Source organism: Sphingomonas sp. SKA58 (assembly GCF_000153545.1).
Classification (GTDB): domain Bacteria; phylum Pseudomonadota; class Alphaproteobacteria; order Sphingomonadales; family Sphingomonadaceae; genus Sphingobium; species Sphingobium soli.
In genome coordinates this window covers 298,091-354,513 of the sequence record NZ_CH959307.1, presented here as the reverse complement: position 1 = coordinate 354,513, position 56,423 = coordinate 298,091, and the positions used below count along the sequence as shown (strand labels likewise).

Sequence of the window (56,423 nt, the reverse complement as noted above, 5' to 3'; positions counted from 1 at the left end):
TTCCCACTTGGCTCCTGCACGATGAAGCACAACCCGCGCCTCAATGAAAAGGTCGCGCGGATGCCCGGTTTCGCCGATATCCACCCGCTCCAGCCGCAATCGACCGTTCAGGGCGCGCTTGGCGTCATCAATGAACTCGCTGTCTGGCTCATCAAGCTGACCGGGATGCACGGCGTCGCCATGACGCCCAAGGCGGGCGCGCACGGCGAACTGTGCGGCCTGCTCTGCATCCGCGCGGCGCTCGAAGCGCGCGGCGATGCACGGCAGGTGGTGCTGGTCCCCGAAAGCGCCCATGGCACCAACCCGGCCACCGCCGCCTTCTGCGGCTACAAGGTGGAAGACATTCCCGCGACTCCGGATGGCCGCGTCGACCTTGAGGCACTGAAAGCACGGCTCGGTCCCGACGTCGCGGCGGTGATGATCACCAACCCCAACACCTGCGGCCTGTTCGAGCGCGATATGAAGGTGATTTCCGACGCGGTCCATGCCGCCGGCGCCTTCGTCTATTGCGACGGCGCGAACTTCAACGCCATCGTCGGCCGCGTCCGTCCCGGCGACCTTGGCGTCGACGCCATGCACATCAACCTGCACAAGACATTTTCCACGCCCCATGGCGGTGGCGGGCCCGGCTCGGGTCCGGTGGTCCTGTCCGAAGCGCTCGCGCCCTTCGGCCCGCTCCCTTACACCGCTCGGATGGAGGACGGATCGATCCACCTGATCGAGGAGGAGAATGTCGGCGCGGAAATGCCACAGAGCTTTGGCCGCATGTCCGCCTTCCACGGGCAGATGGGCATGTTCACCCGCGCGCTCGCCTATATCCTGTCCCACGGCGCGGACGGGCTGCGGCAGGTGGCGGAGGATGCCGTGCTCAACGCCAACTATGTGCTTCGCAGCCTCGACGATGTGCTCGACGCGCCTTTCGGGGCAAGCGGGCCGTGCATGCATGAGGCTCTGTTCAGCGACAAGGGATTGGCCGAAGGCTTCACCACGCTCGACATCGCCAAGGGGCTGATCGACGAAGGCTTCCACCCGATGACCATGTATTTCCCGCTGGTTGTTCATGGCGCGATGCTGGTCGAACCGACCGAGACTGAGAGCAAGGCGGCCCTCGACCAGTTCATCCTGGCGCTGCGCAGCCTGGCCGAGCGGGCGAAGGCGGGGGACGAGGCGCTGAAGGGTGCACCCTATCATGCGCCGCGCCGGCGCCTGGACGAGACGCTGGCTGCTCGTAAGCCGGTGTTGAGCTGGATTGATCCGGACCTGGCGGAAGCAGCCGAATGACGAACGCGCCGGAACCGTGGGAACCCGGTTCCGGAGCCCGCGATGCGGATAAGCGTCATGCTCCCGCCACTTTACGCAACCGTGACGCCATCGTGGCGGTACTGCGCGATGCGCTGCCGACCTGCGGGCTCGTGCTGGAAGTGGCGAGCGGCAGCGGCGAGCATGCCGTCCACTTCGCCGGGGCTTTCCCCACTCTTGGCTGGCAACCCAGCGATCCCGATCCAGCCGCGCTCGCCTCGATCGCTGCGTGGCGGGCCGAGGCCGGCCTCCCAAACCTTCGGCCGCCCGTTCGCCTGGATGCCGTCGGCGACTGGCCTGCAATGGAGGCCGCAGCGATCCTGTGCATCAACATGGTGCATATATCGCCATGGGAAGCCACGCTTGGCCTGATGAAAGGGGCAGGGGGCACGCTGTCATCCGGCGGCCTGCTCTATCTTTATGGCCCCTATACAAAGGATGGCGTCGAAACCGCGCCGAGCAACCTTGCCTTTGATGCGTCGCTCAAAGGCCGTGATCCGCGTTGGGGTCTGCGCGCGGTGGATGAAGTGATCGTGGCGGCAAAGGCGCAGGGTCTGGCTTTCGAAAAGCTGATCGAAATGCCGGCCAACAACATATCGCTCTTGTTCCGGCGCGTCTGATTGCCGGCTCTCTCACATCCTACGATCCGCAGGGAGCGGCGGCGCGGCGCGGTGCGCCCGCGGCGCGGGATAAGCAGGAGGCATTCGCCACCTCCTGCCAGACGGCACCCGCGGGTGGCTCGAAGCCACTTTCCATCCCGCCGGATAATCGTCTAGGCCGTGCGCGATGCCCAGCCAACTTCTTTCCCTCGTCACGGCCGAACTCGCCGCCCCGGCTGATCCGCGCGCTGCCGCCATGGCGGGCGCGCTGGCGGCCCGGTATCCCGACACTGCCCGCGCCGTCCTTTTTTACGGTTCCTGCCTGCGGGAGGCCAATCTCGATGGGCTGATGCTCGATTTCTATCTCATCGTGTCCGACTATCGGGCGACCTATGGGAAAAGCTGGCTCGGCCGCGCAAATGCGCTCGTTCCGCCTAACGTCTTTCCATTCGAACATAATGGCCTGATCGCCAAATATGCCGTGCTGTCGGAAGCCGATTTTGACCGTCTGAACAGCCCGGCCGCGGACAATGTATCGGTGTGGGCGCGCTTTGCCCAGCCTGCGCGGCTGCTCTGGACTTCGGACGATCTGGCGCGGCAGCGCGCCATCGCGGCGGTGGCGCAGGCTGCACCGACATTGTTTTCGCTCACCATGCCTATGCTGCCATCAGACACGGATATTGGCGTGCTGGACATTTGGAAGACCGGTTTCACCCTGACTTACAATGCCGAGCTACGCGCTGAGAAAAAGGGTCGGTCGTTGTCGATCGTCGATGTCGATCCCGATCGATATGAACGGTTCGGCCGCGCTGCCCTTACGCAGATTGCCGAGCTGCGCGGGACAGGGAAGGCGGGCGAGGTGCCCAACGCCTTGTCACCGGAGCAGGCCGCCGCGCATTGGCGCATGCTCCGGCGCCGTGGCAAGCGCCTGTCCGTCATCCGGCTTGCCAAGGCGAGCTTCACCTATGCCGGGGGCATCGACTATCTGGCTTGGAAGATCAATCGCCACGCCGGCACGCAGATCATGATCAGGCCCTGGCAGCGGCGCTGGCCGCTGCTGGGCGCGATCACTCTGCTGCCGCGGCTGTTGCGGGGCGGCGCGATCCGTTGAGCGTCGTGCCGACGGCCTGGGCGAGGGCCGCGAGCGTGTAGGGCTTGCGCAGCACGGGATGGCCGCCAAAATCCGCCTGATCATTGCCGTCGCCGGTAAAGCCGGTGACGAACAGAATGGGCAAATGGTGGAAGGCGGCCGGCAGCGCGCGTACCATTTCGGGCCCGGTCATGTCGGGCATCAGAACATCGCTCAGGATCAGACCGACATCGCCGTTGTTGCCGAGCAACCGTGCGGCCTTTCCCGGGTGATCGCACGCGATCGGCAAATGCCCCAATTCGCTAAGCGCCGCCATCGTTTGCCGCAGGACGCGCGGATCATCCTCCACCACCAATATGCGGGTGGGCGGGTGCTCGACCGGTGCGCGGGACAGCGACAGGCTGTCTTCGGCCAGCGGTTCCGCTTCCGTGATGCAGCGCGGCAGATAAAGGGTCACGGTGCTGCCGCCTCCGGGTTCGGACTCGATGCGAATATCGCCTTCGCTCTGGCGGACGAGGCCGAATATCTGGCTGAGGCCTAGGCCCGTGCCCTTGCCCACGGGCTTCGTCGTGAAAAAGGGTTCGAACACGCGCGCCAATATTTCGGGCGTCATGCCGCAGCCATCGTCCGTCACGCTCATGCGGACATAATCGCCCGCTGCGCATTCGGCGACCTCGCCCTGCGCCAGGGTGGCGCGCCCGGTGGCAAGGATCAGCCGCCCGCGCCCCTCCATGGCGTCGCGGGCATTGACGCACAGGTTCAGGATCGCATTTTCCATCTGATGCTGATCGACGAAAATCTGCCAGCCCTGCGCTTCATGCTGAAAGGTGACGGTGATCTGATCGCCGATCGTGCGATCGATGAGATCCGCCATCCCGGCGATCAGGACGTCTGGATCGACGGCGCTGGGCAGCAGTGGCTCTGACCGGGCGAAGGCCAGCAGGCGGCGGGTCAGCGCGGCGGCACGGTTGGCGCCCTCCGTCGCATTGTCGATATGGCGCAGCGCCTCCTCTGGCTTCAGTCGCATCTTGCGCCGCGCCAGTTCCAGACCGCCCACGACGACCGCCAGCATATTGTTGAAATCATGGGCGATGCCGCCTGTCAGCTGACCAATGGCGTCCATCTTCTGCATCTGGCGCAGGCTGTCCTCGGCGGCCGCACGTTCGGTTGCCTCCAGCTTCAATTGGTCATAGGCGGCGGACAGTTCGGCGGTGCGGGCGCGCACGGCCGCATCGAGCGAATCGGCCCGTTCGGATTCCAGTTCGGCCTGACGCCTGGCATTGCGTCGATCCGCAATGGCGACATGAGCGAACCAGGCGGCGAACAACACGCAGACCAACAGAACGAGGCCAAACAGGCGCCAGGTCTTTCCGATCCATTCCGTGCGATCGCCGGCCAGCGACACTGCGAGGCTGCGTTCGCGCAATCGCGCATTTTCCGCAGCGATCACCCGGGCAAGCAGATCGGATATCTGTTGTAAATCCTCGCTCTTGCCAGCCTCATGGAATTTGGCGAGCGCCGTCATCTTCTGGTCATAGGTGGTGCGCAGCCCGATCTCGCTCAGTCGCTTGCCCCGTTCGGCAAAGGCGCGCTGCAACGCCTCGACATTGCCGCGCTGCCAATCCGCGCCGCGCGTGGCGTAGAAGAGCGCGCGGAGCTGGCTATTGGCGCTGCGCCACTGATCCTGAAACAGACGGCCCGTATCAGGCTCAAGGCTGATGACATAACGGGCGAGCGTCACTTCCGCCCGTGCGATCCGTGCTTCGAACCCGCGTGCAAGGGCGATGATTTCGAAGCTGCGTTGCTGTTCCGCCAACGCTTGCGCGTGATCGCGCGATGCTGTTCGGGCAGTGTAGAGCAACGTGCCCAAAGAGCCGACGAGCAGCGCGATAAGCAGCCACGGGACGACGCGACGCAGCGCGGCAAGCCATATCATGCCGCGCTGATCCGATCGCTGGTTCTGAATGTCACCATCCGCCATGGCGGTCGACCTTAGCCCAACAGAGTCGAAGGCGAAATATCCTGCGCTACATCTTCCAACCGTAGCGTTTCGCGCACGGCAAGAACATATGGCGCCGGGGGGAAGGCCTTATCAGCCGATGGCGCCAGTTGCCTTGCCCGCCGCCTCGAACATGGTGATGATCTGTTCGACCTGATCGTCGCTATGGTCCGCGCAGAGTGAACAGCGCAGCAGGAAGGTTCCTGCCGGTGTTGCCGGCGGGCGGGCCATGTTGACGTAGAGGCCCAGTTCCAAAAGCGCCTGCCACATGGCGACGGCCTGGGTCTGATCGGTCAGGATGACCGCGATGATCGCCGACTGCGGCGTCTTCGTGCCCAGCGTGAAGCCAAGATCGGTCAGCCCCTGATGCAGCCGCTTGCTGTTTTTCCACAGATGAGCGCGCTTCTCGCCCGCATGCATCAGCTTGCGGATGCTGGTGGCGGCGGTGGCGACGACGCTGGGGGGCAGCGAGGCGGTGAAGACATAGGGGCGGCACACAAGGCGCAGCACCTCGAACTTGGGATGGTTGGACACGCAGAAGCCCCCGACCGTCCCGACCGACTTGGAAAAGGTGCCGACGACGAAATCGACGTCCTTCTCGACGCCCTGCTCCTCGTACACGCCACGGCCATTTGGGCCGAAAAAGCCCATGCCATGCGCTTCGTCGACCAGGATCATGCAATTGGGATGCTTGCGGATCGCGGCGACCATGTCGGGCAGGGGGGCGATGTCGCCCAGCATCGAATATACGCCTTCCAGCACGACGAGCTTCAGCGCGTCGGCGGGCAGGCGACCCAGGCGCTTGTCCAGATCGTCCACACTGTTGTGGCGGAACCGGACAATGTCCGCGTCACCCAGAAAACAGCCATCATAGATGGACGCGTGGCTGTCGGCATCGAGCACGACATAGTCGCCCTTGCCCGCGAGCGTCGAAATAATGCCGAGATTGGCCTGGTAGCCCGTCGAAAAGACCATGGCGCCGCTGGTGCCGTAGAAATCCTTGAGGGCCTCTTCGACTTCCTTGTGGCCCTGATAGGTGCCGTTGAGCACGCGACTGCCGGTCGTGCCAGCGCCGAAATCGTCCAGCGCCTTCTTGCCCGCTGCCACCACATCGGGATCGAACGTCATGCCCATATAATTATAGGTGCCCAGCAGGATCGTGTCCTTGCCCTTGATGACGGCCTGGGTCGGCGACTTCACTTCGTCCATCACGATCGCGAACGGATCGCGCACGCCTGTCGCCAGCAGCGCCTCGCGCTCGGCGATCAGGGGATCGAATTTTGAAAACAGGTCGCGTGCGGCGAGTGTTTCCACAGGGGTGCGCGCGTCGTTCGCGGTAGCGGCTGCGTCGGTCATGTCAAATCTTCCGTTCGGTTCGAGCAGCATCGAGCAAAGTCGAGATGCGTCGGTCGAGAACTGGTTCGCCGCCCTCTCGACTTCGGTTCTCGACGAGCTCGAACCTACGCTCGAAACGAACGGACTTGCTTTTGTCGTCAGGCGGCCTTGAGTTTCTGCACCGCGTCGACCAGCTGGCCCACGGTTTCGATCTCGGCCTGCATGTTCATGGTGATGATGATGTCGAATTCATCTTCGATCGCCGCGACGAAATCCATAACCGTCAGGCTGTCCCACTCCAGATCGCCGGCAAAGCTGGTGGTCTCGGTCAGCGCGATACCCTTTTTGTTGAAGGGTTCGATCTGCGCGGCGACGCTTTCGAAGATTGCGGTGCGATCCGTCATTATCGTGAAAATCTTTCCGTCAAAACGCGGCTTGTGCCGCCTATGTCCGCCCCTTGGCAAGCGAATAAGGCGTCAATCGGGCAGCATCGCGCCCGAATGTGCAAGCAAAATGCGATCGCTCAGCGGAAATTATCGGCGTAGGCCTGAATTTTCAGCGTCTTGGGCGGGGTGGCAATAAGCGTGTAGGCAATGCCATATTTGTCGGCATAGGCGATCGCGGCATCCTGCGTGGCGAAGGTCAGCTTCACCTGGCTCTGCGTATCGCCTGACCCTGCCCAGCCGGTCAGCGGATCGGGCATCTTGGCCTCTGCCTGCGCGAATTCCAGCACCCATTTATGGGTCAGCGCCTTGCCTGACTGCATGGCGTTTTTCTGGATTTGATAGATGCGCGCGCTCATCGCGTAGAAACTCCGTTCAAGACCTTGCTGCGTTGCACCAGCCGCGCGGTTCAAGTCAAGACTTGGCGCGGGCATCGGCCCTTTTGGTGCGCAAAGTCGCACTGGCGGCGGCCGGATCTTCGGGCCAGGGGTGGCGGGGGTAACGGCCGCGCATCTCTTTGGCCACGTCACGCCAGTTGCCCGCCCAGAAACCGGGAAGGTCGCGGGTCGTCTGTATGGGCCGGCCCGCTGGCGACGTAAGCGAAAGCACGAGCGGAATATGCTGGTTGCCGATCGTGGGATGGGCAGCGAGACCAAAGAGCGCCTGCACCCGCAATTCGACGCGCGGGCCGCCCTCCGCCGCATAGTCGATGGCATGGGACGAGCCGGCGGGGGACCGGAAGTCGGCAGGGGCGAGCCTGTCCAGCTGCTGCTTGCCATCCCAGCCGATCAGCCCTTCCAGCACGCCGGACAATAAAGACCGGTCTATGTCCGACAAGCGGCGCTTGCCCTGGAGGAGTGGCGGCAGCCAGTCATCCAGCGTCACCATCAGCGCCTCGTCCGACAGGGCTTCGATGCCGGCAAAGGCGGCGCGCGTCCGCAACGACATTGCGGCGTCCGACCAAGGGAGCAGCGACAGACCGCCTTGCCTGACGCCATCGCGCAGCGCGCCAGCGACAGCGTCGGGATCGGGCCGATCATCGGACCCGGATGACAGGCGCACTGCGCCCAGACGCCGTTCACGCAGCGCCTCGATACCGCCATTGGCGCTGCGAAAGCGCACGATGCGATGTTCCTGCACGCGATGACCGAACAGGGAGAGAATATCGGCTTCCGCGATCGGCGCGGCCGACAGGATGCGCGCGCCCGCGGCGCTGCCCTGCACTTCGCCCACCGCAAGCCATTCCTCGCGCGCAAGCGGGGAGAGCGGATCGAGCCGAAAGCCGCGTCCGCCCACGCTGACCCAGTCCGCGCCATCGGCGGAGCGGCGTTTCGCCACGCGGTCGGGGAAGGCGAGGGCCAGGCACAGGCCGACCTGATGTTCGGACGCGGCGACTAGGGTGGAGCGCTGACTCTCCGCTGGGCGCGTGCTGGAACCTCCTCCGCCATGGATGGCGGGGACGAGCCTGGCCCAGCGGCGTGCCATGGCGCGGGCGGCATCTGCTCGCTTGCCGCTTTCCCGGCGCCAGCGCTGTCGTCGCAGCGTCAGGTCGGTGTCCTGCCCGCCGATTCCGCGCTCGCCCAGAAGCACGGCCACGTCCGCGGCGATATCGACCAGCCCCATGTCGCCCCCGCGCACGAGCATATGGGCGATCCGCGGCGACAGCGGCAGTTTCGCCAGTGCCTTGCCATGCGCGGCGATGCGGCCATCGTCGTCCAGCGCTTCGAGCGCGATCAGACGCCGGCGGGCTTCGTCAACCGCCGAGGCTGGCGGCGGATCGAGCCATCGCAGGGTCGCTGGATCATTGACACCCCATAGCGCGCAATCGAGCATCAGGCTGGATAGGTCGCTCTCTAATATTTCAGGCGGATCGAACGGCGGCATGCCGGCGGTCGCGGCCGCCTCCCACAAACGATAGGCAACGCCCGGTCGCTGTCGCGCCGCGCGGCCGGCGCGCTGGGTCGCTGAAGCCTGGCTGGCCCTTTCTGTCACAAGGCGCGTCACGCCGGCCGCCCGGTCGTAGCGGGGGCGGCGCGCCAATCCTGAGTCCACGACGATGCGCACCCCGTCGATGGTGAGGCTGGTCTCGGCGATGGACGTCGCCAGGATGACCTTGCGCCGCCCCTCGCGCGACGGGCGGATGGCGGCGCGTTGCGCTGCCGGATCGAGCGAGCCGTGCAGCCTGTGGATCTCTGCCGGCAGGCCCTCAACGCGCTCGGCCGTGCGATCGATTTCCGCCACCCCCGGCAGGAAGGCGAGCAGGTCGCCCTCCGCTTCCTCGGTCAGCGCGCGGCGGATGGCAGCGGCCATGTCGTCCTCGATGCGTTTTTCCGACGCGCGGCCGATATGGCGCAGGTCGAGCGGCTGAATGCGCCCTTCGCTTTCGATCACCGGCGCGTCGCCCAGCAAGGCGGCAAAGCGCGCGCCGTCCAGCGTCGCCGACATCGGCACGATGCGCAGGTCGGGTCGCAGCGCGGCCTGCGCATCCAGCGCTAGCGCAAGCCCAAAATCGCTGTCGAGGCCGCGTTCATGAACCTCGTCGAACAGGACCGCCGATATGCCCGTCAGTTCCGGATCGTCCTGAATGCGGCGGACGAATATCCCCTCGGTCAGCACCAGCAGGCGCGTGCGTGTCGACTGCCGACTGTCCATGCGCGTGGCATAGCCGACCATGCCGCCCGGCTCGTCGCCTATCATTTCGGCGATCCGCTCTGCCGCTGCCCGTGCCGCCAGCCGACGCGGCGACAATAAAAGCACCTGGCCAGTGCACCATGGTTCGGCCAGCAGCGCCGGGGCGACGGCTGTCGTCTTACCGGCGCCAGGGGGCGCCACCAGCACCGCGCTGCTGCTGGCGCGCAGGGTGGTGAGCAGGTCAGGCAGCACGGCGTGGATCGGCAGCATTGTCATTGCGCTCACCCTGTTGCGCCGAAATTGCGCCAGCGCAAGCCACGCAAAAATTCTGGAGGCCAAGGAAAAAGTTGCGCCCGCAATCGTTGCTGCGGCACGCGGTTCTTTCGAACCTGCGGTCGGCCAATATGTGACATTGAACAGGTGGTGGAGACGATGCCCAATTTGACGGGGAATGCGGAGCGCTATCGCACCCTGTTCGAATCGATGGATGAAGGCTTTTGCATCATCGAATTTCTGGACAGTCCACATGGCCCCTTGAGCGATTACATTCATGTCGAGGCCAATGCCGCCTATGAACGGCACGCTGGCATTGCCAACGTCGTAGGTCAGAAAGTCCGCGAGATGGTGCCGGATGAGGCGGATGGCTGGGTCGAGCTGTACGGCGGCGTTCTTCACAGTGGAAATCCGATCCGGTTCCAGCGCGAACTGGTGGCGACCGGCCATCATCTGGAGGTTCATAGTTTCCGGGTTGGCCCCTTCGAGGACCGGCAGGTCGCCGTCCTGTTCAAGGACATAACTGACCGCGTGCAGGCGGAGCGCGCCCAGCGCGAACTTCAGGAGACGCTGGAAGCGCGCATCACCGAAGCATTGGCCGAGCGGGAGGAAGTGGAACTCGCGCTGCGCCAAGCGCAAAAGATGGAGGCTGTGGGTCAGTTGACCGGCGGCCTTGCCCATGATTTCAACAATCTTTTGGCCGGTATTACCGGCGCGTTCGAGATGATCGGTGTGCGTCTGGCGCAGGGGCGCGTGAGCGATGTGGAGAAATATCTGGCCGCAGGCCAGGGCGCGGCCCGCCGCGCCGCCGCACTGACGCATCGGCTGCTCGCCTTTTCACGGCGGCAGACGCTAACGCCCAAGCCGGTCGTCGTGAACCGTATGCTGGGAGATTTGTCCGAACTGGTGCGGCGTACCGTCGGACCGCAAATCAATGTAGAAACCGTCGCCGCAGCCGGCCTGTGGCCGGCGATGGTCGATGTCAACCAACTTGAAAATGCGCTGCTCAATCTGTGCATCAACGCCCGCGACGCGATGCCCGATGGCGGCACGATCACGATCGAAACCGCCAATCGCTGGCTGGACGATCGCACCGCACGGGACCATAATCTGACCGCTGGTCAATATGTGACCATCTGCGTCAGCGATACCGGCACCGGCATCGACAAGGCTATGCTGGACCGGGTGTTCGATCCCTTCTTTACGACAAAGCCGATCGGGCAGGGGACGGGGCTTGGCCTGTCGATGGTCTATGGCTTCGCGCGGCAGAGTAACGGCCATGTCCGTATTTATTCCGAGGTCGGGCAGGGCACGATGGTCTGCATTTACCTGCCGCGCCATCGCGGGGAGGAAGAACAAGATATTATCCTGCCGGGCGATATGCCAGCGACAGTCGATGCCGGCGAAACGGTGCTGATCATTGACGATGAACCGTCTGTGCGGATGCTGGTGAGTGACGCGCTGACGGATCTGGGGTTTCGCTGCCTGGAGGCGGGCGACGGCCCAGCGGGGCTGCGCCTGCTGGAATCGGAGGCGCGGATCGACCTTCTGGTGACGGACGTGGGCCTTCCTGGCGGCCTCAATGGCCGTCAGGTGGCGGAAGCGGCGCGCGGATTGCGGGCGGATTTGCGTATTCTGTTCATCACGGGCTATGCGGAAAATGCCGTGCTCAACCATGGCCATATCGAACCAGGCATGGAAGTGCTGACCAAGCCTTTCGCGGTTGATGACTTGCGTCGGCGCGTCGCGACCCTTTTGCAGTCGCAGTGAGGGCCAGCTTTATCCGAACAAATAAAGGTGGATGGGGTTTTTCGGATCGATCAACATCTTGGCGGTAAGCGCCAGCGACATCAGGATCAGCAGCGGTTTGATGAGCCGCGATCCAAAGCGCATCGCCAGATGCGATCCGATCTGGCCGCCGATAATGCTACCGCAGGCCATGGCCAGGCCCGCAACCCAAATCACATGGCCGCCCGCGAGCATCGTCAGCAGGCCAGCGATATTGCTTGCGAAATTAGCCGCCTTGGTCTGCGCTGTTGCGCGCAGGATCGAAAGCCCGCCCAGCGCCAGGAAGATGGTGGTGTAGAAAGCGCCCGCTCCGGGGCCGAAAAAGCCGTCGTAAAAGCCGACGACGCCGATCAGGCCGGATAGCCCTGCTATGCCGATCCGGGCATGGCGGTCAGCGTCGCCCAGCTTGGGCGAAAAGGTGAAATAGGCCGCCATTGCAATCAGCAGCGCGGGCATGAGGCCGGCGAGGATGGACGGATCGACCCGTTGCAACAACCATGCGCCGGCCACGGACCCGATGAAGGCTGCCATTACCGGCCCCTTATAGGTTTTAAGATCCATATGCCCACGCCGCGCATAGGCGACGCATGCGCCGAACGTGCCAAAGCAGCTTTGCAGCTTGTTCGTCGCCACGGCCTGCACAGGGGGAATGCCGGCCGCCATCAGCGCGGGCAAGGTGATGAGCCCGCCGCCGCCCGCCATGGCGTCGATGCACCCCGCCATCAATGCAGCGGCGACCAGGAAGGCGAGCGTTTCGGGGGAAAGGATCATGGCATGTCCGGTTCAGCGTAACGCCCGTTGGGGTCAAGCATGTCGAAGGGCAAATTCGTGGACGGAAAAGGCCCGCGATGATGGGCAAATCCGCGTGGATGGTTGGGGAGGAGAACGGCGATGCCGTTCCCCTCAATAGGCCCGCGCTATCGCAAATTCGACCGCTTCGGTAAGGGCCGCTTTGGCCCGGCCGGCATCAAACATCCCCAGCGCATCGATCGCCCGCTGGCCATAATGACGCGCGCGCGCCAGCGTATCGGCAATAGCACCGGTCTGGCGTAGCAGGCCGGTGGCGTGGGCCAGGTCCGCATCGCTGACGCGGTGGCCGGCAATCGCCGCCTTCCAGAAAGCGCGGTCCGCCTCGCTTCCCCGCGCATAGGCGAGGATGACAGGCAGCGTCACCTTGCCATCGCGGAAATCGTCGCCCGCATCCTTGCCCATCGTCGCTTCGTCCGATTCATAGTCGATCGCGTCGTCGATCAACTGGAAGGCGATGCCCAGGTTGCGGCCATAGACGTCGAGCGCCTGTTCTTCAGCCTCGCTGCGATCGGCGACGACAGCGGAAATGCGGCAGGCAGCGGCGAACAAGGCAGCGGTCTTCGCGCCGATAATATCGAGATATTGTTCCTCGCTCGTGTCGATCTTGCGCTGGGCGGTCAGCTGGTTGACTTCTCCTTCGGCGATCACGGCTGACGCGCCGGACAGGATCTTGAGCACCTTGAGCGATTCCGCCTCGACCATCAGTTCGAAAGAGCGGGAAAAGAGAAAATCGCCGACCAGGACGCTGGCGCTGTTGCCCCAGATGATGTTGGCGGTCTTGCGGCCACGCCGCATGCCCGATCCATCGACGACATCGTCATGAAGAAGCGTCGCGGTATGGATGAACTCGACAGCCGCGGCCAGCTTGTAGTGGCGCGCGCCTGCATAGCCGACCAAGTCGGCGCAGGCGAGCGTCAGCATCGGCCGCAGCCTCTTGCCGCCGCCAGCGATAAGATGTCCCGCCAGTTCCGGGATCAGCGGGATGCGGGACTGCATCCGATCCAGGATCACGGCATTGACCTGATTCATGCCGTCGGCAACCAGGTTCATGATGGGGTCAAGCGACGGCGCGCTCGAAGCGCGGCCAATAGGATGGACGTTACCGGGTGCAGGTGCTGTCATGACCGCGATCATGTGGCGGTGCAAAAGCGCAAAGGCAAGCGGGAATAGCTTGCACGCCGGCCCGCGAGCAGCAAAAAGCGCCGCGACCAACCCAAGGAGCCGGCCCATGGACGAGACGTTGAAACGCTACCGCGAAAGCATCGACAATATCGACGCGGCGCTGGTGTTCATGCTCGCCGAACGGTTCAAGGTCACGCAGGCGGTCGGCGAATATAAGGCGACCCATGATCTGCCGCCGGCCGATCCGGGCCGAGAAGAGCGACAGATTGCGCGATTGCGGCAATTGGCGGCGGACGCGAAGCTGGACCCCGACTTCACCGAGAAGTTTCTGCGTTTCATCATCGATGAAGTGATCCGCCATCATGAGCGGCTTCGCGAGGCCTGATCAGCCGGCGGGATAATTTTCATGGCCCGCATTGGGCCAGTGAAAACTGGTATAGGTGAGCATCGTCGAGAAGCTTTCCGACCGCACTTGGTGCCACCAGCCGATCGGGATGAAGAGCAGGTCGCCCGGCGTCAGCAGCACCTCATAACGCAGCACGTCGCGCGCTTGCGGAAACCGCTTTAGCTGGGCCTCGTCCGTTACGTCCCGTACGTCGCTGAACACATGCCTGCGATGCGCGAGCCGCCGCGTTTGCGAAGGCGGGATCAGGATCAGCCGCTTGGTGCCGGTGACTTGCGCCAGCAAATTGTTGGTGAGGTCGAAATGCAGCGGGGTGAAGGCGCCCGCGCCGCCGATCCACAACATGCCCTGCGGCTGGCGCAGATAGGGGTCGAGATGGCCGAGATCCTCATCCAGGGGCGCCAGCGCGGGCGCATTGGTGGTGCTGTTCGACGCGGTCAGATAGGCGTCGTTGCCGCCCGCCCGCACTAGATCGATGAAGTGGCGGAAGGTCGCCAGCTTGCGGTGTCGTTCCTTCTTCAGCTCATAGTCGGCAGCACTGGAGCGACCGCCCTGATATTCGATCTGCGCGTCGCCGATCCGGTCGACCAGATAGTCCGGCGTCCAGCGTTCCAGCGCCGGCCAGCCGGTCATCGCTTCCTTGATCAGTACCGGGCGGCCCGGCGCGTAGAAGCTGTGGAGAAATTCCTCACCCGACAGGTTTTCGGCCGTCAGCAGGCCCGATGCATAGGCCGACAGGGCGCGCTGCGCCTCCTGCACGTCGGCCAGCCAGTCGCGCCGGCGCAGCGCCAGCCGATGCTCGTCGGAAGGGGGCGAGGACAGGGGCGCGGGCGCAGCCTGCTTGGCGACGGGCACGGCCGGGCGCGACGCCGGCGCGCGACTGAAGTCGATCTGGCGAAGCGCCATCTGCATCGCCAGGTCGGCGGACTGGGCGGGAAGGGAGGGCGGACGCTTGCTCATGCCGCCGCATAGCGCGCGATCATGACGACGATGTTGCAGGCGATGACGTTTATGTGACGATCAAGCCGGCTCGACCAGTTCGGCAGCGGCGTCGCGACCCTTGGCGCGGCCCTGCGAGCGACCGAGCAGCACGCCGCCCAGCGCCAGGGCGAAGCCGATGAGCTGCACCGGCCCCAGCTGTTCGCCGAACAGCGCCCAGGCCTCGATCGCGGCCAGCGGCGGCACGAGCAGCAACAGCATCGACATGGCCGTCGGCCCCTGATGCCGTACCAGCCAGACCAACAGGCTGAGACCGCCGGCAGACAGGCCCAGCACTGACCAGCCAAGGCCGATCCATAAAATCGGGTCATTGTCCCACCGCCATTCGCCAACGATCAGCGTTGCCGAAACCGCGACGATGGTGCCGCCCAGGTTCTGCGCCGCGCCTGACATCAGGATCGGGTCGCTGGCAATCTGGCCGCGCTGGATGAGCGTGCCTCCCGTCATGGCGATGATGGCGAAGATGCCGGCCAACACCGGGATGACTGGCACTGCGGTAGTGCCGCTGCTTTCGATCGCGGGCATCAGGACGCAAACAACGCCGGTGATCGCGATGAACAGGCCCAGCCAGCTCCGCCCGGGCAGACGATCGCCCAGAAGCGCCACACTAGCCACTGCCACCATCAGCGGCTGCGTCGCGCCCAACAGCGACATGATCCCCGCCGGCATGCCCCGGCTGACTGACCACCAACTGACTGTCAGATAAAGGCCGTGCAGCATGGCACCGGCCGTCAGATGCAATCCCAGCCGACGGCCACGCGGCCAGCTCTGTCCGGCAAAGGCGGCCGCGCCTGTAAGCAAACATGTCGTGGCGCCCAGCCGAATCGCCAGCACCAGCTCAGGCGCGCCATGGGGCACCACCGCCCGCGCCACGATGAAGCCGGTCGACCAGATGAGAACGAATAAAAGCGAAGCGACGAGCCCGATCATCGCTCGCCCTTGGCCCAACTGTCCGATTATGTCGAGGCGCATTGGCCTCGACGCGCGTGTCTAATCCCTTTTGCCGATGTCCGCTGTCAGCGTACCGGCGTCCAGGTCTGCGTCTTGCAGAAAAAGGCGATGCAGCCCTGCACCTTGAGCGTCCCGTCCTTGTTGCGGCTGATCTTGCTGCTGTAGCTCTTGCCGCTTTCCGGATCGTAGATCGTGCCCTTCCAGAGATCGCCCTCGTCCTTGAAGCCCGACAACAGTGCCAGACCCACCAATGGCTTGGACCGCAGCGCCGGATCGGGATTCTTGATGTCGGTCTGCGGACGGCCGGGCGTGGGCTTCACGATTTTTTCGATCCGGCCGCACATATGCTTGCCGCAGGGCGCGATGTTGACGATCGCCTTGCCATCGACGGTGGCCCAGCGGCCCGTTACCGGCTGCGCCGCCTGCGCTGGGAGCGCGGCAAGAGCGCCGAACGCCAGCGCAGCGACAGGGGCAATGGTGCGGATGATGGACATGCGATCCTCTCTTCTTTCCTTTTACGTTAGCGTAAAATAGAGAAGGAAAGCCCTTTGCGCCAGCGCTTTATCCTTGGGAGGGCGATGCCGCGACCGACGCTACGGCAACCGCCCCATGACAAGCGCCTTAGAAAGCCGCGCTGATCGAACAGGCTGCCGGACCCAGGATGACGACGAACAGGGTCGGCAGAATGAAGAGAATCAGCGGAACGGTCATGATGGCCGGCAGGCGCGCGGCCTTTTCTTCTGCCCGCATCATGCGTTCGTGGCGAAATTCGGCGGAGAGGACGCGTAGCGCCGACGCCAGGGGCGTGCCATATTTCTCGGTCTGGATCATGGTCGTGACCACGCCTTTGACCGCATCCAGCTTCACGCGAGAGGCAAGATTTTCGAACGCCATGCGCCGTTCGGTCAGAAAGCTCAGCTCAATTGCAGTCAGGTGAAATTCGTCGCCCAGTTCGGGATAGGCCTTGCCCAGTTCGCGGGCGACACGCGCAAAGGCGGCGTCCACGGTCAAGCCCGCCTCGGCGCAGATGACCAGCAGGTCGAGCGCGTCCGGCAACCCCTTGCGGATCGCAGCCGATCGCTTCTGCACCTTGTTGTCGATGAACAGGTCGGGCGCCTTGTAGGACAGGAGCAGAGCCACCGCGAAGGCGAAGAAGCGCTTCATCGGACCCCATTCAGGCAGGATGCCCACGCCGTAGAGCAGGATCGCGGCCATGCCGCCGATCGCGATCGGCAGGATCATGCGGCCGAAAATGACCGCAACCGCCAGATCCTTCGATCGAATGCCGGCCTGCGCCAGGCGCACCTGCACATCCTTGAGCTGGTCGTCCTGCAGCACCTTGAGGCTGGAGAGGAAGGACCGCATCTGGTCCGTCGTCTGGTTGGACTTGACCAGCTTGGCGCGGCGCTTGGCGGTGGAGGCGGTGATGCCGGCCTTCAGTTGTTCGCGCCGTTCGTTCAGCGCCTTCACGCGCTTGGCCATGGGATCGCGCACCGTCATCACGGCGTAGAGCGCGAACAGGACGGCAAGTGTCGCAAGGCCAGCCAGCAGCGTGCCGAAATCGGTGGCGGTCATGCCGAACAAGGTGCCGGCGGGGGTAGGGGCTTCCATATCCTAATGCCTCGCCATCAAATTTCGAAATTGATCATCTGGGCCATGATGAATGCGCCAATGCCCATCCAGCACATGCCGCCGATGCCAATGACCTGCATCGTGCTCAGCCCGAAAATCCCGACCGGATCGGGCGTGAAAAAGGGCTTCATATAGTCGAAATTGATGTAGCAGATCATGCCGAACACCAGGAACGGCAGCACGCCGATAATGTAGGCCGACGCTTTTGATTCCGACGACATGGCGCGAATCTTGAGCTTCATCTGCGATCGCTGGCGCAGCACTGTGGCCAGGTTCGACAAGGTTTCGGCCAGGTTGCCGCCCGTTTCGCGCTGGATAGACAGCGTGATGACGAAGAACTGGAATTCCGCCGTGCCCAGCCGGTCGGCGGTTTCCTGCAATGCTTGCTCCATCGTCCGGCCGATCTTGATGCGTTCGGTGATGAGCTTGAACTCCTCGCCCACGGGGCCGGGAATCTCATTCGATACCACGCCCAGCGTCTCGGCGATCGGCAGGCCCGAACGCAGGCCGCGCGTCAGCAATTCCAGCGCATCGGGAAATTTCGCATTGAACTGGCTGACCCGCTTCGTGATCAGGCGCCCGACCCACCAGTGCGGCAGACCAAGGCCAGCCGCCGCGCCGACCAGCATGGCAAAGAAAAATGGAAATCCGCGCAGGGCCAACAAGGCGGTGATCAGGAGAAAGATGATTGCGCACGCCGTCATATACTGACTGAGCGTCCATTTCTTGCCGGTCATCTTGATGCGCTTGGTCAGATTGTCCGGGTTTGGCACCAGAGACACCAGCATCTTGGCTTCGGCTCCCGTGGGACGATTGGAAATCGCCCGGCGCATGCGCGCTTCCAGTAAGGCCTCGGCAGATTCGCCATGACGGCCGCGGATCGTGGCGACGCGGCGCTTGCGCGCCTTTTCGGGCGACGGACCGGCAAAGGCCATCGCCACCATCCCCAGCATCGCCGCCAATAGCACTGCGATCAAGATGACATTGCCGTCCATGCATTCGCCCCGTCCGCTATCGGCCGCCCGTCCAATGGGCGGCGCGCATTCCTCAGTCTTCGCTCGCGACCTTGTCCTTGCGGCGCGCCGCCAGCATGCCCTTGAGGTCGATCTTGTTGAGCAGGGATTCGCCCTTGCCTGATGGGCGCACGTCCCCGTCCTTGTCCTCTGAACCCAGCGCTTCGTTCAGCAGCGCGGCGCAGGCCGCGCCCACCTTGCTGCCCTTTGCAACGTCGGCCATCGTCTTGCCCAGCTTCGCCGCCTGCGAAGCGACGCGCAGGTCGAATGGGATCAGGATATCGACCTTGCGCTCGATCGACTGCTCGAAATCCTTGCGGCTGATTTCCGGGGAGCCGGTCTGCACCTTGTTGGCGACGACGATGGCGCGTGCCTGGGGTGCATTGGTCTTGAGCCAGGACAGGATGCGAATGGTGTCGCGCGCGGCCGCCAATGTGAGTTCTGTCACGACCAGCGCCGTGTTCACGTCCCCCATCAGATGGGGATGCTGGATCAACATGCCACGCGGCAGGTCGATGACGCTGCATTCGAAGGCGGTGTGGAATTCCTCCAACAACTGGTAGAAAGCGCCGCCATCGGTGAGCATCGGCTGGCTGATCGGCGCTTCGGCCGACAGGATCGCAAGCGTGTCGCTGGCGCGCACCATCGCGCGCTCGATAAACAGGCCGTCGATGCGGCTGGGATTTTCGATCGCGTCGGTCAGGCCGCGGCCCGGTTCCAGGTCCAGCGCCAGCGCGTTGGTGCCGAAATGCACGTCAAGGTCCAGCAGGGCGGTCGCCCGCTTCTTCTTGTCCGACAGCATCCAGGCAAGCGAGGTGGCGATGCTGGATGCGCCGACGCCGCCGCGCGTGCCGATGACCGCCATCGTGCAGTGCGGCCGTTCAGGCCCCGCGTCGCGCGGCGCCATGAACACCGCCTGCGCCTGCGCCAGCGCATCGCGCAGCTGGTCCGCGCCAAAGGGTTTCAGCAGATAATCCTGAATGCCGCTGGCGACGAGGTCGCGGTAGAGGCGGACGTCATTGACCTGGCCGGCGGCGATAACCACCGTGCCGGGTTCGCACACTTCCGCCAGGCTGTTGATGTCGTTGAGCGGGTCGCCGCTTTCGGACATATCGACGAACAGGATTTGCGGCGAGGCCGTGATGGACAATGTCTGGACGGCATTGCGCATCCCGCCCTTGTTCACCTTTTCGGGCGCCCAGCCCATTTCGGCGGCGACGGCGCGCAGCACGTCAAAGCTGTGATCGTCGCAGACAAAGGCATGAAACGGATCGCGCAGGGCGCCGCCCGGTTTCCAGGGTGCGTTCATGTTATTGCTGGCCTCCCGCCTGAAGCTGCTTGAGATCACCCGCGCCGGTGGGCGCCTTTTCCCGATAGGTGGAAATGGCGCGGTTGGACGTCGCGGTGCGCAGATCGCTGTCGCTCGACTGGCCGCGCACCAGATCTTCCGGATTGGCGACCATGGCGGCCAGGTTGCTGTTCACGCCGCAGCCGAAATTGGACGAGGTGCCCAGCGTCATTTCGCTTTCCTGCTTGGCGCTCCAGTCCGGGCAACCCGGCACGCTGGCGGTGGCGCGGCGCACGATCAGGCGGATGCTGCCCTGTGGCGCAGCGCCGGCGATCGCCGAGCTGTCCTCACCGACCAGCAGGCCGTGACGCGCCACGACATTGGCGATGCCTTCGCGCAGCGCGGGGCCATAATAGCCGTCATTCACAATGGCGACCTGATCGCCATAGCCAAGGCCGATCGACACGAACCAGTCGTTGAGGCGCGCGGCTTCGGCCGGCGGCAGCGTGTCGCCGGACCCCGCCATCACGTCGAATGTGTAGGCGGCGTGGCTCACAACCGGCTGATGCACCGATTCGACGCCACGATTGGGGCTGTCGGACGTGCAGGCCGCCAGAGGCAAGGCCAGCATGGCCAGAGCACTCAGGGTCTTGAGGGACAGAGAGGTCATTTCCTTGGTCCTTCCGTCAGAAACTGAAGCCGGGAGCGGCATCGCCATCCTTGCGGGCGACGACCGGCGGCGATGCGGCCGATGCTTCCGGGCCGGGTGTCGGCATCGGAGCGCCGGGCGCGCGGCTGGGCATCGGGCGGCGCGCGCCGCTTGTGCCGCTATGGCTGCGTTGCAGGAACAGGCCCTCGCCCAGATCGGCGTTGCGGAAGCCATCCGTGGGCAGGCGCACGTCCGACGCATTCATCGGCTTCACCAGATAGGGGGTGACGACGATGACCAGCTCGGTTTCATTGCGTTGGAACTGGCGCGACTTGAACAGGCTGCCCAGGATCGGCAGGTTGCCAAGGCCCGGGACCTTGTTGACGTTGTTCGATGCCTCATTGTTCAGCAGGCCCGCGATCATGAAGGCCTGACCCGAACCCAGTTCCACCGTCGTTTCGGCGGTGCGGCTCTTGAGCGCAGGCACATTGGCGTTGATCGAGAAGTCGAGGCTGGACACCGTTGGCCGGACGCGCAGCGAAATGCGGCCATCGGCCAACACGGTGGGCGTGAAGGCCAGCTGCACACCATATTGCTTGAATTCGATGCTGTTGCCCTGAAGCCCGTTGGAAACGGTGTAGGGATATTCGCCGCCCGCCAGGAAGCTGGCGGTTTCGCCCGACAATGCGGTCAGGTTGGGCTGCGCCAGCGTGGAAGCAAGCCCGCTCGATTCGGCAAGGTCCAGCGCCCCGGCAATGTCCATGCCCAGGATGCGGGCGACGCCACCCAGGCTATAGCCGCCATCGATAGGATTGGTGAAATCCCAGCTGTTAGTGTCGGCATTATATTGCGCAAAGTCCCGCAAACCGCCGCCGACATTGCCGGCAACTTTGCCGCCGCTTCGATCGACGCTCGCGAAATTAGTGCCGATCTTGTGGCCGACATCCTTGGCGACTTCGGCGATCTTGACCTGAAGCATGACCTGCAGGGGCGTCGCCATGCGCAGGCGGCTGACGACCGTCACATCCTTTCCGACAAAGGCCTGGGTCAGCCGTTCGACCTCGGCGGCATCCTCCGGCGCCTGGATCGTGCCGGTGAGCAGCACCATGCCGTTCATCGTGTTTACGGCGATATTCGCGCCCGGCATGGCGATGCGCAGCATGTCGTCGATGCTGGTGATATTGTTGCCGACCCGGACCGTGCCTGAAAACAGCACCTTGCCGTTGGGCGCGGTAGCGAAGACCGTGGTTTCGCCCGCCTTCTTGGCAATCAGGTACAGCTGGTTCTGCGAGCGGACATGGACGTCGACCACTTCGGGGTCGGCGATCACAACGTCCGACATCTTGGCCGGCAAGTTGATGACGCGGCTGCCGCCCACGGACAGCAGGATTGCATTGTCCTGCATGCTGGAGGTCGCGGCATTGAGCGCGCTGGTGGGTACGGCCGCGCAGGCGACCGCCAGGCCGATCGCAATCGCGGGACCGGCAAGCTTGTGCATAGGCTTCATCTTACTTCCCCCCGACCGGAACTTCGGTCACAGTGGTGCCGCGCGCCACCCGGATCGTCGGCCCCTTGAAGGCGACAGTGCCGACCGGCGCGCCGTTGGCGGCCATGGCGGGCGGCACAGGGGCCTCTGCCTTGGCCGGGACCGAGCTGCGCTGGTAGCGCGACACGTCCGCTCCGGTGGAATAAGTGCTGCCCCGGTCGACCGGTCGCGCGGCGAGCTTGGCGAGGATCGCCTTTTCCGCCGCCGGGCTTGCGCCTTCGGGCAGGTCGACGTCAGCGCCGGCAATGGCGGCGTCGAGGTCAGACGGCGTGTCCGCCATCGACCGCAGCGACATCGACAGTGATCCGACGGTCTGCGCCACCGCGATCTTTTCGGCAATCTTGGGCGTCACTTCCAAGGTGACGTTGGAATAGGTCTGGACGACGGGCTTTCCATCGGGGCCAAGCGCATCCATCCGCTGATCGGTCGCCAGCACGCGCAGGTTGCGCAAGATGGTTTCCGACACCTTGAGCGGTTCGCCATCGCCGCCGCCCGCGACGCTTTGCGTCAGGACCAGGTCGATGCGGTCGCCCGGAAAGACGAAGCCGGCAACGGACGTCTGGGCCGACACGGGCACCGTCACGGCGCGCATGCCCGGCGCCAGTGCGGCCGCCAGGAAGCCGCGATCGCCGGGCTTCACGAGAGAGCCTTGCGTCAGCGGCTGCCCCGCCGTGATGGCAGTGCGGATGACGCTGCCCGCCAGTCTGGCCGGATCGGCCTGACCGCGCAGATAATAGGCCTGCTCGACAAGATCCTTGGGCCAGGGCTGGAAGCGGAAGCTTTCCGCATCGAGGATGGTCCCGACCGGCAACGCCTTGACGGCCACCAGCACATGCGGCTGGTCAGCCTCGACCGGCATATTGGCGGCATTAACAGATGGCGTGCTCGACGAACTTAGCATGTTGCGCGCGAGCAGCGCTGTTGTAACGGCTATGATCAGCGCGCCAACAAGCAGCACGATCTTCTTAGCATCCATGACGAAAAACGCCTCCCTCGAGCGGGTGCCATGCCCCCATTGCCCCACTCATCACGCAAATTGGTTAAGATATCGTTCGCCAATCACCCACAGAGCGGCGAGCGAGATGGCGACACCATAAGGAATCTCGGGTTGTCCGGCTTTTTTAGCGATTCGGTGGTGGATCAGGACGACCAGCGTCACCGCTCCTCCCAGCACTGCCATCAGCATGACCAGCGCCATCAGCACCTGCCAGGGAAACCACAATGCCAGTGCGCCGAGCAGCTTGACGTCGCCTCCGCCCATCATGCCCAGCGCGAACAGGGCGGCGAAAAGCACGAAGACGATCGCGCCGAGTAACAGCTGCGTCGCCATGCCCGGCCAGACATCCAGTCCGCATGCCAGCCACCACAGCGGCGCCAGCAAGGCGACGGTCATATTCAGGCGGTTGGAAATGATCCTGGAACGCATGTCGGTAATCGCCGCGGCGATCAGCAGCGCGCACAGAGCGATCATCAGCGCCCACTGGAAATATTGCCCCGACATGCGCACTATTCCCTAGACCGCATGGCTTACCAAACCGTAACCATGCGCGCGATGGATTCGCCGCTATTCCCCGCTTCTCAGCCGTTCGACCGGCGCGCCTGGCCGATGAACGGGCGGCTGGACTTCTGGCATGCGCGGGACGGCTGGCCAATCCGCCGCTATCGTCTGGGCGACGGCGCGCGGGGCCGACTGCTGGTCATCAACGGTCGCGGCGACATGATCGAGAAATATCTTGAACTGATCGACCATATGGCGCGGCGTGGCTGGGCCGTCACGGCGTTCGACTGGCGCGGGCAGGGCGGGTCGGGACGGCTGACAGATGATCCTTTGTGCGGGCACATTCCGGACTTTGCCGATTATATCACGGACTTGCGCGACCTTGCACGGGACTGGCGTGCGGATGGTGAAGGGCCGACCGCGATGCTGGGACATTCGATGGGCGGGCATATGCTGCTGCGTGCGCTCAGCGAAGGCATGACGCAGCCCGATGCTGCTATTCTGACAGCGCCGATGCTGGGGGTGCACACCGGGCCTATGCCGCGCTGGCTGGCGGTCGCCGTGGCGCGGATGATGCTCTGGCGGGGGCTGGGGGACAGGCGCGCCTGGACGCAAAAGGAGGAATCGGAGCGTCAGCGCCGAATTCGTCAGAAGCGATTGACCCATGACCCCGAACGCTATGCCGACGAAATCTGGTGGCGCGACCATAGCCGCGAGATTGCGCTGGGGCCACCAAGCTGGGCCTGGGTCAATCAGGCGCTCGAATCGACGCATGCGTTGCAACAGGATGACGACCTGTCGCGCGTCCGATGCCCGATCCTGATCCTGGCGGCGCAGGCCGATCAGCTTGTTTCGACCGCGGCCATTCGCCGCGTCGCAGCGCGCCTGCCAAACGCGCGCCTGCATGTCTATGGTCGCGAGGCCGCGCACGAGATACTGCGCGAACTCGATCCGGTGCGGCGTGATGCGTTTGGCCGGATCGAAGCGTTTCTGGACGAGGCCGCCCGTTGAAGACTTTTGATATCGTCATCGTGGGCGGCGGTATGGCGGGCGCTAGTCTGGGCGCGCATCTCGCGGCCGATGCCTCGGTCCTGATATTGGAAATGGAACCACAGCCGGGCTATCACGCTACGGGTCGTTCGGTCGCATTCTGGGAAGAAACCTATGGGGGCCCGGCGGTGCAGCCGCTGACGACAGCCTCGGGGCCGCTGCTCGCCTCCCCCGACCCTGATTTCCACGATCGCACGTTCCTTTCGCCGCGTCGCACATTGCATGTCGGGCGTAGCGGCGATGCGCCGCTGCGCGACGCCTTGTTGCAGCGATTCGCGGGAACCGTGACGCTCGAACCCGTGGATCCGGCGCCGTTGGTGCCGGGCCTCCGGTCGGACTGGACCATCGGCGTGATGGAGGAAAGCTGTCGCGACATCGACGTGGCGGCGCTGCATCAGGCCTATCTCCGTCGCTTCGCCGCGAAAGGCGGGGAGATATGGGTGAATGCGCGCCTCGAGTCAGCGCAAGGGGGTGCAGGCAACTGGCATATCCAGACGTCCCAGGGCGCCGTGCAGTGTGGCCTGCTGGTCAATGCAGCGGGCGCATGGGCCGATGAAATTGCCCGCCGCAGCGGCGTCGCACCTATCGGCATCACGCCTTTGCGGCGCACCGTGGTGCAATTGCGCGTTCCCACTTTGCCGTCGGCCGATCTGCCGCTGGTCATGGACCTGCGTGCGGGCTTCTATTTCAAGCCGGAAGGGCCGGGGCGCGTCTGGTTGACACCGCATGACGAAGCGCCATCGCCGCCCTGTGATGCCGCCCCGGAGGAACTGGCGGTGGCGGAAGCGGTCGCCCGGTTTGAAGCCGTGGTGGATTGGCCGGTCGAGCGGATCGAGCATCGCTGGGCGGGGCTGCGCAGCTTTGCGCCCGATCGCGCCCCCATCTATGGCCATGATCCTGTGCAGCCGGGCTTCTTCTGGTTTGCCGGGCAGGGGGGCTTTGGCATTCAGACCGCGCCGGCCGCCGCGCTTCTGGGACACGCGCTGATCACGCGATCGCCATTGCCGACTGCGATTGCCGCCCTGCCAATCGACCGCTATCGGCCGCAGCGATTGCGCTGATCAGCTCTTGGGCCGCGCGGTCAGAAGATAGTTGATCGCCTTGTTCGCGGACAGGCAAAAGCCGCGCGCGGGATCGAAACTGAGCCCGCTGCTGTCGATCACGTCCATTCCCGCCGCATCCAGCAACGCCGTGAGTTCTTCGGGCGTCAGGAATTTGCCCCAGTCGTGCGTGCCTTTGGGAATGCCGCCAATGCTTTCGCCCACGGTGATCATCGCGATACGCGACAATGGCGTCCGGTTGGGCGTGGACAGGATTAGCAGGCCGTCAGGCGAGACTTTGCTTGCCAGCGCGCGCACGAAGGTCGCCGGATCGACGACATGTTCGATCACTTCCATCGACGTCACCAGGTCAAAGCCGCCTTCCGCCATTTCTTCCACCGGGGTTGCGCGATAGTCTATGGTGAGGCCCTGACTTTCGGCGTGGCTGAGCGCGGCAGCGATATTTTCCGGCGCGGCGTCCAGTCCGGTGACAGATGCGCCCAGTCTTGCGAGCGGCTCCGTCAGCAACCCGGCGCCACACCCGACATCCAGTGCGCGCCGGCCCTCCAGCGGCCGGAATGCCTTTTCCCGACCCGGCCACTGCTGGTCGATGGCGGCGCGGATATAGCGCAGCCGCACCGGGTTGAGCTTGTGCAGCATCGCGCTCGACCCCTGCGGGTCCCACCAGTCGGCGGCCATAGCGCCGAAATGCGCGGCTTCCTTGGGATCGATCGTCGCTTGAGCGTTATCAGCCATATGTGCCTTCATCGGTGGGTTCCATGCTTCTAGCAGCCGATATGCCACGGGCAAAGAGACGGTTCAGCAAGAGCGTCGTGCAGCACCTCTACAGGTGCATCCATCATGGGCGCGCATGGTTCCGGATTGCTTGCCATATCCACCGCGGCTGCTAATAGAAGCGCCGTTTCGCCCCTTGGGGACATATTCTTTCATAATAACGGCAAGGTTCGGCACAGAAATGGCGCGCATCGTGATGAAATTCGGCGGCACCTCCATGGCGGGGATGGAGCGAATTCGCAACGTGGCCGCGCGCGTAAAATATGTCGTGGGACAAGGGCATGAAGTCGCTGTCGTCGTCTCCGCCATGGCTGGCGAAACCGATCGGCTGGTCGGTTTTTGCAAGGAAGCCTCTGCCCTTTATGACCCGGCCGAATATGACGTCGTCGTCGCATCCGGGGAGCAGGTGACGAGCGGTCTGCTGGCCATGACATTGAAGTCGATGGGTGTAAACGCGCGCAGCTGGCTGGGTTGGCAATTGCCGATCCGCACGATTGAGGCCCATGCCAAGGCGCGCATTTCAACGATTGAAACCGACACGCTGGTTGCAGCGATGCAGGCGGGGCAGGTCGCGGTCATCCCGGGTTTTCAGGGCATGATGGACGATGGCCGGGTGTCCACGCTGGGACGCGGCGGATCCGACACATCTGCGGTCGCCGTGGCGGCGGCGATCAAGGCCGACCGCTGCGACATCTACACCGACGTTGACGGCGTCTATACCACCGATCCGCGCATCGTTGCACGCGCCCGCAAGCTCGACCTCGTCACCTATGAAGAGATGCTCGAACTGGCCTCGGTCGGCGCCAAGGTGCTGCAAACACGCTCGGTCGGCCTCGCCATGAAGGAAGGCGTGGTCGTGCAGGTGCTTTCTTCCTTCGATGAACCCACCCAGGATGACCTTCCCGGCACGCTGATCGTGAGCGACGGAGACCTGGAAGCCAAGCTCAAGGAAACGAAGATGGAACGTCAGCTCATCACCGGCATCGCCCATGACAAGAATGAGGCGAAGATCATCGTCACGCGCGTCCCTGACAAGCCGGGCGCGGTGGCCAGCATCTTCACGCCGTTGGCGGATGCGGCGATCAACGTCGACATGATCATCCAGAATGACAGCAAGGACACGGAAGAAACGGACGTGACCTTCACCGTGCCGCGCGCCGACCTGGCGCGCAGCGTCGACATTTTGGAAGCGCGCCAGGAAGAGATCGGTTTTCGCCGCATCATCACGGATACCGAAGTCGCCAAGATCAGCGTCGTGGGCGTGGGCATGCGCAGCCATGCGGGCGTCGCGGCGACCATGTTCAAGACGCTGGCCGATCGCGGCATCAATATCGAGGCGATCTCCACCAGCGAGATCAAGGTCAGCGTGCTGATCGACGAGGATGAAACCGAACTGGCGGTGCGTGTGCTGCACACCGCCTATGGCCTCGATGCACCGGCGGTCTGATCTTCCCTCTTTACTAAACGCGTCATTCCCGCGAAGGCGGGAATCCATCTCACACCCCATCGCCGGTCGCAGCGCCGGTAGGTGGATCCCCGCCTGCGCGGGGATGACGACAAGAAGTACATATACATGACTACCGCTAAACTCGCCTCCCTCATGGCTCGCGGCACGGATTTTCTAGGGTGCGAAACCGCGATCCTGTGCGGCGCGATGAGCTGGGTCAGCGAACGCAATCTGGTCGCGGCGATATCCAACGCCGGCGGCTTTGGCGTGATCGCCTGCGGGGCGATGACGCCGGAACTTCTGGAAAGGGAGATCGCGGCGACTAAAGCGCTGACCGACCGGCCCTTCGGCGTCAACCTCATCACCATGCACCCGCAGCTGTTCGACCTGATCGACGTGTGCGCGCGCCATGAGGTCGGGCATGTCGTGCTGGCCGGTGGCCTGCCGCCCAAGGGCAGCATTGAGGCGATCAAGCAGAAGGGGGCGAAACTGATCTGCTTTGCGCCCGCGCTCAGCCTGGCCAAGAAGTTGGTGCGCTCGGGCGTCGACGCGCTGGTGGTCGAAGGGATGGAGGCTGGCGGCCATATCGGCCCGGTTTCCACCAGCGTGCTGGCGCAGGAAATCCTGCCACACATGGCGGAGCAAGTGCCGGTCTTCGTCGCGGGCGGCATCGGCCGGGGCGAAGCGATCGCGGCCTATCTGGAAATGGGCGCGGCCGGGGTGCAGCTTGGCACCCGTTTCGCCTGCGCGACCGAAAGCATCGCCCACCCCAATTTCAAGAAGGCTTTTTTCCGTGCTTCGGCCCGCGACGCGGTGGCGAGCGTGCAGATCGACGCGCGATTGCCGGTCATTCCGGTCCGCGCACTTAAAAATGCCGGGACCGAAAGCTTTACCGCCAAGCAGCGCGAGGTTGCCAATCTGCTTGATGGCGGAACCATCGAAATGATGGAGGCGCAATTGCAGATCGAACATTATTGGGCGGGCGCTTTGCGCCGCGCGGTGATCGATGGCGATGTCGAAGGCGGCTCGCTGATGGCCGGTCAATCGGTCGGCATGGTGACGAAGGAGGAGCCGGTCGCCACCATCATCGCACAACTGATGGAGGAGGCCGCGCAGGCGTTGGCGCGGCGAGCCGCCTGAAACCTTGCGGTAAACCGAGTGTTGGGCATATTCCCCTCAAGCCCACTGCCCGGCATGACCGGCCTATCATCCTCTCGGAGAATTTGATGTTCGTCTCGCGCCGACTATCTGGCCGGATTTCCCTGGTTTCGCTGGCGGTTCTTGCTGCCTGTTCGACACCGCCGCCACCGCCGCCGCCTACGCCTCCTCCTGTCGTGGTGCCGACCGTACGGCCTGTGCCGCCGGACAATGCCGCTGAAGGCATGTCCATCCCGACCAAGGATGAAGATGGCAAATATCTGACCGCTAATCGGGGCGTCACGTCCAACACCGCGCTGTGGCATGTGCGCATGGCGCTCAACGTCGCGGCACTCAATTGCGACAAATATGGCGCGACCGCGCGCAACCAGTATAACCAGTTATTGGCAGTCCATGGTCCGGTTCTCAAGGCCGCCAACGCGGCCGTCGATCGCAACTACAAGGTCGCTTATGGCAATGCGGCTATCGGATCGCGTGAACGGCTGAATACGGTGGTGTATAATTTCTTCGCCTTGCCACCGGTCATCAAGCATTTCTGTCCGGTTGCCGTCGCCGTCGGCGCAAAGATGCTTTCCACGCCCTCGTCGCAATTGCTGCTGATGGCTCCGGAATGGCTTGAGGAACTGGAAAAGCCGTTCCAGGAATTTTACGCCGCTTATGAAGATTATCTGCGCCGCCTGGCGGAATGGCAGTCGCGTTTCGGCGCGACCGTGACGGTCATCGTGTCGCCGACGCCCTTGCCGCCGCCGCCAAAGCCGCCGGGCGAAGCGCCGCCGCCGGGATGGCAGCCAAGCTATTCCAGTGCTTTGGAGGCAAACGCTCCGCCGCCCGGAGATGCCGCAGGCACCGCCACCTCATCGTCGTCTACGACCGTACAATCGCTGCCGGGCGATATGGGCGCGAACGTCCCGTCCTCTGCGACCGTACAGCCTTTGCCGCCGTCCTCGACCGGTGCGATCGTCGGACCGCCTGCACCCGCCCGCACATTGCCGGACAATAGCGCGCCGCCGCGTCTGGAAGTCCAGCCGCTGCCGACGACCGGCGAATAGGGCCGTCAGCCGCGCGCGTCGAACCTGGCGCGCGCGGCTTCCACTATTTCGAGGTTGCGCTCGGCCCAGACCCACACGCCGCAAAAGGCGGCGCTCAGGCTGTTGCCGAGCGGCGTTAGCGCATAATCGACGCGCGGCGGCACCACCGGGTGAACGGTGCGGGTGAGCAGTCCGTCCCGTTCCATCTGGCGCAGCGTCTGGGTCAGCATCTTCTGGCTGATGCCTTCCACTTGCCGTCCGATCTGCGTGAAGCGCAACGTGCCTTTTTCTTCGAGCAGTTCCAGGATCAGCATCGTCCATTTGTCGGCGACCCGGCCGATCAGTTCGTTGACGAGTCGCTCTACGCGCGGATCGATATCGCTGGGCGGCACGGCATCCAGATACTGCTCCGCTTCGGAAATATTTTCAGCGCTAAATCGATTTTCCAACGCTTTTGCCATTTCTAACCTTCCGGTGACTACCGCACTTCTCGGTGCCCTCTTCCGAAAGGAGAGCATAGCGCTAAATTTGTTTTCACACCAATCGGAAGGAGCCAGTCATGCAACCTACAGGGAACACAATTCTGATCACCGGCGGAGGATCGGGCATCGGAGCAGCCTTGGCGCACGCATTTCACGAGGCAGGCAATCAGGTCATCATCGCCGGTCGCCGTCAGGCCGCGCTCGATGCCGTGGTTGCCGATCATCCGGGCATGGCGGCGGTGACGCTGGACGTGGAAGATGCGGCGACGATTCCCAACTTCGCGCAAAAACTGATTGCGGATTTCCCGGGACTGAACGCGGTGGTGTTGAATGCGGGCATCATGGTGGTCGAGGAGCGCATCGACCTCAAAATAGCGGAAGCGACTATAGCCACCAATCTGCTGGGTCCGATCCGGCTTGCCCACGCATTGCTGCCCCATCTGCAAGCCCAGCCTGCGTCCGCGATTCTGACGGTATCGTCGGGCCTTGCCTTCGTCCCTCTTGCGGCGACCCCGACCTATAGCGCCACAAAGGCAGCCATTCACAGCTGGTCCCTGTCTCTGCGTGCGCAACTGCACGACAGCAACGTCGAGGTGATCGAAATCGTGCCCCCGGCAGTTCAGACCGACCTTATGCCCGGCCATGCGGAAAACCCCAACGCGCTGCCGCTGGCGGACTATATCGCTGAAACCATGGCGCTGCTGCGGCAACAGCCCACCCCGCCGGAAATCCATGTCGAACGAGTCAAATATTTGAGCGAAGCGGCGCAACGCGGCGAGTTCGAGTCCGTCTTTCGGACGCTCAATCCTCACTGATAGTCAGATATCCGGGCCTGCTGCATTCTGCTGCGGCAAATGCCGATATGGGCGTGTCGCCTGGGTTTATGCCTGGGCGACGTCGTCTTTAACCTGGCCTTGCAGCGGGACGGGCCCTTTGAATATGTTGGTCACATAAGGGAATGGGATTTCGATTCCCGCCTCGTCCAGCGCAGCCTTGATCGCACGCACGACGCGATCGCGGCTATCGTGCATGTCGTAGGGCTTTGACCCTGCCCACCAGCGCACCAGAAAATCGATCGAACTGGCGTTGAATTCGCGGGCGAAAATATCGATGCGACGATCCTGGTCGATAACGTCTATGCCTTCCATGGCGGCGCGAATGACGTCACGCGCCTGCTCCAGATCCGTGTCGTAGGATACGCCGACGATAATCTCGTGCCGTCGCTGGGCGCCGTCGGTCAATATTTCCACCGGATTCTTGAACAGGGTGGAATTGGGGACGATGGTCAATTCGTTCGACAATTTCCGGACATGGGTTTCACGCAGCGACACATGCTCGACCCTGCCGATAATTCCTTCGCATTCGATGATGTCGCCAATGCGCATCTTCTTGCGGACCATGATCAGGATGCCGGCCAGGAAATTCTGGAAGAAATCCTGGAAGGCAAAGCCGATCGCAATGGTCCCGACACCCAGGCCCGCCACCAGACTGGCGGGCGTCAGACCGGGCAGCACGACCGTTGCGGCAATGACAAGGCCTACCACCCAGACGCCGATCGACACGACGGTATGGATCAGTTGTTTCAGGCTTTCGCGTATGGATGCCTTGGCAGTGACGCGATCCACGATCCGGCGGGCCAGGCGCGATACCACCCAGGTTATGCCCAGAATGACGAGCGCGATGACCATATTGGGGACCAGCGCGACAAAGCCCGCCCACATGCCCCATAGCTGTTTGGCAAGGATATCGATGGCGGTCATTTCGCTTCCCCAATGGCCCGTATCGAGAGCGAACGGGTCAGGCGCGGTTTTGATCCCTTAACGGGGCTTGGCCACCTCCACCGCATAAATGGCCGGACTTCCCTCCATGTTGCTGCGGTAGACCAGCCATTTGCCGTCGGGCGTGAAATGCTGGTTGGGTTCCAGCGTATAGTCATGTCGCGACAGGTCGGCGAGCCGTTCGGTTTCCAGCGCGCCCGTGGCGATCAGCGCTGCGCCGTCCAACGTCTCGCGAGCACGCGCGCTATCATCCATTCGGGGATGGAAGAGGCTGATATATTTACCCTGGTCATTGCCGTCGCCTGAAAAGCTGGCGCCATCGGGCGACGAACTATAGTGATAACTGCCCTGTCCCGGGCCGATCCGCAGCCAGCGACGCGCACCGCTGACCACGTCATGGCCTGCCAGCCATTGGACACCCTGCGGCTGTATGAGGTCGTACCAGATGGTGCGGCCGTCCGGCGCCCAATATTCATGCCCGGCGATCTCTCCCTGAAAGCGGCGCTGATGCACCTTGGTCTTTGCGCTGCCATCGGTGCGAATGGTCCAGATGCGATCCACCTTTTCCCATGGTCCTTCGTGACAATACATCAGCAAGCCGGGATCCTTGGGTGAAAATTGCACATGGTTTAGCCAGTCCTTCGATCGGGTGACGCTGCGGCGCTCCCCCGTGCGAATGTCGATGGTGAAGATTTCCATGGGCACGCCGGCGGCAAGCCGCGCCGCCATCCACTGTGATTTAGCCTGGGCAAAGGTGAGGGGACGACCATCAGGGCCCGTGCCGCTGTAGCTCGGCGACCCGGTTCTGGGGTCGCGCCGCCCCTGCTGAGCGATGGCGGGTGGCGGCGGTTCCAGCTCGACATGACCGGCAAGAAGCGTGTCGTTCGCGTTGATCGATTCGATCCGCCCGCCCGGCAGGTCGGCAATGCGCTTCCGCTCCCCGGTGTCGAGATTGACGGACCAGACGATGGAAGGGCCTTCATTTTCGGTCCTGCCCGTCGGATTGGTGGTATAATAAGCGACCGGCTCGCGATTGCCCACGAACAACAGCCGATCGATCTTTTCCTTCAGCACCAGCTTCGTGCTCCAGTCGCTGACGCTGGCGACGCGGATGCCTTCCGGCGTCAAATAGACCATCCGCCTGCCATCGGGCGTGAAGGGGTTGTAATTGAAATAAAGGCCATAATTGCCCGGCCGGTCATCCACCCGCACGATGCGGTGGCCGGTCGTGGCGTCGGTCCACTGCGCTGGCAGGGCAGAGGCTGCGATCGGCGTGCCAGCTATCAGCAGCGCTAGCCCCGTCATCCATATTCTCTGCATCCCGCTCTCCTCGATTATCATCAGGCGGGACGATGGATCATATACAGGGAATAACGCAAGGCTAAATGGCGGACGGCCGAGGCCCTTTTATAGCCATTTCAATTTCTTGAACCGCGCATAGAGCAAGGTACAGAGCGACGCGATCACGACCAGCACGACGGGATAGCCATAGCGAGTGCGCAATTCGGGCATATGCTCGAAATTCATGCCATATATGCCCGCGATCGCGGTCGGTACGGCCAGGATCGCGGCCCAGGCCGCAAGCTGGCGCGTGATGTCGCCGGTGCGCTGTTGTTCCAGCAGGTTGGAGGATTCGAACACGCTGCTCAATATCTCCCGCAAATCTTCCACCATCACCTGCACGCGGCGGACATGGTCGCGCACGTCGCTGAAATAGGGGCGGGCATCCGCGTCGATGCAAGGCAGGTCGATCTTGACGAACTTGGTCGCCACTTCCTGCATAGGCACCAATATACGCTGGAACCGGATCAATTGGCGGCGCAGGCTGAAGATGCGGGTGACGTCATCGCGGCCCAGGAAATGGTCGATCATCTGCTGTTCCATGGTCAGCACTTCGTCCTCTATCCCCTCGATGATCGGCAGATAGCCATCGACAATGAAGTCAAGGATCGCGTGCAGCACATAATCGGTGCCCTGCGCCAGCCGTTGCGGCACAGCCTCCAGCTCCTGGCGCAGCATGACATGGCCCCGCGTGGAGCCATGCCGCACACTGATGATATGATCATGCCCCACGAACAGCGCCGTTTCGCCATAACAGATCGTCTCATCCTCCAGATGCGCCGTGCGCGCGACCACGAACAGCTGGTCGCCATACAGGTCGACCTTGGGCAGTTGGTTCGCCTTGATGGCGTCCTCCACCGCCAGCGGATGAAGATTATATGTGTGCGCCAGCGTCTGCATTTCTTCGACCGTGGGGTCGGCTACGCCAATCCAGACAAATTCGGACTTGTCGGCGGCGCAATTGATCCGTTCGTCGATTGCCACGGGGCGCACGCGCTGACCATTGCGGTAGAGAAAGGCGGCTATCACGGTCATGGGCGTCTGTTTCCTCTTTTGTCCCGCGCCTAGCAGAAAGCAGGACCTGCGTCCCGTGCGGCCATCGGGCCGCCATTTCTCACTTTCTGCCGCTGTCGCATGCGCCGCTGACTTTCGCCTGACATAGAGACGTGGAAAAGGGCCGCAAGATGCGGCCCTTCGCTTGGGGTGGGGCGGGCCGCGCACTGATGACGGAGCCGTGCCTTGACCATCCTCACGATCGATTTCGAAGCATCCTGCCTGCCGCGCCATGGGCGGTCTTTTCCGATCGAGGTGGGCGTGGCTGCGGGCGATCAGTACCGAAGCTGGGTGATTCAGCCGCACGATCGCTGGACCGGTTGGGACTGGACGATTGAGGCGGAGGCCTTGCATGGGCTCACGCTTGAGCGGATCGCTCGTGAAGGATTGCCTGCTGCCCTGGTGTTTGCCGAACTGGTCGATCATGTCCAGGGCAGGCGGGTCGTCGCGGACAGCCTTCTTGACCAATATTGGCTTGACGAACTCGCGGCGGCCGCGAGTGCGCCCACGCCTTTTGTCATAGACCATATCGCGATGCTGTTCGATGAGCAGCGGGCGGATGATGCCCGGATTGCGGCGGCTGTCGCTTATGCTGACTCGCTCGGCCTCCCGCGGCATCGCGCCGCAGGGGATGCCCTGTGGCTGGCGGCGCTGACGGATGATCTGATGCGGGTCCGCGGTTGCCCGCTGCAACCGCTTACCCTGCTTGCGGCGCCTTCATAATTTTTGCAACGCAGCAACATTTTGTCACATCTGGCCCACGACACAGACATTCGCGGCACGTAAGGCCCACCTTCATTGTTATCGATGCCCGTAGGGCCGGACGAACTGACCGTGCAGGACGAATGAATTCACCACTCATCCTGATCGCCGAAACCCGGCAGGATTTGCGGAGCGCGACGCGCGATCATCTGGAACATAGCGGCTTCCGGGTACTGCCCGCGCTGACCGCCAACGACATTTTCAGCGCGCTGACGACCACGCCGGTGCGTGCGGTCGTGCTCGATTCGGCCTTGCGCGGCCCCGACGGGCTGGATCTGTGTCGTGACGTGCGCGAACGCAGCCATGTTCCCATCATCCTGGTCGGGGACAATAGTTCGGAAGTGGACCGCGTCGTCGGCCTGGAACTGGGCGCGGACGATTATATGGCCAAACCCTATTCCGCACGCGAACTGGCGGCACGCCTGCGCGCGGTGCTTCGGCGCGGAGGCGATCGGACCAGCGGCCTGCGTCGTCACAATCAGGCGACATTCGACGGCTGGATGATCGATTTTGCCCGTCGCGAAGTGACGGAACCTGGGGGGCAGCCGGTTATGTTGACCGCTGCGGAATTCGCATTGCTCTCGATTTTCCTCGATCATCCCCGCACCGTTGTCGCGCGCGGGCGCCTGATGGAGCTGGCCGGCGTGCGCGATGGCGCATCCTCGGATCGCAGCGTCGACGTTCTGGTCAGCCGATTGCGGCGCAAACTCGGCATTGGCGGGCGTCCCGCGCCGATCATCACGGTTCGGGGCGTCGGCTACATGTTCGCCGCAAGCGTCGAGCGGCACTGACCTGCAAAGGGCAGACACAGTTTTTTACAAAGCCGCTGCGACGCAGCAAAATCCTGTCTTTATTTTGCACACTATCCCGGTCCGTCCCCCGCCGGCCCCATGAAATATAAGAGGATAGCGCCATGAATGAGCTTATCGGTCGCGTTTTCAGCTTCGAAACGCATGTGTTTCCCAACGAAAGCGCGCTGTACAATCAACTGGCGAGCCATGGGCAAAGCCCCAAGGCGCTGATGATTTCCTGCGCTGATTCGCGCATCGTTCCCGAACATATCATGCAGGCGCAGCCCGGCGATTTGTTCGTTTGCCGCAACGCGGGCAACATTGTCCCGCCCCATGCCAGCCAGTTGGGCGGCGTTACCGCCACTGTCGAATTTGCCGTGATGGTGCTGGGTGTTCGCGACATCATCGTCTGTGGCCATAGCGATTGCGGCGCGATGAAGGCGCTGGCGACCGACGCCGATCTGACGTCGATGCCCAATGTGGCCGCTTGGCTGCGTCACAGCCACGCCGCGCAGAAGGTCTGTCGCGACAGCTATCCCGGCGACATTAGCGATGCGGAAAAGCTGCGCAACATGGCGCTGGAAAATGTCATCGTCCAACTCGCCCATCTGCGCACGCATCCTTCGGTCGCGTCGGGCATTGCGCGCGGCGACATCGCGCTGCATGGCTGGTATGTCGACATCCATGCCGGCCAGGTGCTCGGCCTTGACGGCGAAACCAACCGCTTCATGCCGCTGCGCGAAGGGCAGAAAATGCCTGTGGCGCTGCCGCACGGTCGTCGCCTCGCCGGCGGCGAACCCCTCGCGCAAGCCGCGGAGTAACCCATGCTCAAGGCTCTATCCGGCGGCTCGTTCAGTCGCGACTTCACCGCTTCCATCGTGGTATTCCTGGTGGCGATGCCGCTTTGCATGGGCATTGCCGTCGCGTCGGGCGTGCCTCCGGAAAAGGGCCTGATCACTGGTATCATCGGCGGCATCATCGTCGGCCTGTTTGCCGGGTCGCCACTTCAGGTCAGCGGGCCTGCGGCGGGCCTTGCCGTCATCGTGTTCGAAATTGTGCGCGAACAAGGCCTGTCCGCGCTCGGCCCGATCCTGATCCTGGCCGGCGCTATTCAGGTTATCGCTGGCGTGGCGCGCGTCGGCGGCTGGTTTCGGGCCATTTCGCCGGCTGTCGTCCATGGCATGCTGGCGGGCATCGGCGTTCTCATCGTCGTTGGCCAGTTCCATGTCCTGTTCGATGACAAGCCACTGTCGAGCGGTCTGTCCAACCTGATGGCGATGCCCGGCCAGTTGCTGGGCCTCACCAATCAGGATGCCGCCACTGCCTTTGCTGTAGGTCTTGTGACTATCCTGGGCATGCTCGGGTGGGAAAAATTCCGCCCCGCGTCGATGAAGCTGGTGCCCGGCGCGCTGGTCGGCGTCGTGTTGGGGACGCTGGTGGCCTTTGCGCTCGGCCTTCCTGTCGCTCGCGTCGTCGTGCCCGAATCGATCCTTTCCGCCATCACCCCGCCTGAAGCCGGGCTGATGGCGCAGCTGCTCAACCCCGCCGTAATCACCACGGCCATCGCCATCGCGTTCATCGCCAGCGCCGAAACATTGCTGTCAGCTGCCGCCGTGGACCGCATGCATGATGGCGTGCGCACCAATTATAACAAGGAACTGAGCGCGCAGGGCGTTGGCAATCTGCTTTGCGGTTTTGCCGGCGCACTGCCGATGACCGGCGTGATCGTTCGGTCGTCCGCCAATGTGCAGGCCGGGGCCAAGACCCGCCTGTCGACCATTTTGCACGGCATCTGGATCCTGGCCTTCGTTGCGTTGCTGCCCTGGCTGCTGCGGGAAATTCCGATGGCGGCACTGGCGGGCATCCTCGTCATCACCGGCGTCAGGCTCGTCAGCGTCGCGCATGTGAAGCATCTCTTCCACCTGTATGGCCCGCTGCCGGCCATCGTGTGGGCCGCGACGCTGATCTGCGTGGTGGCCACCGACCTGCTCACCGGCGTTCTGGTCGGCATCGGCCTGTCGTTGCTGGAACTTCTGCCCCAGGCGCGCAAGCTGGGCCTCAAGGTCGAAGAGGAAAGTCGGGGCGAGGCGCATGAAATCGCCCTGCGCGGTACGGCGACCTTCCTCAACCTGCCCAGGCTTTCGGCCAGGCTGGAGTCGCTGCCGGCCGCGGGCCTCATCATCCTCAATGTCGAACGTCTGGCCCATATCGACCATACCTGCGCGGAAATGGTGCGCGAATGGGTCGAGCGTCGTCGCAAGGCCGGCGAGCCGGTCGAACTGTTCGGCGCCACCGGCAAGATGCGCCAGTTCGCCGCCTGAGCTTGAACCCCCTCAGGCGACGCTCCCGGGTCGCCGCGTTCTTCCCCGAACGCGGCGACTTTTTTGGTTGAGCGCGCCGTTAAAAATGTTGCAGCGGCGCAACAGCGATACCATTCCTTTCGCAGATGCGGCAAAAATGGGTTTAATATTTTAGCAGCATTGCGTATGGGAAGCGTCATCCGCTGATATCGGGGGCGCCAAACAGACCCTCGGGCCGGCGGATGCAGGACGGAACATTCCAACGTAAAAGGGGAATGTTCATGAATTACAAGATCGCCTGTGCCGCCCTCGCGCTCCTTTCCAGCGCCCCGGCTTTCGCGCAGGAAGAGCCCACTAGCCCCGTCACCGTATCCGGCAGCGTCGGCCTGGTTTCCGATTATCGCTTCCGTGGCGTGTCGCAGACCGACAAGAGCATGGCGGTACAGGGCGGGATCACGGTTTCGCACGAAAGCGGCGCTTACGCCGGCACATGGGCATCCAACCTTTCGGGATGGGGCACCTTTGGCGGCGCGAACATGGAACTTGACCTGTTTGCAGGATATGCCGTGCCGCTGGGCGAAGGCACGACGCTTGACGTCGGGCTGACCTGGTACATGTATCCGTCGGGCGCCGACGACACCGATTTCGCCGAACCCTATGTGAAGCTGTCGCATCAGATCGGGCCGATCAAGGGCTTGGTTGGGGTCGCCTATGCCCCCAAGCAGCAGGCTTTGGGCAAAGTCTGCAGCGATGCGGCCTGCACGGTCTTTCGCCCCGGCAAGAAGAATGACAATTTCTACGTCTGGGGTGACGTGAGTGGTTCGCTTCCCAATACGCCGGTCACGCTCAAGGCGCATCTGGGCTGGTCGAAGGGCAATAGCGGCCTGGGTCCCAATGGCACGTCGATTGCGCCGACCGGCAAATATCTCGACTGGCTGGTGGGTGCTGATGTCGCCATTCCCGGCACGCCGCTGACCGCCGGTGTCGCCTATGTCGATACCGACATCGCGCGCGTCGAGGAAAATTATCTGCGTCCCAATTTCCAGGACGCCGATGGGTCCTCCATCGCCCGTGGCAAGATCGTCTTTTCCTTGACGGCGGCCTTCTAACCTAAAAAGACCGGGCCCGGTCAGCCGGGTCCGGTCTTTGCGGTGTGCGGGACGTGACAAATTGTTGCTGCCGCCATGATCGTCCATGGCTTGCCCTTTGGGCCAGTTGACCGCCGATCCGCCGCCGCTTATTTCCCGGTCATGTCCTTGCCCAAGCAGCCGCATCCATGACCGCTCCGTCGATCATCCTGGTCGAGGACGATCCGCCGCTGCGGACGCTCACCGCCCGCGCGCTTCAGGAACATGGCTATCAGGTGCGCCCGGCCTCGTCCGGCCCTGAAATGTGGGTGGCGTTCGACGCCGGGCCGGTAGACCTCGTCGTGCTGGACGTCATGTTGCCGGGCACCAACGGCATAGACCTGTGCCGCCAGATCCGGCGCAAGAGCGACGTGCCGATCATCTTCATCAGCGCCCGGGGCAGCGAAACCGACCGTATCGTCGGCCTCGAACTGGGCGCTGACGATTATCTGCCCAAGCCCTTTGGCACCCGCGAACTGATCGCGCGCATCCGCGCCATCCTGCGCCGCGTGGGCGTGGAGCGGGGGCCGGACGAACATCGCGAAAGCGAGGCGCATTTTGACGGCTGGGCCGTCAACTTTCCCCGCCGCGAACTGCGATCCCCGACCGGGGCGATCGTCGACCTGACCGGCGCTGAATTCGACCTTCTGTGCAGCTTTCTCAGCCATCCGCAGCGCGTCATCGCGCGCGAACGGCTGATCGAACTGTCGCGCACCCGCATGGGCGACAGCAGCGACCGCAGCATCGACGTGCTGGTCAGCCGGCTCCGGCGCAAGCTCAGCACGCAGGACAAGGGCGCGCCGATCACCACCGTTCGCGGCGTCGGCTATATGTTCAACGCCGAAGTCAGCCGCGCTTGAAACTCCATATGCGCGGATCGCTCGGGCTGCTGGGACGGCTCTTTGCGATCCTGCTGCTGACCGTGCTGCTGGAATTTGCCGTCGGCACGCTGATCTACGAACGGACCAGCCAGCTTTATCTCCAGGACGACGAAGCGCGACGCCTGGCGGAACATCTGGTCATCGCGCGCAAGCTGCTGACCGAACAGCCGCCGGAGGATCGCCGCCTGCTGGGCATCCAGCTGACGACGGATCGTTACGACGTCCACTGGTCGCCCGCTGCGCCGCCTCCGCCGCCACTGTCGCCCGAGCTGGAACGGATGCGCCGGCAGATCATTGCCTGGGAACCCAGTCTGGAACGATCGCAGCTCTGGTTGCGCCTGACTCCCGGTCGCCATTCCGAAATCAATGGCGGGCTGCGGCTGGCCGACGGCAGCTGGCTCTATTTCGGCATGCCGCATGGCGGTGGAAAATGGGCGTTCACCATTGGGCGCATGGGGCTGGCGCTGATCCCGGTGCTGGCGCTGCTGCTTGCCGGATGGGTCCTCATTCGCCGGACGCTGGCACCGCTGCGCGACCTGACGCATGCCACTCATCGCATTGGCCTTGGGTCCGAAGTCATCGTGCCGGAAGCGGGCACCGCCGATGTGCGTAATCTCATCAGCGCGTTCAACGCCATGCAGGCGCGCATGCATCGCCTGATTAACGAGCGGACGGAAACGCTGGCAGCGGTTGGGCATGACTTGCGCACGCCCTTGGCGCGCCTGCAATTGCGGCTTGAAGGGGTGCGGGATGACGAGACGCGCGATGCGATGGCCGACGACCTGGAGGAGATGGGAGCGATGCTGGAATCGCTGCTCGCGTTCCTCGGGGGCGAAAAGGACCCCGAACCGGTCGTGCGCACCGACATCGCAGTCAGCATCGCAACGGTGGTCGATGCCTTTCAGGACCATGGTCAGGACGTCAGCTATGATGGCCCCGATCATCTGGAAATGGAGGTGCGCGGCTTGTCCTTGCGCCGGGCGGTGCGCAACCTTGTCGAGAACGCGCTCCATTATGGCGATCGCGCCCGCGTTTCGCTGCTGCGCAAGGGGCTGGAGGTTCTGATCCGCGTCGATGATGACGGTCCGGGCATTCCGCGCGAGCGGCTGGAGGAAGTGTTGCGGCCTTTTTCCCGGCTGGATGACGCGCGCCAGCGCAATACGCGTGGACTGGGGCTGGGCCTGGCAATCGTGCAGAAAGCGGTGGCGGTCGAGGGCGGCCATTTGACGCTGGCGAACCGGCCGGACGGCGGTCTGCGCGCGGAAATTTGCCTGCATCTGCCCCGGTCGACCGCGCGCGGCGGCTGACCGGGCCACAGATCAATCAGTGTGCCGCGCAGCTGTCGCCGTCGCCAGCGATCAGATCGAGGCATCGACCGTCAATTTCGGTCTTCGGCACGGGCAGGCCGATCAGCGCGGCAAGGCTGGGCATGATGTCCACCGTCTCCACGCCCAGCGGCTGTTCGAAGTGTCGCATCCCCTTGCGCCAGAACAGGATTGGCACGCGGCGGTCCATGTCCCAGGGCGATCCATGGGTCGCTACCGCGCCCATTACCGCCCGTTCGGGGATCGACATGATATTGGGCTTGAGCAGCACAAGCAGGTCGCCGGAACGCTCTGGATAAAAGCTGGCGCGCGCCTCCTGGATCAGGCTCCAATTTTCCGGGCGGCCGGTGGGTGACGGTGTGGCGGCAATCTCGGCCTTGGTGAAGACCGCCTGCACCTGCGGATGGGCGCGCAGCAGCCTCAGCGTCGCGGCTTCGACCTTAGCGCGCTCGGCAGCGGACAGTCCCCGGTCGAAATAGAGGTCGCCTGCCGCGCCATCGGCCCAGATCAGCGTGCGGCCCGGCATGCCGACCTGCTGCGCGATCGTGGCATTCAGCGCCTTGGGAGTCAGCGCGATATCGACACGGCTTTCCATCGGCATGGCGTTCATCCGATGCCGTTCTGGCAGGTCGTGGCCACCATGATCGGCGGTCAGCACGACCGCATAGTCGATTCCGTCCTTGTCCAGCCGGTCGAAGAAGGCGCCCAGTTCCTGATCGAGCCGAGCCACCTGGATGCAGCTTTCGGTGCCCTCGGTGCCATAGCTGTGGCCGATATAGTCGGTCGCCGACAGGCCGATCGAAATGATGTCGGTCTGCGCCTGCTTGCCAAGATCCATATTTTCGATTGCGGCGGCGGCAAAGGCCAGCGTCATCGCGTCCTGTTCGGGCGAAATGCGGAATGCATTATAATCGCCGGCGTCGCGTGCAAATCGGCCGGTGCCCACGCTGCGGTCGCCAGCCCGGACCGCGAAATCCTTCGACACGCATTGTTGCGGCAATTCGAAGCCGGGATTGGCCTGCGCCAGCCGCTGCGCCATGGCGCCATTGACCTTGGCGACCAGCGGCGGCGTCGCGATGCCCTTGTAGCTGACATAGCCCTGCGGACCGCCCAGCCACCAGACCTGATCGGCCGTCGGGCCGCCCATCATGATCGCGGCCCGATCCTTGCCGGCGATCGACACGACGCGGGTTGCGGGATTGGCCAGCTTCATGCGGCCGCCCAGGGTCGGCACCTTGAGGTGTATGGGCGAGGCGACATATTTGTCGCTGCTGCTGCCCGGCTGGCTTTCATCCTCCGCGCAATAGACGGTTTTGTCGGCGCGCGCCGTGCCCAGGTCGATCCAGTTATTGGCGATGATGCCAGTGCGCGAAGGCCGGCTGCCGGTCAGGATGGTCGAATGGCCGGGGCAGGTCTCTGTCGCGGCATGGCTCTGATAACCGCGGGGAAAGACCGCCCCTTGGGTCAGCCGTTCAAGGCCGCCGACATAATATTGGCGATATTCGCTGAACAGGTCGGCAGAAAACTGATCGACGGATATGGCGACGATCAGCTTGGGCGGAGTCGCGGGGGCTGTGCTTGCCGGTGCCGGGGCAGGGCCTTGGGCCATGACGGGCATGGCGGTGGCGAGCAACAAAACGGCGGCGACTCTTTTGAACATATGCTAGAACCTTCTCTTGCCTTGACGGCGGATGGGGAGCGACCTAGCCCCCAAGCATCCACCCGACCAGAGGCCCGATGCGGATTTTTCAAGTCATCGTCATGACGCTCGCGCTGCTGGCGCTCCATCCTGTCGCATGGGCGCAGGGGGCGTTCGGCGGCGGTCCGGCCCATATCGCGGCGCAACTGGACAGTGAAAGCGACAGCCCCGCGCCCGGTGGGGCAACGACCATCGTCTTTGCCATGACCCCCGAACCGGGGTGGCATGGCTATTGGGAAAATCCCGGCGACGCGGGCCTTGGCATGAGCGTGGAATGGACCTTGCCCAGGGGTGTGACGGTCGGCCCGCTGCGCTATCCGGTGCCTGAAACGCTGCTGATTTCGGGCCTGATGAACCATGTTTATGAAGGGCCTTATGCCATCCTCGCCAACCTCAAGGTCGCGGGCGATGTGGCGCCGGGCACGCGCCTGCCGGTGGTGGCAAAGGCGCAATGGCTGGCCTGCACCGACAAGGTGTGCGTGCCCGAAAGCGGAACGTTGAAACTCGATCTGGTCGCGGGCAACGGCGCGGTCGCGCCAGCGTCGCGGACGCGGTTCGACGCCTGGCGGATGCACTTGCCCCGGCCGCTGGGATCGCAGGCACACTATGCGGTCAAGGAAGGCCGGCTGCGCATGGCAATCCCCTTGCCCATGGAGGCGGAGGCACGGGACGTCCATCTCTTCGCGCTGACCGAAGGACTGGTCCGATATGCGGCCGACCAACGCGTGACCCGAAAGGATAACCAGATGGTTATCGATACGACGGCGGGTGAAGGCGTCAAGGATGGTCCGGTGCAGGCGGTGCTGCGGACGGGCGACCATGTCGGTTTCCTGCTGACGGCTGTTCCAGGGCCAGTCGAAGAACCGCAACCTGAAGGGCAGGCCGGCGCCATATTGGCGGCCTTGGGGGGCGCCTTGCTCGGCGGCCTGCTGCTCAACATCATGCCCTGCGTCTTCCCGATCCTGGGCCTCAAAGCGATGAGCCTGGCCAAGGCGGGCGGGGACGAACGCAGCGTCCGGCGGGAGGCGTTGGCCTATGCGGCGGGTGTAATCCTGACCTGTCTAGCTCTGGGAGGGCTGCTGCTGGCCCTGCGCGCTGCGGGCAATGCCGTGGGCTGGGCCTTCCAGTTACAGGATCCGCGCATCATCCTGACGTTGCTACTGCTCGTCAGCGCCATTGCCTTCAACCTCGCTGGCCTGTTCGAGCTGCGGCCCTTTGGCGGCGGCGATAGCCTCGCGGGCAAGGGCGGAACGATGGGCGCGTTCTGGACCGGCGCGCTGGTCGCCTTTGTTGCGACGCCTTGCACCGGCCCGTTCATGGCGGCCGCCATGGGCGCGGCTTTGCTGCTGCCGCTGGCCGCCGCGCTCGCCATCTTTGCAGGCCTTGGCCTCGGCCTTGCGCTCCCCTTCCTGCTGCTGGCCTACATCCCGGCACTGCGCAGCCGCCTGCCGCGCCCCGGCGCCTGGATGGGGCGGTTCCAGAAGCTGTTGTCGGTGCCGATGTTCCTGACGGCGCTGGGCCTTGCCTGGCTGCTGGGCCAGCAACGCGGCGTGTCGGGCATGACCATCGGCCTTGGCGCGGCGTTGCTGCTGGCGCTGCTCCTCTGGTGGCTGGGCGCGCGGCAGCATGGCGGGAAGGGCGGCGGTCTGATCGCCGGGATCGGCGCGCTGGCGCTGCTGGCAGGGGCGGCAATCGCCTTGCCCTCAGCCGCCCCGGTACGGGCTGAAAACAACGCAACTTCTGTCGCTTTCGCTGTCGAGAAACTGGATGGGCTGCGCGCCGCGAAGAAGCCTGTCTTCCTCTATTTCACCGCCGACTGGTGCCTGACCTGCAAGGCCAATGAGGCCGCCGCCATCGACAGGGCGGAGGTGCGCGCGGCGTTCGACAAGGCCGGCGTCACTGTCATGGTTGGCGACTGGACCAGTGCCGATCCCGCCATCACCCGCTTCTTGGAAAGCAAGGGGCGGTCGGGCGTGCCGCTCTATCTCTGGTATGCGCCGGGCAAGGAGGCCGTTGTGCTGCCTCAGCTGCTGACGCCCGCCACGCTTACCGCGCTGGTGCGCTGATGGCCAAGGTTCGTGCCGATCAGCTACTTGTGGATGCGGGGCTCGCCGAGAGCCGCGCGCGCGCGCAGGCGCTGATTCTGGCTGGCCTGGTCTATCTGGGCGATCGCAAGGTTGAAAAGGCGGGGCAGCAGGTGCCGGCCGACGCGGCGCTTGACCTTCGCGGGCGCGATCATCCCTGGGTATCGCGCGGCGGCATCAAATTGGCCCACGCGCTGGAGGCGTTCGCCATCGACGTTACCGGCTTTGTGGCCATGGATGTCGGATCGTCTACCGGCGGCTTTACCGACGTTCTGCTGACGCACGGCGCGGCGAAGGTCTATGCCGTCGACAGCGGGACCAACCAGCTCGCCTGGAAGTTGCGCAGTGACGACCGGGTCATCGTCCATGAACAGACCAGCGCCCGCATCCTGACCGATGCCCATATACCAGAGCCAGTCGATATCATCGTGTGCGATGCCAGCTTCATCAGCCTGGCCAAGGTGCTGGAAAAGCCGATCGGCTTCGCCCGACCCGGCGCGCACCTCGTCGCGCTCATCAAGCCGCAGTTCGAAGCGCGCCGGGAGGAGGTTGGCAAAAATGGAGTCGTGCGCGATCCCGCCATCCATGACCGCGTCTGCATGGAGGTGCAGGACTGGGTAGCGTCGCAGGGATGGACCGTCGCGGGACTGACGCAAAGTCCCATTACCGGTCCGCAGGGCAATATCGAATTTCTTCTGCACGCCCGGCTTGGCGGATAATCGCGCCAGCTTCGTTCCCGCCGTCGATACATAATGATACAGACCGCGACCAAGGGTCAGCTTGTGTCGCGAGGAAAGGCCCGATAGCCCCTCATCATGCGCCTTATTTTGCCCCTATTTCTCAGCGCCATTTGTCTTGCCGGTTGCAGCGGCGAGGAACAGAAACCGCAACGCGCCGCGCCGCTGGTGACGGTCAAGCCGATCGGGACGGCGACCTTTACCGACCGGGTCGAAGCGGTCGGCACGGCGCTCGCCAATGAACAGGTCGTGTTGTCCGCGCCCGTGACCGAGCGCATTGATACCGTGAACTTCGCCGATGGCGGCTTCGTCAGCCGGGGCCAGGTGATCGCCACCATGGCTGTCGCGCAGGAAAAGGCGGAACTCGCCGCCGCGCAGGCGCAGGCGCGGCAGGCCGGCCAGCAGCTGGAGCGTATTCAAGCGCTCAAGACGCGCGGCTTTGCCACCGCCGCGTCGCTCGACCAGCAGCTTGCGCTTGCAAACGCGGCCAAGGCGGCGGCTGACCAGTCGCGCGCCGCGATCAGCGACCGGGTGATCCGTGCACCCTTTGGCGGCTGGGTCAGCCTGCGCACCATATCGCCGGGCGCGATCATTCCGGCCGGGACCGCGATCGCCACAGTGAGCGACATCAGTCGCATCAAGCTGGATTTCGCCATTCCCGAAACCCAGCTGTCGATGATCCGCGAAGGCATGCCGATCGACGCGGTATCCGCCGCCTGGCCCGATCGGCCGTTCAAGGGGACGATCGCGACCATCGACCCGGTGATCGATCCGGCGACGCGCGCCGTCAGGGTCCGCGCCATCCTGCCCAATGGGGACAAGGCGCTGAAACCCGGCATGTTGCTGACCGTCAGCGTCCAGGCGAGCCAGCGCGAGTCGCTGGCGGTGCCGGAACTCGCGGTGGTGGGCGATGGCGAGGATCGTTATGTCTTCGCGCTGGACGGGCGCACCGCCAAGCGGGTGAAGGTCGATACCGGCATGCGCCAGAATGGCATGGTCGAAATTGTGGGCGGCCTCAAGGCCGGCCAGCCCATCGTGACCGAAGGTGTCGTCAAATTGAGCGACGGCGCAACGGTGCGGCTGGCCGGCGACAAGCCGCAATCCGGCGCCGCCAAGGCCAAGGGCTGAGGACGCGTCGCCATGCAGCTGTCCGACCTGTCCGTCCGCCGCCCCGTATTCGCTGCGGTTGTCGCTGTGCTGCTCTGCATCGTCGGCGTGGTCGGTTATCTCAGCCTTTCGGTGCGCGAATATCCCGACACCGATCCGCCGATCGTTTCGGTGGAAACCATCTATACCGGCGCGGCAGCGTCTGTCGTGGAAACCCGCATCACCCAGTTGATCGAGGATGCAGTCGCGGGCGTGCAGGGCATTCAGACGATCACATCGACGTCGGAGGATGGCCAGTCGGACATCAACATCGAATTCGACCCCTCGCGCGATATCGACAGCGCCGCCAATGACGTGCGCGACCGGGTCGGGTCGGTGGTCGAGGATCTGCCCGAAGACGCATTGGCGCCTGAAATTCGCAAGGTGGATTCCGATGCCCGATCCATCCTGTTCCTTTCCGTATCGCGGCCGGGCTGGAGCTCCATCCAGATCAGCGACTATGTCGACCGCAATATCGTAGACCGCTTCTCCGCGATCGACGGGGTTGCCCGCGTGTTCATCGGCGGTGAGGCGCGGCCATCGACCCGTATCTGGTTCAACGCTGAGAAGCTGGCCGCGTTCGGGCTGACGCCAGCGGATGTCGAAAATGCGCTGCGCACGCAGAATGTCGAACTGCCCGCCGGCAGGTTTGAATCAAAGCAGCAGAACCAGACCCTGCGCGTCGAGCGCCCTTTCGCCACGCCGCAACAATTTGCCGATCTGGTCATCGGACGCGGGGCGGACGGCTATCAAGTGAAGCTGGGCGATGTCGCGCGGATCGAGGAAGGGCCGGAAAATCCCTATAGCAGTTTCCGCTCCAATGGCGGCACCGCGATCGGCCTTGGCATCATTCGCCAGTCGGGCGCCAACACGCTGGAAGTGGCGCAAAAGGCCAAGGCGCTGATCAAGGAGCTGGAGCTGCCTGCGGGCATGTCCATCGCCATCGGCACTGACGAAAGCCTGTTTATCGAGCGCGCGATCGAGAATGTCTACGATACGCTGCTGGAAGCGGCGCTGCTCGTGATCATGGTAATCTTCCTATTCCTGGGGTCCGTGCGCGCGACGCTGGTCCCGGCCGTTACCGTGCCGATCTGCCTCTTGGCGACCTGCGCGGTGATGTGGCTGCTGGGCCTGTCGATCAATCTGCTGACGCTGCTGGCGTTCGTGCTGGCGATCGGCCTGGTGGTCGATGACGCGATCGTCGTCCTCGAAAATGTCTATCACAGGGTCGAGCAGGGTGATGATCCGCTGGTCGCGGCGTATCTTGGCTCGCGGCAGGTGGGCTTCGCGATCATCTCCACGACGTTGGTGGTGTGCGCGGTCTTCGTACCGATCATGTTCCTGGCCGGACAGACGGGCCTGCTGTTCCGGGAACTCGCCATCGCGATGATCGCGGCGATCGGCTTTTCCGGTTTCATCTCGCTCAGCCTTGCGCCGATGCTCTGTTCCAAACTGCTCAAGACCGCCGAGCGCGGGCGATTGGCGCGGTGGGTCGATAACCGGTTCCAGCGGATCGAGAGTGGCTATGCCCGCTGGCTCGACCATGTGCTGCGCAAGCCCTTGCTGCCGGTTCTGGCAGTGGTGATTTTTCTGGGCGTCGCCGGCTTCTTCTTCACCCGCCTGCCTACTGAACTGGCGCCGGCCGAAGATACTGGTGTCGTTGAATCCAGCATCAGCGCGCCCGAAGGGACCGGCTATGACCAGATGCTGGCCTATATGCTCAAGATTGAGAAGGACCTCAATTTCCTGCGTGAGGATGGCACGCTGCAAAATCTGGTGGTTCGCGCCCCCGGTGGTTTCGGGACCACCGACGATTTCAACAGTGGCAATGTCATCGCCTTCCTGCGGCCGTGGGAGGATCGCAGCATCACCACCGCGGAAGTGGCGACCATCATCAACAAGGTGATTGCCGATCAGCCCGGCGTGCGCGGCAATGCGGCGCCGCGATCGGGGCTGGGCCGGGGCCGGGGGCTGCCGGTCAATCTGGTGCTGGCGGGCGCGACCTATGAGGGGCTTGCGGCGGCGCGGGACAGGATCATGGCGGCCGCGGCCAACTATCCCGGCCTCATCAACCTCGACAGCGATTACAAGGAATCCAAGCCGCAGATGCGGATCGAGACCAATTTGCAACGGGCGGGGGACCTCGGCGTATCGGTCAATGACGTCAGCCAGGCGCTGCAAAGCCTGCTGGGGTCCCGCCGTGTCACCACCTATGTCGACCGGGGCGAGGAATATCGCGTTTTGGTGCAGGCGGAGGATGAAGGGCGCGAAACCGTCGCTGACCTGGAGCGGATCAACGTGCGCAGCCGGACCGGCGCACTGGTGCCCCTGTCATCGCTGGTGACGGTCAAGGAAGTGGCAGGCCCGCGCCAGCTCAACCGCTTCAACAAATTGCGGGCAATCACGCTGACCGCCGCGCTGGCGCCGGGCACGTCGCTGGGCGATGCGCTGACCTGGCTGGAAGGGCAGGCGCGCCAGTCGCCCGAAGTCATCGCGCTGGGCTATCGCGGCGAAAGCCAGTCGCTGCGGGAAACCGGCGGTGCGATCTGGCTGGTGTTCGGCCTCACCATCGTGGTGGTGTTCCTGTTGCTGGCGGCGCAATTCGAAAGCTTCATCCATCCCGGCGTCATCATCGCGACCGTGCCGCTCGCCGTGGCGGGCGGCGTGCTGGGGCTGGCGCTGACCGGCGGATCGGTCAACCTCTACAGCCAGATCGGCATCGTCATGCTGGTCGGCCTGGCGGCGAAGAACGGCATTCTGATCGTCGAGTTCGCCAACCAGCTGCGTGATGAAGGGCTGGAAATAGGCCGCGCCATCCGGGAAGCGGCGAAGCGCCGGTTGCGCCCGATCCTCATGACATCGATCGCCACGGTCATCGGCGCGCTGCCGCTGGTGATCCGCGGCGGTGCGGGGGCGGCGGCGCGCCAGTCGATCGGCGTCGTCGTGGTGTTCGGCGTCAGCCTGGCGACGCTGATCACGCTGTTCCTCATCCCCATCTTCTATTCGCGCGTTGCCAAGCGCACGGTTTCTCCGCAAACCGTCAGCCGCAAGCTGGAATCGGCGCTCAAAGATTCGCCCGAACCAGCCGAATGAGGGACAAGCGCGGGGGTGTTGTTGCCGATGAATGGAATCGCGTCGCGGGGGCAGTTGCGCCTGTCCTATCTGCGGTGGGCGCTGGTGACCGTGCCCGCCATCGTGTTTCTGGGCTTCCTGTCTGGCCAACTCGCCAATAGCGGCTACGGCAATCGCTGGTTCGCCGCGCTGGACAAGCCCGCATTGATGCCGCCGGGCTGGGCATTCGGCGTCGCCTGGACGATCCTGTATGTGCTGATGGCGCTGGCGTTCGCGATCGTGCTGCATGCGCGGGGGGCGCAAGCGCGCGGCGTGGCGGTCGGCCTATTCCTGTTGCAACTGGTGATGAACCTGGCCTGGTCGCCGCTTTTCTTTCGAATGCATCAGGTGGACGCGGCTCTGATCCTGATTGTGGCGCTGATCGTCGCCGTGGGGCTCACCATCCGCTATTTCTGGCGCATTCGCCGACTGGCTGGCATATTGATGCTGCCCTATCTGGCCTGGCTATGTTTCGCCGCAGCTCTCAATTACGAGATCGGCCGCCTTAATCCTGATGCGGAAACCCTTGTGGCTCCGGCGCTCAGGGCCCAAGTAAGATAAAGGAAGGCGCCGGTCGCGCCGCAGGAAGGACAAGAGCAATGCAGAGCGAGAATCGCTTTTTCGACGATCTGGCCAAGCTGGTCAACGGCGCGGCCGGCACCATGGCCGGGATGACTCGCGAATTTGAATCCAACGCGCGGGAACGTGCCAAGGAATGGATTGGCGGTGTAGACTTCGTATCGCGCGAGGAATTCGATACGGTCAAGGCGATGGCCCAGGCCGCGCGTGAAGAGGTGGAATCGTTGAAAGCCCGCATCGACGCGCTGGAAGGCAAGGCTGGTGAACCAGTCGCCAAGAGCGTCAAGACCGTCAAGCCCAAGGCGAACGAAGCGCTCGATCGCAGCATCGAAGGCGTTGCCCCGCTGCCGGACGACGCCAACTGAACGACTGTCCTTTGCCGTCCTGCGGTGTTAAGGCGCGCCGATGATGGATAGCGACGAATTTGAACAGGGCGGGCAGGAAGCTGCGCCGATTGACATGCTGGCCGCTTATTTTGAGGCGCACGGCTGGAGCTTCGACCAGGTCGGCGAGGATGAGATCGTCGGCAATACGCAAGGGTCCTGGGCGCAATATGAATTGCGCGGCATCTGGCGTGACGAAGATCAGGTGCTTCAACTGCTGGTGCTGCCTGACGTGCGCGTGGCGGAAGACAAGCGTTCGGCGATCTATGAAACGCTGGGCCTCATCAACGAGCAGCTATGGATCGGCCATTTCGAATTATGGTCGTCCAGCGGCATAGTTTTGTTCCGCCATGGAGCCCTGCTGGGTGCGGGCGGCACGCTGACGCTCGATCAGGCGCAATTGCTGGTCGAAACCGCGATTGACGAATGCGAGCGCTTCTATCCGGTATTCCAGTTCGTCCTGTGGGGCGGCAAGTCGCCGTCAGAGGCGATTTCGGCCAGCCTGATCGAAACCCGCGGCGAAGCCTGATCCATGGCCAAAGGCTGGCCCGAGCATCTCTTCCTCGTCGGTTGCGGCAATATGGCCGGACAGATGTTGAACCGTTGGTTGGACTGCGGTCTTGACCCCAGCCGCGTCACAGTCCTGCGGCCAAGCGGTGGGCCCGTAGCGGACGGGGTCGATGTGGTGACGACCTATCCGCAGGCGCTGGCGCACGGTACGACCGTGATGCTGGGCATGAAGCCCTATCAGGTCGCCGACGTCGCAGCGCAGCTGGCACCGCTTTGCCATGCCGAAGTCTCGATGCTGTCGATCCTGGCGGGGACGACGTTGGGGGACTTGCGTGCGCGTTTCCCGGCGACGGGCGACATCGTGCGCGCGATGCCGAACCTGCCAGTCGGCATGGGGCAGGGCGTTGTAGCCCTCTACACCGATGCACATACTTCCCCATCCGGCAGGGCGAATATGGAGGCTCTGCTGGGACCGCTGGGCCTTTCCGAATGGATGGCGGACGAGGCGCTGTTCAACCGGGTGACGGCGCTGTCGGGTTGTGGACCGGCCTTTCTCTTCCGCTTTGTCGACGCGCTGTCGCGAGCAGGGGAGGCGATCGGTATTCCAGCAGATCAGGCCGCGCGAATGGCGATGGCGACAGTGCAGGGCGCAGCCAATATGGCGGCGGCGGCGCAGGTGACGCCGGCGACATTGGCCGATCAGGTGGCGAGCCCGGGCGGGATGACGCGTGAGGGCCTGAACGTCCTGGACGCGGACGATCGGCTGCTGACGCTTATGACCGAAACGCTGGAAACGGCGCGGGATCGCGGAGAGGCGATGGAGCGCGGGGACTGATGGGCGGTTCCCCTTCGAAAAGCGTTAGGCTAGAGGCCCCGCAAACATCCTTCGGAGTATGTCATGCTGTCCCCCAACGCCCCGATCCTGCTGCTGACGACTGGCGGCACCATCGACAAAATCTATTTCGATGCCCTGTCCGATTATCAGGTTGGTGAAACCGTGATGGCGAAGCTGCTCGACGTAGCCCGCGTCAAGCGGCCTTTCCGGATTGAGGAAGTCACCCGCAAGGACAGTCTGGAACTGGATGACAAGGACCGTGCGCTGGTCGCGGCCCGGGTCGCAGCGGCGCGGGAACGGCACATCGTCATCACCCATGGCACCGACACCATGACCGAAACGGCCAAGATGCTGAAAGGCATAGAGGGCAAGACGATCGTGCTCGTCGGCGCGCTGGCCCCTGCGCGCTTTGGCGAGAGCGACGCCAGCTTCAACCTGGGCATGGCCTTTGCGACGGCGCAGGTCGCTGATCCGGGCGTCTATATCACCATGAGTGGATCAGTCTTCCTCGCGGATAAGGTGGTCAAGGATCGCGCCAAGGGTGCTTTCGTCCCGGTCGGGGACGGGACGGCCTGAACATGCGTTTTACATATCGTCCAAAGTTGGAAGGTGCCGTCATGAAGGCCGTTTACGCATTTTCTATTTCAATCCTTGGCGCTCTTGCCGCCCTGCCGATGCCCGCGGCAGCATCGGAGATTTCGACCCATGTGCTGGACCTGGCGACGGGCACCGGCGGCGCGGGCATCCCTGCGACGCTGGAGCGGAAAAATGACGCTGGCGACTGGGTTGCGGTCGGCAGCGCGGCGACCGATGCCAATGGCCGTGTGCGCAACTTCGGGTCGGAGGTGGTGACGCCGCCGGGCATCTACCGGATTCGCTTCGACATCAGCCGCTATGCGGGCGCGGGGGCCAAGCCCTTTTTTCCTGAAATCGACATTGTATTTCGCGCTGATGACGACAGCGCCCACTATCATGTGCCGGTTGTCATGAGCCCCTATGGCTATAGCAGCTATCGAGGCAATTAGAGGGCCGATCGGGAACCTCCGTATCCTATTCGGCATTGATCCTGCCGGGTGGCACAACAATGAGGAGGAGGACGAGATCATGGCCGATTACCAGGTCGAACAGGAACGACCGGCAACTACCACGACCACGGTGATTGAGCGTCGCAGTGGCGGCGGCATGACGCTGGCGATATTGTTGCTGGTCGTCGTGGTGGCGGTCGCGGCCTTCTTCCTGATCAGCAGTGAAACCAGCAAGGACAATGCCGTGTCCAGCGCGGCTTCTCAGGTCGGCGAAGCAGCTAGCAGCGTGGGTGATGCGGCCCAGGACGCCGCGGGCGCCGTAAAGGATCAGTAGGCTCTGGTCGCCGCGACAAGGGCGAAAAAAGGAGCGCATCGACAGGGTCGAAGCGCTCCTTTTTTATGTCTCAAAAACGACGAATGATCAGCCCTCGACCTTCGCATATTTGGGCGCGGCCTCATTCAGGATGCGCAGGATTTTCTGCAGAGCGCTGGGTTCGTCCGTCTCTTCCATAGCGGCCAGTTCGCGCGCCAGGCGGCTCGAAGCGGCTTCGAAAATCTGGCGCTCCGAATAGCTTTGTTCCGGCTGATCGTCGGCGCGGAACAAGTCGCGGGTCACTTCGGCGATCGACACCAGATCGCCCGAATTGATTTTTGCTTCATATTCCTGCGCACGGCGCGACCACATGGTGCGCTTGACCTTGGGCTTGCCCTTGAGCGTTTCCATGGCCTCTTCCAACGTCTTGTTGGAAGACAGTTTGCGCATACCTACGCCTTCGGCCTTGTTGGTCGGCACGCGGAGCGTCATGCGCTCCTTTTCGAACCGGAGCACATAGAGCTCCAATTCCATGCCCGCAATCTGCTCCTTCTGAAGCTCGATCACACGGCCAACGCCATGCTTGGGGTAAACGACATAATCACCAACGTCAAAGGACAGCGCCTTGGCAGCCATTTGATACCTTTCCAATTCTAGCGGGAGGCGGACCGTCGCGGAGCAGCGAAACAAAGCGGAATGCCACAATGTGCCCGGCGCGACCCGTCAAGACATGAAGTTCATTCTCCAGGGCCGCATCTAGGGGAATCCGACCGTTGCGGCCGCTTTTAGCAGATTCGTAACAAAATTACCACCCCCAGACATAATCGCTGGGAGCGTGGCTCGATATGAGACGTTAACGCGATCGAGGCTGGCTTAGTCTCCCTTGCCCGGTTCGGGAGAAAAGAACTGCTCAAGCTTGTTCTCGACGCCATTCATGGCTTCGGCATCAGCCGGCGCATCGCCCTTGACCGTGATGTTGGGCCATTCGGCGGAATATTTGGTGTTGAGCTCCAGCCATTTTTCCAGGCCGTTCTCGGTGTCGGGCAGGATCGCCTCGGCAGGACATTCCGGCTCGCACACACCGCAATCGATGCACTCGCTGGGGTTGATAACCAGCATATTTTCCCCCTCGTAGAAACAATCCACGGGGCAGACCTCGACGCAATCCATGAATTTGCAGCGGATGCAATTGTCGGTCACGACATAGGTCATTGTTCGGGCACTCTTGTCCTTGGGAAAAGCGCCGCCCTGCTATGCCCGCCGCGCGTGAAGGTCAATGAGGATATTATTGACCGGCGTTTAGAGCCGGTTTGGCGGCCGCCTGTCGCTATTCGCGCCCGGCGCGCAGCGCTGCCCCGCCTGCGAAAGGCGTGATCGCGACTAGCAACAGCGACGCGGCTGCGAGAAATTTGAGCGCGGCTCCGCTGCCATCCCCCAATGTGCCGGCGCCGAAAATCAGCAGCGGCACGGCAAGCGGCAGCGCAAGGAGCCCCGCCAGCGCACCGCTGGAGCGCAAACCGGCAGTGAGCGTAGCTACGAGCAGGCCAAGGGCAGCAAGTGCCGGCGTACCGATGAGCAGGCCGATTTCGAGGCGGACCAACATCGCGCTGTCCAGCTTCAGCAAGGCGGCCGCGGGCAGGGCCGCAAGCATCAAGGGCGGTCCAAAGCCGATCCAGTGCGCCACCAGGCGGGCCAGCACGATCATTTCTTCGCCAATGCCACGGGCGGCCATCTGATCAAGCACGCCGGCCTGCGCATCCGGGGCGATCAGGCGATCCACCGGCAGCAGGCTGGCGAGCAGCGCGGCGATCCAGAGCATGCCTCCTCCGGTACGCGCGAGCAGCCGGGCGTCGGGCCCGACCGCGAAAGGGTAGAGGCTGGCGACGAGCAGCAGGAACGCCACAGGCAGCCAGAGCCCGGCCGATATCCAAGCTTGCCGCAAGTCCCGGCGGACGAGAAGCCACACCAGCCTCATTCCGGCGCGACCAGATGGTCTGGCAGGTGGATCGTCACCGGCGCGGGGAAGGAAAGAGGTTGGTGGGACGCGACGAGGGAGATTCCCCCATTGGCCAGATGACGCTCAACGGCGTAGCCCAGAAGTTCGAGCGAGGCGGCGTCGAGGCCATTGCCCGGCTCGTCCAGCAGCCATATCGCTGCACCGCTCGCGATGGTCCGCGCAAGCATGGCGCGCTTTCGTTGCCCCGTCGAAAGCATTCGCACCGGCACGCAGGCAAGCGGGCCCAAGGCCATGACGTCGATTGCGGCATCGACCTGC

Annotated in this window: 56 protein-coding genes (2 of these 56 running past the window's edge); 29 read left to right on the top strand and 27 right to left on the bottom strand. The window is 63.7% G+C overall.

The window, feature by feature from the left end; translation table 11 throughout:
• From gcvPB to SKA58_RS10995, 3 genes are all read left to right on the top strand, one after another.
• A protein-coding gene (gene gcvPB / locus SKA58_RS11005; RefSeq protein WP_009822504.1) for an aminomethyl-transferring glycine dehydrogenase subunit GcvPB crosses the window boundary here: on the top strand, positions 1-1,281 show its 3' portion. The gene continues 294 nt to the left of window position 1, outside the view; 1,281 of the gene's 1,575 nt are visible here — the last part of the coding sequence; its start codon lies beyond the left edge, outside the window; it ends in the stop codon at positions 1,279-1,281.
• Positions 1,278-1,919, top strand: a complete 642-nt coding sequence (locus SKA58_RS11000; protein ID WP_009822503.1) for a DUF938 domain-containing protein — start codon at positions 1,278-1,280, stop codon at positions 1,917-1,919. Before gcvPB ends, SKA58_RS11000 begins: the two co-directional genes overlap by 4 nt.
• A gap of 166 nt (positions 1,920-2,085) precedes the next feature.
• Positions 2,086-3,009 carry a hypothetical protein gene (locus tag SKA58_RS10995; protein ID WP_009822502.1) on the top strand — a complete coding sequence of 308 codons (924 nt, stop codon included), beginning with the start codon at positions 2,086-2,088 and terminating at the stop codon, positions 3,007-3,009.
• On the opposite strand, the gene SKA58_RS10990 is transcribed toward SKA58_RS10995, so the two are convergent.
• The 5 genes from SKA58_RS10990 to hrpB form a co-directional block, all read right to left on the bottom strand.
• Positions 2,966-4,969 carry an ATP-binding protein gene (locus SKA58_RS10990; protein ID WP_009822501.1) on the bottom strand — a complete coding sequence of 668 codons (2,004 nt, stop codon included), beginning with the start codon at positions 4,967-4,969 and terminating at the stop codon, positions 2,966-2,968. The genes SKA58_RS10995 and SKA58_RS10990 overlap by 44 nt on opposite strands.
• A gap of 111 nt (positions 4,970-5,080) precedes the next feature.
• Entirely contained in the window at positions 5,081-6,343 is a 1,263-nt protein-coding gene (gene spt, locus SKA58_RS10985) for a serine palmitoyltransferase (protein ID WP_050763042.1), read from the bottom strand.
• 137 nt (positions 6,344-6,480) lie between these two features.
• On the bottom strand, positions 6,481-6,726 hold the full coding sequence (locus SKA58_RS10980) for an acyl carrier protein (protein WP_009822499.1): 246 nt from the start codon (positions 6,724-6,726) through the stop codon (positions 6,481-6,483).
• Between the two features lie 119 nt (positions 6,727-6,845).
• Positions 6,846-7,124: an ETC complex I subunit gene (locus tag SKA58_RS10975; RefSeq protein ID WP_037542992.1), complete on the bottom strand. Its 279-nt coding sequence runs from the start codon at positions 7,122-7,124 to the stop codon at positions 6,846-6,848.
• 55 nt (positions 7,125-7,179) lie between these two features.
• A complete protein-coding gene (hrpB, locus tag SKA58_RS10970; RefSeq protein ID WP_009822496.1) occupies positions 7,180-9,672 on the bottom strand; it encodes an ATP-dependent helicase HrpB in 2,493 nt (830 codons plus the stop codon).
• Positions 9,673-9,828: 156 nt separating this feature from the next.
• Here hrpB and SKA58_RS10965 point away from each other — a divergent pair, with 156 nt between their 5' ends.
• Positions 9,829-11,439: an ATP-binding protein gene (locus SKA58_RS10965; RefSeq protein ID WP_037542990.1), complete on the top strand. Its 1,611-nt coding sequence runs from the start codon at positions 9,829-9,831 to the stop codon at positions 11,437-11,439.
• Between the two features lie 9 nt (positions 11,440-11,448).
• On the opposite strand, the gene SKA58_RS10960 is transcribed toward SKA58_RS10965, so the two are convergent.
• A complete protein-coding gene (locus SKA58_RS10960; RefSeq protein ID WP_009822494.1) occupies positions 11,449-12,228 on the bottom strand; it encodes a TSUP family transporter in 780 nt (259 codons plus the stop codon).
• A 132-nt stretch (positions 12,229-12,360) separates the two neighbouring features.
• Positions 12,361-13,389, bottom strand: a complete 1,029-nt coding sequence (locus SKA58_RS10955) for a polyprenyl synthetase family protein (protein WP_037543445.1) — start codon at positions 13,387-13,389, stop codon at positions 12,361-12,363.
• Positions 13,390-13,495: 106 nt separating this feature from the next.
• Here SKA58_RS10955 and SKA58_RS10950 point away from each other — a divergent pair, with 106 nt between their 5' ends.
• Complete coding sequence (locus SKA58_RS10950) at positions 13,496-13,774, top strand: chorismate mutase (RefSeq protein ID WP_009822492.1); 279 nt, start codon at positions 13,496-13,498, stop codon at positions 13,772-13,774.
• Here the strand turns inward: SKA58_RS10950 and SKA58_RS10945 are convergent, their stop codons facing one another.
• The 10 genes from SKA58_RS10945 to SKA58_RS10900 form a co-directional block, all read right to left on the bottom strand.
• Positions 13,775-14,752, bottom strand: coding sequence for a cupin-like domain-containing protein (locus SKA58_RS10945; RefSeq protein WP_009822491.1), 978 nt, complete (start codon positions 14,750-14,752; stop codon positions 13,775-13,777). It abuts the gene before it with no gap.
• Positions 14,753-14,812: 60 nt separating this feature from the next.
• A complete protein-coding gene (locus tag SKA58_RS10940) occupies positions 14,813-15,721 on the bottom strand; it encodes a DMT family transporter (protein ID WP_037543444.1) in 909 nt (302 codons plus the stop codon).
• 86 nt (positions 15,722-15,807) lie between these two features.
• Positions 15,808-16,236 (bottom strand): DUF2147 domain-containing protein, encoded by a 429-nt coding sequence (locus SKA58_RS10935; protein ID WP_009822489.1) that lies wholly within the window; start codon positions 16,234-16,236, stop codon positions 15,808-15,810.
• Between the two features lie 127 nt (positions 16,237-16,363).
• Positions 16,364-17,353, bottom strand: a complete 990-nt coding sequence (locus SKA58_RS10930) for a type II secretion system F family protein (RefSeq protein WP_009822488.1) — start codon at positions 17,351-17,353, stop codon at positions 16,364-16,366.
• A 17-nt stretch (positions 17,354-17,370) separates the two neighbouring features.
• Complete coding sequence (locus SKA58_RS10925) at positions 17,371-18,369, bottom strand: type II secretion system F family protein (protein ID WP_009822487.1); 999 nt, start codon at positions 18,367-18,369, stop codon at positions 17,371-17,373.
• A gap of 52 nt (positions 18,370-18,421) precedes the next feature.
• Positions 18,422-19,696 (bottom strand): pilus assembly protein CpaE, encoded by a 1,275-nt coding sequence (locus tag SKA58_RS10920; protein WP_009822486.1) that lies wholly within the window; start codon positions 19,694-19,696, stop codon positions 18,422-18,424.
• 1 nt (position 19,697) lies between these two features.
• A complete protein-coding gene (locus SKA58_RS10915) occupies positions 19,698-20,345 on the bottom strand; it encodes a CpaD family pilus assembly protein (protein ID WP_009822485.1) in 648 nt (215 codons plus the stop codon).
• Positions 20,346-20,361: 16 nt separating this feature from the next.
• Complete coding sequence (locus SKA58_RS10910; RefSeq protein ID WP_009822484.1) at positions 20,362-21,822, bottom strand: type II and III secretion system protein family protein; 1,461 nt, start codon at positions 21,820-21,822, stop codon at positions 20,362-20,364.
• 10 nt (positions 21,823-21,832) lie between these two features.
• Positions 21,833-22,846, bottom strand: coding sequence for a Flp pilus assembly protein CpaB (cpaB, locus tag SKA58_RS10905; protein WP_009822483.1), 1,014 nt, complete (start codon positions 22,844-22,846; stop codon positions 21,833-21,835).
• A gap of 51 nt (positions 22,847-22,897) precedes the next feature.
• A complete protein-coding gene (locus tag SKA58_RS10900) occupies positions 22,898-23,371 on the bottom strand; it encodes an A24 family peptidase (protein ID WP_009822482.1) in 474 nt (157 codons plus the stop codon).
• Positions 23,372-23,413: 42 nt separating this feature from the next.
• On the opposite strand from SKA58_RS10900, the gene SKA58_RS10895 reads away from it, so the two are divergent.
• Positions 23,414-24,379: an alpha/beta fold hydrolase gene (locus SKA58_RS10895; protein WP_009822481.1), complete on the top strand. Its 966-nt coding sequence runs from the start codon at positions 23,414-23,416 to the stop codon at positions 24,377-24,379.
• Positions 24,376-25,479, top strand: coding sequence for an NAD(P)/FAD-dependent oxidoreductase (locus tag SKA58_RS10890; RefSeq protein WP_009822480.1), 1,104 nt, complete (start codon positions 24,376-24,378; stop codon positions 25,477-25,479). Before SKA58_RS10895 ends, SKA58_RS10890 begins: the two co-directional genes overlap by 4 nt.
• Here SKA58_RS10890 and ubiG read toward each other — a convergent pair whose 3' ends face one another.
• Entirely contained in the window at positions 25,480-26,214 is a 735-nt protein-coding gene (ubiG, locus tag SKA58_RS10885) for a bifunctional 2-polyprenyl-6-hydroxyphenol methylase/3-demethylubiquinol 3-O-methyltransferase UbiG (RefSeq protein ID WP_037543439.1), read from the bottom strand.
• A 220-nt stretch (positions 26,215-26,434) separates the two neighbouring features.
• Between ubiG and SKA58_RS10880 the strand changes: the two genes are divergently transcribed.
• The 3 genes from SKA58_RS10880 (at position 26,435) to SKA58_RS19160 (ending at position 29,907) form a co-directional block, all read left to right on the top strand.
• Positions 26,435-27,700 (top strand): aspartate kinase, encoded by a 1,266-nt coding sequence (locus SKA58_RS10880; RefSeq protein WP_009822478.1) that lies wholly within the window; start codon positions 26,435-26,437, stop codon positions 27,698-27,700.
• 126 nt (positions 27,701-27,826) lie between these two features.
• Positions 27,827-28,840: an NAD(P)H-dependent flavin oxidoreductase gene (locus tag SKA58_RS10875; RefSeq protein WP_037543438.1), complete on the top strand. Its 1,014-nt coding sequence runs from the start codon at positions 27,827-27,829 to the stop codon at positions 28,838-28,840.
• An 86-nt stretch (positions 28,841-28,926) separates the two neighbouring features.
• Positions 28,927-29,907 carry a hypothetical protein gene (locus SKA58_RS19160; protein ID WP_228225929.1) on the top strand — a complete coding sequence of 327 codons (981 nt, stop codon included), beginning with the start codon at positions 28,927-28,929 and terminating at the stop codon, positions 29,905-29,907.
• A 5-nt stretch (positions 29,908-29,912) separates the two neighbouring features.
• Here SKA58_RS19160 and SKA58_RS10865 read toward each other — a convergent pair whose 3' ends face one another.
• Positions 29,913-30,347 (bottom strand): winged helix-turn-helix transcriptional regulator, encoded by a 435-nt coding sequence (locus tag SKA58_RS10865; protein WP_009822475.1) that lies wholly within the window; start codon positions 30,345-30,347, stop codon positions 29,913-29,915.
• A gap of 98 nt (positions 30,348-30,445) precedes the next feature.
• Here SKA58_RS10865 and SKA58_RS10860 point away from each other — a divergent pair, with 98 nt between their 5' ends.
• On the top strand, positions 30,446-31,183 hold the full coding sequence (locus SKA58_RS10860) for an SDR family oxidoreductase (protein ID WP_009822474.1): 738 nt from the start codon (positions 30,446-30,448) through the stop codon (positions 31,181-31,183).
• Between the two features lie 66 nt (positions 31,184-31,249).
• Here the strand turns inward: SKA58_RS10860 and SKA58_RS10855 are convergent, their stop codons facing one another.
• The 3 genes from SKA58_RS10855 to SKA58_RS10845 all read right to left on the bottom strand — a co-directional run bounded on the left by SKA58_RS10855 (position 31,250) and on the right by SKA58_RS10845 (position 34,522).
• On the bottom strand, positions 31,250-32,128 hold the full coding sequence (locus SKA58_RS10855; RefSeq protein ID WP_009822473.1) for a mechanosensitive ion channel family protein: 879 nt from the start codon (positions 32,126-32,128) through the stop codon (positions 31,250-31,252).
• A 57-nt stretch (positions 32,129-32,185) separates the two neighbouring features.
• A complete protein-coding gene (locus SKA58_RS10850) occupies positions 32,186-33,451 on the bottom strand; it encodes an oligogalacturonate lyase family protein (protein WP_037542986.1) in 1,266 nt (421 codons plus the stop codon).
• 102 nt (positions 33,452-33,553) lie between these two features.
• A complete protein-coding gene (locus SKA58_RS10845; RefSeq protein WP_009822471.1) occupies positions 33,554-34,522 on the bottom strand; it encodes a magnesium and cobalt transport protein CorA in 969 nt (322 codons plus the stop codon).
• Positions 34,523-34,726: 204 nt separating this feature from the next.
• Between SKA58_RS10845 and SKA58_RS10840 the strand changes: the two genes are divergently transcribed.
• The 7 genes from SKA58_RS10840 to SKA58_RS10810 all read left to right on the top strand — a co-directional run bounded on the left by SKA58_RS10840 (position 34,727) and on the right by SKA58_RS10810 (position 41,708).
• Positions 34,727-35,263: a hypothetical protein gene (locus SKA58_RS10840; protein WP_009822470.1), complete on the top strand. Its 537-nt coding sequence runs from the start codon at positions 34,727-34,729 to the stop codon at positions 35,261-35,263.
• A 122-nt stretch (positions 35,264-35,385) separates the two neighbouring features.
• Positions 35,386-36,093, top strand: coding sequence for a winged helix-turn-helix domain-containing protein (locus SKA58_RS10835; RefSeq protein WP_009822469.1), 708 nt, complete (start codon positions 35,386-35,388; stop codon positions 36,091-36,093).
• A 122-nt stretch (positions 36,094-36,215) separates the two neighbouring features.
• Positions 36,216-36,914 (top strand): carbonic anhydrase, encoded by a 699-nt coding sequence (locus SKA58_RS10830; RefSeq protein ID WP_009822468.1) that lies wholly within the window; start codon positions 36,216-36,218, stop codon positions 36,912-36,914.
• A 3-nt stretch (positions 36,915-36,917) separates the two neighbouring features.
• Complete coding sequence (locus SKA58_RS10825; RefSeq protein WP_009822467.1) at positions 36,918-38,414, top strand: SulP family inorganic anion transporter; 1,497 nt, start codon at positions 36,918-36,920, stop codon at positions 38,412-38,414.
• 254 nt (positions 38,415-38,668) lie between these two features.
• The gene (locus SKA58_RS10820; protein ID WP_009822466.1) at positions 38,669-39,502 is read left to right on the top strand and encodes a TorF family putative porin; all 834 of its coding nucleotides are present in this window, start codon (positions 38,669-38,671) and stop codon (positions 39,500-39,502) included.
• Positions 39,503-39,669: 167 nt separating this feature from the next.
• Entirely contained in the window at positions 39,670-40,380 is a 711-nt protein-coding gene (locus SKA58_RS10815; RefSeq protein ID WP_009822464.1) for a response regulator, read from the top strand.
• Positions 40,381-40,388: 8 nt separating this feature from the next.
• Entirely contained in the window at positions 40,389-41,708 is a 1,320-nt protein-coding gene (locus tag SKA58_RS10810) for an ATP-binding protein (RefSeq protein ID WP_009822463.1), read from the top strand.
• A 16-nt stretch (positions 41,709-41,724) separates the two neighbouring features.
• Here SKA58_RS10810 and SKA58_RS10805 read toward each other — a convergent pair whose 3' ends face one another.
• Positions 41,725-43,386, bottom strand: a complete 1,662-nt coding sequence (locus SKA58_RS10805; RefSeq protein WP_009822462.1) for an alkaline phosphatase family protein — start codon at positions 43,384-43,386, stop codon at positions 41,725-41,727.
• Positions 43,387-43,463: 77 nt separating this feature from the next.
• Here SKA58_RS10805 and SKA58_RS10800 point away from each other — a divergent pair, with 77 nt between their 5' ends.
• From SKA58_RS10800 to SKA58_RS10750, 11 genes are all read left to right on the top strand, one after another.
• The gene (locus SKA58_RS10800; RefSeq protein ID WP_009822461.1) at positions 43,464-45,491 is read left to right on the top strand and encodes a protein-disulfide reductase DsbD family protein; all 2,028 of its coding nucleotides are present in this window, start codon (positions 43,464-43,466) and stop codon (positions 45,489-45,491) included.
• Complete coding sequence (locus SKA58_RS10795) at positions 45,491-46,228, top strand: TlyA family RNA methyltransferase (RefSeq protein WP_009822460.1); 738 nt, start codon at positions 45,491-45,493, stop codon at positions 46,226-46,228. Before SKA58_RS10800 ends, SKA58_RS10795 begins: the two co-directional genes overlap by 1 nt.
• Positions 46,229-46,324: 96 nt before the next feature.
• A complete protein-coding gene (locus SKA58_RS10790; protein WP_009822459.1) occupies positions 46,325-47,374 on the top strand; it encodes an efflux RND transporter periplasmic adaptor subunit in 1,050 nt (349 codons plus the stop codon).
• A 12-nt stretch (positions 47,375-47,386) separates the two neighbouring features.
• Positions 47,387-50,485 (top strand): efflux RND transporter permease subunit, encoded by a 3,099-nt coding sequence (locus tag SKA58_RS10785; protein WP_009822458.1) that lies wholly within the window; start codon positions 47,387-47,389, stop codon positions 50,483-50,485.
• 27 nt (positions 50,486-50,512) lie between these two features.
• The gene (locus SKA58_RS10780; protein ID WP_009822457.1) at positions 50,513-51,064 is read left to right on the top strand and encodes a TspO/MBR family protein; all 552 of its coding nucleotides are present in this window, start codon (positions 50,513-50,515) and stop codon (positions 51,062-51,064) included.
• Positions 51,065-51,102: 38 nt separating this feature from the next.
• Positions 51,103-51,447 (top strand): accessory factor UbiK family protein, encoded by a 345-nt coding sequence (locus SKA58_RS10775; RefSeq protein WP_009822456.1) that lies wholly within the window; start codon positions 51,103-51,105, stop codon positions 51,445-51,447.
• Between the two features lie 40 nt (positions 51,448-51,487).
• Entirely contained in the window at positions 51,488-51,994 is a 507-nt protein-coding gene (locus tag SKA58_RS10770) for a YbjN domain-containing protein (RefSeq protein ID WP_009822455.1), read from the top strand.
• Between the two features lie 3 nt (positions 51,995-51,997).
• The gene (locus tag SKA58_RS10765; RefSeq protein ID WP_009822454.1) at positions 51,998-52,810 is read left to right on the top strand and encodes a pyrroline-5-carboxylate reductase family protein; all 813 of its coding nucleotides are present in this window, start codon (positions 51,998-52,000) and stop codon (positions 52,808-52,810) included.
• A 63-nt stretch (positions 52,811-52,873) separates the two neighbouring features.
• Complete coding sequence (locus SKA58_RS10760; protein WP_009822453.1) at positions 52,874-53,386, top strand: asparaginase domain-containing protein; 513 nt, start codon at positions 52,874-52,876, stop codon at positions 53,384-53,386.
• A gap of 41 nt (positions 53,387-53,427) precedes the next feature.
• The gene (gene uraH / locus SKA58_RS10755; RefSeq protein ID WP_037543428.1) at positions 53,428-53,835 is read left to right on the top strand and encodes a hydroxyisourate hydrolase; all 408 of its coding nucleotides are present in this window, start codon (positions 53,428-53,430) and stop codon (positions 53,833-53,835) included.
• 79 nt (positions 53,836-53,914) lie between these two features.
• On the top strand, positions 53,915-54,169 hold the full coding sequence (locus SKA58_RS10750) for a hypothetical protein (RefSeq protein WP_009822451.1): 255 nt from the start codon (positions 53,915-53,917) through the stop codon (positions 54,167-54,169).
• An 87-nt stretch (positions 54,170-54,256) separates the two neighbouring features.
• On the opposite strand, the gene SKA58_RS10745 is transcribed toward SKA58_RS10750, so the two are convergent.
• The 4 genes from SKA58_RS10745 to ccmA form a co-directional block, all read right to left on the bottom strand.
• Positions 54,257-54,784, bottom strand: coding sequence for a CarD family transcriptional regulator (locus SKA58_RS10745; RefSeq protein ID WP_009822450.1), 528 nt, complete (start codon positions 54,782-54,784; stop codon positions 54,257-54,259).
• 237 nt (positions 54,785-55,021) lie between these two features.
• Positions 55,022-55,360: a ferredoxin FdxA gene (gene fdxA / locus SKA58_RS10740; RefSeq protein WP_009822449.1), complete on the bottom strand. Its 339-nt coding sequence runs from the start codon at positions 55,358-55,360 to the stop codon at positions 55,022-55,024.
• A 115-nt stretch (positions 55,361-55,475) separates the two neighbouring features.
• A complete protein-coding gene (locus SKA58_RS10735) occupies positions 55,476-56,123 on the bottom strand; it encodes a heme exporter protein CcmB (protein WP_009822448.1) in 648 nt (215 codons plus the stop codon).
• A protein-coding gene (gene ccmA, locus SKA58_RS10730; protein ID WP_009822447.1) for a heme ABC exporter ATP-binding protein CcmA crosses the window boundary here: on the bottom strand, positions 56,120-56,423 show its 3' portion. It continues 296 nt past the right edge of the window; 304 of the gene's 600 nt are visible here — the last part of the coding sequence; its start codon lies beyond the right edge, outside the window; its stop codon occupies positions 56,120-56,122. Before ccmA ends, SKA58_RS10735 begins: the two co-directional genes overlap by 4 nt.

Coding starts and splice junctions, on each gene's coding strand:
- SKA58_RS11000 (WP_009822503.1), top strand. CDS start 1,278: ATGACGAACGCGCCGGAACCGTGGGAACCCGGTTCCGGAGCCCGCGAT.
- SKA58_RS10995 (WP_009822502.1), top strand. CDS start 2,086: ATGCCCAGCCAACTTCTTTCCCTCGTCACGGCCGAACTCGCCGCCCCG.
- SKA58_RS10990 (WP_009822501.1), bottom strand. CDS start 4,969: ATGGCGGATGGTGACATTCAGAACCAGCGATCGGATCAGCGCGGCATG.
- spt (WP_050763042.1), bottom strand. CDS start 6,343: ATGACCGACGCAGCCGCTACCGCGAACGACGCGCGCACCCCTGTGGAA.
- SKA58_RS10980 (WP_009822499.1), bottom strand. CDS start 6,726: ATGACGGATCGCACCGCAATCTTCGAAAGCGTCGCCGCGCAGATCGAA.
- SKA58_RS10975 (WP_037542992.1), bottom strand. CDS start 7,124: ATGAGCGCGCGCATCTATCAAATCCAGAAAAACGCCATGCAGTCAGGC.
- hrpB (WP_009822496.1), bottom strand. CDS start 9,672: ATGACAATGCTGCCGATCCACGCCGTGCTGCCTGACCTGCTCACCACC.
- SKA58_RS10965 (WP_037542990.1), top strand. CDS start 9,829: ATGCCCAATTTGACGGGGAATGCGGAGCGCTATCGCACCCTGTTCGAA.
- SKA58_RS10960 (WP_009822494.1), bottom strand. CDS start 12,228: ATGATCCTTTCCCCCGAAACGCTCGCCTTCCTGGTCGCCGCTGCATTG.
- SKA58_RS10955 (WP_037543445.1), bottom strand. CDS start 13,389: ATGACAGCACCTGCACCCGGTAACGTCCATCCTATTGGCCGCGCTTCG.
- SKA58_RS10950 (WP_009822492.1), top strand. CDS start 13,496: ATGGACGAGACGTTGAAACGCTACCGCGAAAGCATCGACAATATCGAC.
- SKA58_RS10945 (WP_009822491.1), bottom strand. CDS start 14,752: ATGAGCAAGCGTCCGCCCTCCCTTCCCGCCCAGTCCGCCGACCTGGCG.
- SKA58_RS10940 (WP_037543444.1), bottom strand. CDS start 15,721: ATGATCGGGCTCGTCGCTTCGCTTTTATTCGTTCTCATCTGGTCGACC.
- SKA58_RS10935 (WP_009822489.1), bottom strand. CDS start 16,236: ATGTCCATCATCCGCACCATTGCCCCTGTCGCTGCGCTGGCGTTCGGC.
- SKA58_RS10930 (WP_009822488.1), bottom strand. CDS start 17,353: ATGGAAGCCCCTACCCCCGCCGGCACCTTGTTCGGCATGACCGCCACC.
- SKA58_RS10925 (WP_009822487.1), bottom strand. CDS start 18,369: ATGGACGGCAATGTCATCTTGATCGCAGTGCTATTGGCGGCGATGCTG.
- SKA58_RS10920 (WP_009822486.1), bottom strand. CDS start 19,696: ATGAACGCACCCTGGAAACCGGGCGGCGCCCTGCGCGATCCGTTTCAT.
- SKA58_RS10915 (WP_009822485.1), bottom strand. CDS start 20,345: ATGACCTCTCTGTCCCTCAAGACCCTGAGTGCTCTGGCCATGCTGGCC.
- SKA58_RS10910 (WP_009822484.1), bottom strand. CDS start 21,822: ATGCACAAGCTTGCCGGTCCCGCGATTGCGATCGGCCTGGCGGTCGCC.
- cpaB (WP_009822483.1), bottom strand. CDS start 22,846: ATGGATGCTAAGAAGATCGTGCTGCTTGTTGGCGCGCTGATCATAGCC.
- SKA58_RS10900 (WP_009822482.1), bottom strand. CDS start 23,371: ATGTCGGGGCAATATTTCCAGTGGGCGCTGATGATCGCTCTGTGCGCG.
- SKA58_RS10895 (WP_009822481.1), top strand. CDS start 23,414: ATGCGCGCGATGGATTCGCCGCTATTCCCCGCTTCTCAGCCGTTCGAC.
- ubiG (WP_037543439.1), bottom strand. CDS start 26,214: ATGGCTGATAACGCTCAAGCGACGATCGATCCCAAGGAAGCCGCGCAT.
- SKA58_RS10880 (WP_009822478.1), top strand. CDS start 26,435: ATGGCGCGCATCGTGATGAAATTCGGCGGCACCTCCATGGCGGGGATG.
- SKA58_RS10875 (WP_037543438.1), top strand. CDS start 27,827: ATGACTACCGCTAAACTCGCCTCCCTCATGGCTCGCGGCACGGATTTT.
- SKA58_RS19160 (WP_228225929.1), top strand. CDS start 28,927: ATGTTCGTCTCGCGCCGACTATCTGGCCGGATTTCCCTGGTTTCGCTG.
- SKA58_RS10865 (WP_009822475.1), bottom strand. CDS start 30,347: ATGGCAAAAGCGTTGGAAAATCGATTTAGCGCTGAAAATATTTCCGAA.
- SKA58_RS10860 (WP_009822474.1), top strand. CDS start 30,446: ATGCAACCTACAGGGAACACAATTCTGATCACCGGCGGAGGATCGGGC.
- SKA58_RS10855 (WP_009822473.1), bottom strand. CDS start 32,128: ATGACCGCCATCGATATCCTTGCCAAACAGCTATGGGGCATGTGGGCG.
- SKA58_RS10850 (WP_037542986.1), bottom strand. CDS start 33,451: ATGACGGGGCTAGCGCTGCTGATAGCTGGCACGCCGATCGCAGCCTCT.
- SKA58_RS10845 (WP_009822471.1), bottom strand. CDS start 34,522: ATGACCGTGATAGCCGCCTTTCTCTACCGCAATGGTCAGCGCGTGCGC.
- SKA58_RS10835 (WP_009822469.1), top strand. CDS start 35,386: ATGAATTCACCACTCATCCTGATCGCCGAAACCCGGCAGGATTTGCGG.
- SKA58_RS10830 (WP_009822468.1), top strand. CDS start 36,216: ATGAATGAGCTTATCGGTCGCGTTTTCAGCTTCGAAACGCATGTGTTT.
- SKA58_RS10825 (WP_009822467.1), top strand. CDS start 36,918: ATGCTCAAGGCTCTATCCGGCGGCTCGTTCAGTCGCGACTTCACCGCT.
- SKA58_RS10820 (WP_009822466.1), top strand. CDS start 38,669: ATGTTCATGAATTACAAGATCGCCTGTGCCGCCCTCGCGCTCCTTTCC.
- SKA58_RS10815 (WP_009822464.1), top strand. CDS start 39,670: ATGACCGCTCCGTCGATCATCCTGGTCGAGGACGATCCGCCGCTGCGG.
- SKA58_RS10810 (WP_009822463.1), top strand. CDS start 40,389: ATGCGCGGATCGCTCGGGCTGCTGGGACGGCTCTTTGCGATCCTGCTG.
- SKA58_RS10805 (WP_009822462.1), bottom strand. CDS start 43,386: ATGTTCAAAAGAGTCGCCGCCGTTTTGTTGCTCGCCACCGCCATGCCC.
- SKA58_RS10800 (WP_009822461.1), top strand. CDS start 43,464: ATGCGGATTTTTCAAGTCATCGTCATGACGCTCGCGCTGCTGGCGCTC.
- SKA58_RS10795 (WP_009822460.1), top strand. CDS start 45,491: ATGGCCAAGGTTCGTGCCGATCAGCTACTTGTGGATGCGGGGCTCGCC.
- SKA58_RS10790 (WP_009822459.1), top strand. CDS start 46,325: ATGCGCCTTATTTTGCCCCTATTTCTCAGCGCCATTTGTCTTGCCGGT.
- SKA58_RS10785 (WP_009822458.1), top strand. CDS start 47,387: ATGCAGCTGTCCGACCTGTCCGTCCGCCGCCCCGTATTCGCTGCGGTT.
- SKA58_RS10780 (WP_009822457.1), top strand. CDS start 50,513: ATGAATGGAATCGCGTCGCGGGGGCAGTTGCGCCTGTCCTATCTGCGG.
- SKA58_RS10775 (WP_009822456.1), top strand. CDS start 51,103: ATGCAGAGCGAGAATCGCTTTTTCGACGATCTGGCCAAGCTGGTCAAC.
- SKA58_RS10770 (WP_009822455.1), top strand. CDS start 51,488: ATGATGGATAGCGACGAATTTGAACAGGGCGGGCAGGAAGCTGCGCCG.
- SKA58_RS10765 (WP_009822454.1), top strand. CDS start 51,998: ATGGCCAAAGGCTGGCCCGAGCATCTCTTCCTCGTCGGTTGCGGCAAT.
- SKA58_RS10760 (WP_009822453.1), top strand. CDS start 52,874: ATGCTGTCCCCCAACGCCCCGATCCTGCTGCTGACGACTGGCGGCACC.
- uraH (WP_037543428.1), top strand. CDS start 53,428: ATGAAGGCCGTTTACGCATTTTCTATTTCAATCCTTGGCGCTCTTGCC.
- SKA58_RS10750 (WP_009822451.1), top strand. CDS start 53,915: ATGGCCGATTACCAGGTCGAACAGGAACGACCGGCAACTACCACGACC.
- SKA58_RS10745 (WP_009822450.1), bottom strand. CDS start 54,784: ATGGCTGCCAAGGCGCTGTCCTTTGACGTTGGTGATTATGTCGTTTAC.
- fdxA (WP_009822449.1), bottom strand. CDS start 55,360: ATGACCTATGTCGTGACCGACAATTGCATCCGCTGCAAATTCATGGAT.
- SKA58_RS10735 (WP_009822448.1), bottom strand. CDS start 56,123: ATGAGGCTGGTGTGGCTTCTCGTCCGCCGGGACTTGCGGCAAGCTTGG.